Here is a 57,671-nt window from a genome sequence, read left to right on the forward strand (position 1 = left end):
AGCTCGTCTTCCCGTTCCATGGACACGAAGGTCCCGGCCCGATCGCGCGCCTGCAAGACGGGTCAGGGCGACCTCGTACGCCGCTGTTGTCAGCAGTGGCACGAGGACGAGCGCTTGGAATCCGACGGGCAACGGACGTCGGGCTCGGGTCCACGACCCGAGCGGCACTCGGTGTGCGGGCGGACCCTCGCCCGCATGATCGTCGGCGCGATCGCCCAGCTCCACGAGATCACGTGCGCAGGGAGCGTCGGAGTCGCGGCTCCCTCGCCCCTCGCAGCGCCTACGGAAACCTCTGACGTCGAGCACAGCCGCACGGCCGAGCCCCAACATGCCCAGCGACATCACCTCGGCATCGATCCCGCGCTCCCGCCCGAGCGTGGGAGGTAGCCAACCCCCGGTAGCACCCGCAGCATCGACGAGCCCACGAGCGTCTCGCCGTCGTAGACCAGCCGATGGGCGAGGTCTCCCGCGACGCTGGCGATGGCCCCGTCGAGCCTCATCGGTCATCGTGCAAGCAAGGGCAGGCGTCAGACCCTACGCGGCGGAGATGACGTCGCCCAGCCGCTCGCAGTCGTCCACCGTGGCCCGCACCACGCGGACCCCGGCCGTGGGTGGTTCGTCACATTCGCCTTGCTGGTTCGCAGGTGGCCAGGACCGGGTACGCGTCGTACCACGTCGACCACCAACACCATCAGGCCGACGCGCACGCTGACCACCGCATCGACCTGGTGCCGGCAATGCCATCACCGCGCGATCGCGGTAGAGCTTCGCCCAGCCCACGCCTCACGGCGCAGGCGTCTTCGGCTTCCGTGGCTTTCTCACCAGCTCGACGATGTCGACGTTGAGGGCATCCGCGACCTTCGCCAGCCAATCGATGGTCGGGCTCTTGGCGCCGTCGAGAACGGAGTAGAGGTAGCTCCGGGCAGTCCGCGCGCGCTTGGCCAAGTCGTTGATCGAGATGCCCTTGCGCTCGCAGATCTCCTCGATCCGGGTCGCAACGCGCAGCCTGGCCTCGTCGGGGGTCACGATGACGATCGTAGCCGTCCCGATATTCCGTCCTCAGTAGAGGACAAAATTCCTTGCTCACTCGTCCTCAGTAGAGGACAGTTGGGACATGGCTAGATCCGAATCACGCCGGCCCATCACGAGGCGGCTTCAACCCACCGAGCTCGTTCAATTCCTGCGCTCCCTCGTAGGGCTCCCCCCTTTGGACGGCGAGGATGCGGCCAACGTCGCTGGCCCGCCGCTGGGGCCGGCTCCGTTGGTGGACGTCGACGCATGGATAGAGTGGTGCCTCGCCGGCCTCGAGGTGTGCGCCCCGCCCAGGGGGACCAGCACCCCCTCGAACCGGCCCGGCCCGTGGGTCCCGACGGTTCGCGACGCGGTCGAGGCGGGGCGCCGCTTCGCGGCCAACTTCGCGGTGGTCCGTCACGGCTCCATCTCGCAAGCCGCCGTGCGGGCGGAGACGTCGCGCCAGTGGATCCGCAGGACCTTGAAGCGCGCGGGCACCTACCAGCCGCCGGCCTACATGGCCAACGGCACCAAGAGCAAGTCGACCCAGCAGCAACGACGACGAGCCAGCGAGGCGCGTGCCGTCGATGCCCTCGCCGAGCTCGGGCGCGGCATGACCGAGACGTCGATCGCCACCGCGAGCAGACCGGTGCGAGTGCACATGACTGGCGACTTCGTGCGGATCGAGATCGAGGGCGAGGCGTCGATCCACGCGAGCCAGCGCCAAGCGCTGCGAGTCCTCACCACGACCTTGGTCGAGCTGGGCGGTCCGATCGACCGCGAAGGCGGCGAGAGCCGCGGCAACGACGGAGGCAACCATGCGCGCTGACCATCCAACCATCACCGTGGATCTCTGCGAGACGCTCGAGGCGCTGGCCCACGCGGCAAGGGAGCCTCGACGAGGGGTCTGGGTCGAGGCTGCAATGCTGGCTGCGAGCGAGGTGCAACGACGTGGTGGGGTCGACGGCCAGCGCGCTGCCGATGTCCTCGCGAGGTTGAAGGCCGGCGAGCGACGAGGGCACGAGGAATGAGCGTCGCGCCGAACCCCGTGCACGAGCGTGCGTTGCGGCTCTCCTATGACGACTGGCTGAGCGTGGTTGCCTTCACGCTCGCGTGTGTCGCACGGGGTGATCCATGCCCGCCGTGGGCGTGGGCGTTGTACCGGTATGCGGACGCGACCGCACGGGCCGTGCCTCGTGCCTTGATCGATGCGCTCGGCCGCGGTTCCTTCGAAGGAAGGACGGCCGAGTGTGATCGCGATCTGGCCACCCTGGGCGAGGCTCAGGGCCTGTGTTTCGTGCTCGAGCGCGTGGGGCCGAAGGTTTGGATCATTCCCACCCCGTTCGGGGTCGCCGTCCGCTTCGCGCATGACTTGCGAGAACTCGAGGCCCTGCCGCCGGGCATGGACCACGAGGGCAAGGGGGCCGAGGCATGAGCACCGACCCCCGCCGCGTACATGCGCGCGCGTCGACCCTGACCTGCGACGAGTGGCTCAGCGTGCTCGCGTTCCCGTCCACATGCGCCACGGTCGGCAAGCGTTGCCCCAAGTGGGTGCGAGCGTTGTGCGAGTTCGCGGACGCCACCGGACAAGCCGTGCCGCGTACGCTGCTCGATGCGCTCGGGCGCGGTGAGCCGCACGGGAAGACCTCCGAGTGCGACCGCGATGCGGCCAGCGTGGGCGAAGCCCTGGGCCTGTGCATCGTGCAAGGGAGCGCGGGCCCAACGGTCCAGATCATGCCCACGCCGTTCGGGTTCGCGGTCTGGTTCGTGCGCCATGTGAGGGCGATCGAGGCGCATCTGAGCGCGCTCGGTGGGACACCGCGGCGAACCCGGCTCGGCGTGGCGACCCCACGGCTCGAAGCACACCGGCGCCCATCCGCCGCCTTGTCTCGGGTCATGCCCCCCGGCATCGACCACCAGCCCCGGGCCGTGACGCCGAGCGTCGGCCACGACTCACCCCGGGCCCTGCCACCCAGCATTCACCACGAGGACGAAGGGAGCAGGACATGAGCACGAGACGCAAGCCCCGACGCGGCTCCCTCTCCCTCCCGAAGATGTCGCCGCAGCGCCGCAAGGTCCACGAGCGAGCGCTGCGGCTCGGATTCGAAGCATGGGAGGTGGTGCAGGGCCTCCCTGCCGTGTGCGCCAAGGTCTCGGTCCCCGTGCCGCGGTGGGCGGCCGAGATCTTGGAGCACGCCCAGACGCTCAGCCACGAGGCACCCGACGTGGTGATCGAGGCGCTCCTGGACATGAGCGACAACGGGCACGCCTGGCCCCGAACGCGGGAGGCTCGACGGTGGGGAATCGCGATGGGGCTATGGATCGGGCACACCCGCAACGTGGCCGTGTGGCCGCTCGGCGACGCAGTGGTCGACGCGTGGCGCGAGCGACGATCCTCCGAGCCCAAGGACGCGCCCGATCACGCCGCAGCATGGTCCGCGATGGGCATACGGCACGGCGCCGTCGTGAGAACGGCGAGCGGAGCGGTCGCAGTCGTGGGCGAGGTCAGCGAGCTCGATGGCTCCGTGCCGCTGCGCTTTCGAAACCGCACGGGGAAGGCCATGCCAGGCACCAAGCTCACCGTCATCGCCAAGCCCAACGAGGACCACCCTCTCCACCAGATGACCGACGACATGTTGGAAGTTCCGTACATACGGAAGCGGCTGCGCCGGCTGCCCTGGACATAGGTGCCCCCATGCCAGAGAAGCGCAGGCAACCAAAGCGGCCTCTCGGAACGCCGTTGACCAACGACCAGGGCTCGCCTCCCGTGGTGGGGGGTGAGGGAGGGTCGGGTGCTCGACGTACCCGCTCGATCCGTGGACATACGTCCGAGCCCGGGCCGGCCTCGTTGGGGAGGCCGTCCCGGGCTTCCATCGAGCCGGAGGGCGGCGCTCCACTGCCCAGCGGACGACCGCAAGGCGCCACCGCGGGGCAGCCCTTGGCGGCGCAGACCAGCAACGAGAGTTCGATCCCTGTAGCGAGGGATGACGGAGGATGGGAGCGGCAGCGCTCGAAGATGCTCGGCAGGGATCAGCTCGACGACGTCGACTTGCTCGCCTTGATCCTGGGGGGCGCCACGGCGAAGGAGCGAGCGCTCGCGCTGCTCCAGGCAGTCGGAGGACTCCTGGGGCTCGCCGACACCCACCCGCGGCAACTCGCCCGCATCCCCGGCGTGGGGGCAACACGAGCCGCCAAGATCGCGGCTGCGTTGGAGCTCGGACGACGGCTGGTGGCGCTGTCCATCCCCCATGGCCGAACCATCGAACGGCTCGATGACGTGGCCACGTTCCTCCGCGCGTCGATCGGGAGCGCCCCCCAAGAGGTGGTCATGGTGCTGGGGCTCGACGATCGCTCGCGCCTCGGGCTCGTACGAACGGTGACCACGGGCTCACGATCCTACGCGTACGTGCGTCCTCGGGAGGTGTTCCGGCCGCTCATGCAAGCGGGCATGCACGGGGTGATCTTGGTTCACAACCATCCCAACGGTGGAGCCGAGCCGAGCGATGCCGATCTCGTTGCGACGGATTACCTGGCCGAGGTGGGACGCACGGTCGGGATCCCGGTGCTCGATCACCTGATCGTGACTCGCGACACCGTGGTGTCGATCATGGAGTACGGGATCCTGTCTGGGGACGAGGGGTAGGCGCTGCCCCACCGCGGCGGTCCTTCGTCGTCGGGCTCGTCCCTGGCCACTCGCGCCCGCTCGGCTCACCTGCGGCCCCGCGGCCGCGTTGGCATCCTCCCCCGTCATCCGCCATGCTCGAGCCCATGCGGTGGTCCAACGACGAGGCAGCGCGCTTTCAGGCGCTTCGAGAGCGAGCGGCTCGTGGTGAACTTTCGCCGACCGAGCGTGCCGAGCTCGATGCCCTGCTGGCCGAGCTCGACGCCGACGAGGCCGACGCCCTTGCTCCTGCCATGCAGCGCCTGCGCACCGAGGCCGAGGCGATCGCCAAGAAGACCGCGAGTCTCGACGCGAAGGCCCGTGAGCTGCTGCGAATCGCCGAGGAACACGAACGCCTCCTCGCCGACGCCAGCTCGGCCGTGGAGCGACTACGCGAGCGGAGCGCCGCGCTGGCCGAGGACTATCGGCGCGTGATGGGCCACGAGTTCCGCTCCGACCGCTGAGCTCGTCGTGCGAGGCGAACGGCCGAGGGGCCGCATCGTTCAGGCGTCGCCGCGTCCGCTCCTCCACCGTGCGTTCCCACGGCCCGAACGGGCCACCCGAGGGCTCCCAACCGCCGCGCCCGGGGCGCGTCAGCTCTGGCGCTCGTGCGCGCGCGCCAAGCCTCGCGTAGCCGGTCCCCGCTTGACCGGCGGGGTGGCCAACGGGTTGGCCACCTGGCCCACCGGTGGGACACCGAGTGGCCAACGGGTTGGCCACTCGACGTTCCGCGGCGGGAGTCGATGTGGTTGTTCACGTCGCGGGTCGATTTTCGGTGGTCACTCGCGATCCACCCTCCCATACTCCGCCAACGCTTCACCGCTCGACGTCGTCGACACGTCGCGCGCATTCGCGAGGGCTCGATGTGCTCTCGAATGCGCGCACGAACGTGGCAGGACGACATCGGCGAGTCGTGCTCGAGAACCGCTCATGGCCAACGATCCCGCATCCCTGTTCACCATCGAAGGCACCGTATACGACCCCGTAGGGGCCCGCAGACCAGGCGTACGACTGGTCGCGGTCGACGTGGTCGACGACCAGCAATCGCAGCCCAAGGTGCTCGTCTCGGCGACCACCGACGCCAGTGGGCGCTTCTCGCTGCCGCTGTCGGCAGATCAGGCCCTGCGTCTGTTTCGTTCCGGGAAGGACGAGGAGCCCGGCGAGGCAGGGCGACCGCTGGCCTCGCGAACGCGCCGGCTGGCGATCGTCGCCTACGTCAACACGGCAGTGGTGGGGCGGCTCGATCTGCCCGTCACCCTCGACGGGATGGCCAAGGGGTACGACGTCAAGATCAACACCACGCAGTCGGGCAGTACGACGGCGGTCTTCCGAGGCGATCACCAGGTCAGCGGCGTCCTCCACGATGCTGCGGGACAGCCGGTCGCAGGCATTCGGATCGAAGTGCTGCATCGCCGGCTGCGCGACGAGGTGGTGATCACCAGCACCCACAGCGGCTCGGATGGCTCGTTTCGGCTGAGCTACGACCCGCTCCCGCTGCTCGGCGAGGAGGCCAAGACGCTCGCGATCGTGGTGCGAGCGCTCGAGCAGGGAGAGAACGGCTGGGAGGAGCTGGTCAGGAGCGAGCGCTTCTGCCCTGCACCGCGCACGCTGGAGCTCACCCTCACCCTGCCGGGCGAGCCCGACACCCGCACGGAGATCGAGAAGGTCGGCCCGGTCGTGGCCGCCCGCACCGAAGGGCTCACATGGGGCGAGCTCACCGACGACGACGCCGAGTTCATCGCATGCCAGACCGGCCTGCCGCTGTCGCAGGTGGCGCTCTACGTGCGCGCGGCTCGACTGGCCGAGAGCACCGGCGTACCCGTCGAGGCGATCTACGCCCTGGGGGCGCGGGGCATGACGGTCAGCGTGGCAGCGATCGGAGCGCTGCGGCCTGCGGCGCTCCGCTCCGAGCTGCTGGCCGCGGCGGAGCAACAACTGGTGCCGGCATGGGCCGACATCGACGTCGTGGTGACGCAGATGTCGAGCACCGTGGGAGCCCGTGCCGCCGCGGACGACGACGACGCGCCGCTGGGACAGCTGTTGGCCGCGGGTGGACTGCCCACCACGCTGCGCGAGAGCTTCGTGGTGGGCTACGTGGGCCGCACCGGTACCGTGGCGGAGTTCTGGCAGGACTTCGCGAGCACGCACGCCCCAGCGGAGGTCGACCAGGTTCGGTTCACGCTCTACGCCGGAACGCTGGCCAACGATCACCTGCCGCTGGTGACCGCGCTCGAGTCACGGCGGCAGGCGGGCGATCTCTCCTCGCCGCGCGATCTCGCCGCGCTCGGCCTCTCCGACTGGCAGGCGATCGTCAGCGGTACGGGGGGCGAGCCAGGAACCGGGGCTCCGGCGACCTACCCAGGTGCCGATCAGAACGAGCGCGAGAGCCTGTATGCGATCGCGCTGGCCCGCGCCGCAGAGGAGGCGTTTCCCACCACCGCGCTCGTGCAGCGCGTGGCCAAGTCCGGTCGCTGGGCACTCGCCTCCGCGTATGTGGCCGAGCACCCCACCCTGGACTTCCGTACCACCAACGCGCGGCAGTACCTGCGCAACAACCCTCCGGCTGGGCTGACCACCGAGCAGGAGGAGAGCCTACGGCAAGAGCTCTCCACCGCGCAGCGCCTGTTCATGGTCGCGCCGCGCTTCGATCGCGACCAGGTGGCGGGCGCGTTGCTGGATGCGGGGATCCACTCCGCGCAACAGATCGCCGCCATGGGCCCCTCGGCCTTCGTGGAGACCCACGGCGGGGTTCTGGGCGAGGGCATCGCCAAGGTGGTCTTCGACAATGCGCACCACGTGAGCGCCACCCTGGCGACGTTGCTGATGAAGCACGCGCCCTCGCACAACTCACTCCCGTTCCCCTCCGGAGGTGGAGGCAAGGTGCCGACCAGCGGTGACGAGGTGCCGCCGGACCTCGAAGGGCTGCTCGGGCCGCTGGACTACTGCGCGTGCTCGCACTGCCGCTCGGTGCTCAGCCCCGCGGCGTACCTGGTGGACCTGCTGCGCTTCCTCGAACAACGGCCCGCGCTCGCCGACGAGGATGGAGTCCTGCCCGCGCTGGCGCCGTTCGACGTGCTGGTGGCTCGGCGGCCCGATCTGCTGCACACGCTGCTCGACTGCGCCAACACCAATACGCCGCTGCCCACGATCGATCTCGTCAACGAGATCCTCGAACGCGAGGTGGTGGGCGGAGCCCCAGCGTCGTGGCCACAGACCACTCGCTCGGCGCAGGAGCTGCGAGCGCAGCCCGAGCACCGGATCGATGCGGCCTACGACGCGCTGCGCACCGCCGTGTACCCGTGGTCGCTGCCGTTCGATCTGGCCCGGGTGGAGACCGAGGCATTCCTCGGGCACCTGGGCGTACCGCGACACGAGCTCTTGCAGACCTGCGGCGCCCCCTCATCCGCGCTCGACGACGCCGTGATGCAGGCCCGGCTCGGGCTGACGCAGACCGCAGCGCAGGTCGTCGCAGGGCAGGACGTCGGACAGTCCCTGCATGCACTGTGGGGGATGGACCTCGCACAGTGGCCGGCCTCGTCCTGGGATGTCCGGACCTTCCTCGAGCGGACGCAGCTCGACTTCGAGGAGCTCCAAGCGCTGGCCTTCACGACCCATGCGAGCGGAGGACAGTTCGCGGTCACCTTCGCAACGCCGTGCCAGCTCGACGGTGCCACGGTCGACGGCCTCGACGACACCCGCCTGGGCAGGATCCACCGCTTCCTTCGCCTGCAGCGTGCCCTGGGGTGGACGATGGCCGAGACCGACGCCGTGATCTCGGCGCTCGGCTCGGAAGAGCCCGATCCGTTGGACTGGACGTGCTTGCACGCGATCGCCCGCTTCATCGCGCTGCACGAGCGTCTTGGATCGTCGTTGCCGCGGGCCGAGCTGCTGGCGTGGTTTGGTGACCTGTCCGTGGTTGCACCTGCCTCGGGCGCGCGCTCGCAGTACGAGGACATCTACGTCGAGCCCACCGCCCAAGGCGAGACGGGGCCGCTGGCGCTCGGTCAGCCGGCCCTTCCGCTGACCTCGGTCATGCCTCGCCTGGCCGCAGCGCTGTCACGGACCGAGGACGAGGTGGCGCGGCTGTTGGCGCTCGACCCCGCGAGGACCGACACGACGATCGCGAACCTCTCGTGGTTGTATCGGTGGTCATCGCTCGCCCGGGCGCTCGAGCTGAGCATCGACGAGCTCGTCGCGCTGGTGGAGCTGTCGGGAGTGGTGCCCTTCACGACGCTCGGCGCTGGAGCGCTCGAGACCGTGGAGGATCTGGTGCAGATCGCCGATCGGGTCGCGGCATCGGGTGTATCGGTCCTCGATCTGGACGCGCTCCTGCGACACCAGGGACCGAATCCGGCCGGCATCTCGGAGCCCGAGATCGCGGCGCTCTTGGTCGAGCTCGTCCGCGGTCTGCAAGCGGTGCGCAGCGAGCTGAGTGCAGCCGTCGATCCCTCGCGGTCCGCCTTGGCCGTGCTGGCCGAGCAGCTCGAGCGGCTCTACTCGCCGACCGAGCTCGCCCTCCTGCTCGACAGGGTGCAGGTGGTGCCAACGCTGCCCCCTGGTGCATACGAGTCGGTCCCCGTCGCGTTCGAACAGTGGCTCGACCAGAGCACGTGGGAGCTCCTGCAGAACGTGCCTGCCGGCTTGGAGGACCCACTTGGCAGCCTCGACCACCGCGCGTCGCTCGTGCTCGGCCCGCTGGTCCCCCACCTCCGCGAACGGCTCATGGAGGGCGTGGTGGTCCGTAAGCTCGGCGAGGCCTTCGCGCTCTCCGCCGGCGCCACCCGAATGCTCCTCGCGCTCGATGACGAGTCCGGCTCGCCTCGCCTGTCGTGCTTCGTGGACCCGTCCTCGACCTTCGTCGATGCCATCGACTTCACCTCGGGAGCCGAGCTCCTCGCCGAGCCGTCGTTCCCCGAGCAGCTCGCGACCGCGCAGACGACCTGCTGCGGGGCCGTTCGTTGGCTGGCCAAGGCTGCGGCGCTCGTCGGCCAGCTTCGCTTCGGCGATGACGACCTGCGCTGGCTGCTCGAGCACGCACAAGCGCACGGCGTGCTCTCGCCGGCCGCTCTGGTCATCGAGCCCGAGCCCGACGCCTCGGAGTTGCTCGAGCCGTGGCTCGCGCTCCAGCGTTTCGCCGCCTTCGCACGGCAGCACACCGATGGCATTCCGTCGCTGCGAGCGGCCATCGATGCAGCGGGCCCGGACTTCCGCGCAGCGCTCGCCAAGGCCACGGGCTGGGAGGACGATGCACTGCCCGACATCGACTCCTCGATCGTCGAGGTCGCCGACCGGCGTGGGATCGATCTCCTCGCGGCCCCCACCGTCGATGTGTTGTGGCAGCTCGGTGATGCCTTCACGCTCGCCCGGCGCCTCGGGGTGACCGCCGCCCGCGCCTGCGCCTGGGCCACGCCCACCGCCACCACCGAAACCGCTCGCGACGTGCAAGCCGCCGCCAAGGCCCGCGTACCGGCGCAGCGCTGGCCGGCGGTGATCGAGCCCCTGCGCGACCGCCTGCGCGTGCGCCAGCGCGACGCACTGGTCGCCTACGTGCTGGCCAACGACCCCACCACCAAGACCCCCGAGGACCTCTTCGGCCGCCTGCTCATCGACACGCAGGTCTCCCCCTGCGCCAAGACCTCGCGGATCAAGCAGGCCCTGTCGGCCGTGCAGACCTTCGTGCAGCGCGTGCAGCTCCACCTCGAGCCGGGCGTGAACCTCTCGGCCAGCGCGAGCGGGCAGTGGCAGTGGATGTCGCGCTACCGGGTGTGGGAGGCCAACCGCAAGATCTTCCTGTGGCCCGAGAACTGGCTGGAACCCGAGCTGCGCGACGACAAGACCGAGCTGTTCACCGCGTTCGAGAACACCCTGCTCGAGCGCGAGCTGTCCGAGGCCTCAGCCGAGGCGGCCGTGACCGAGTACGTCCAGCAGCTCGACCGGATCGCCCAGCTCCACGTCGCGGGCATCTACCACGAGCGCGAGGTCGGACCCGGCGACACGCTCGTGGTGGACCGGCTGCACGTGTTCGCCCGGACCAAGGCCAAGCCGTACCAGTACTTCTACCGGATGCGGGTCGACGACGCCTACTGGACGCCATGGGAGTCGGTGCCGCTGCGGATCGAGGCCACATCGGTGATCCCGTCCGTGTTCCGACGACGGCTGATGCTGATGTGGCCGACCTTCGAGCGCAAGGTGCCCGAGACCGATTCCGTACCGAACGCCGAAGTTCCGCTCCGCAAGCACTACGAGATCCGCATGTCCTGGTGCGTGCGCGAGGAGGGACGCTGGGGAGAGGTGAAGGTCTCCGACCACACCGCGAGCGACCAGAAGATCTTCTACCCCGCGTATGGCCCTGCCAAGGTCAACCTGAAGGCCGCCAGCTCGGACCGCTTCTTCTTCCGCACGTATCTGGCCGAGCAGGGTGGTGTCCTGGTGGTCGCCCCTTCGTTCACGACTCTCGCATCGAACAATGATGTGGCCGTGTATCCATACGTGGCCCATGCGCCGCGCTTCTACTTGGGGGGTAGCCGCGACGACCTCGGCACATCGACGCTCCCCGCAGGCCAACGCTACGAACCTGGATCTCCCCTCGCTCCAAAGAACACGGACCTGCGGCTGCGAGGATTCGTCGCCAAGGGCGATGAGCCCTTCGATCTCGAGGTCCCCGCACGCTCGCAGCTGACCGGTGACATCGTCTCGGTCGCGCTCTTTCGGGCCCCCTTCCGCTTCACGGTGGCGACCTCGCAGCAGTACCCGGGCTTCGCGTCGCAGTCGCCGTTCGTGTTCCAGGATCGAGTGCGGTCGTTCTTCGTGGTTCCGCGAGACTCCGGGCTGGGGAACGACCTGACGGGAGCTCCGTCCGACGACGATGCGCCCTCGCTCGAGGGGCTGAGCAAGATCTCCCACGGTGCCGTGCTCCCGGCACTGGGCGCCCCTTCGGGCTCGTTGCTGGATGCGGAGGCCGGCGCAGCGTGGAGCAGCGCAGGAGCCCACGGCCAGCTCCACGGATCCGTGCCGGCCACCAAGGGCGGTGGTCTGTCCAACTTCGAGAGCTGGTCGTTCGAGCTGTCGGCCTTCAGCCACCCGTTCGCGGACCGGCTGCTGTCGCTCATCCGACGTCACGGCGTCGAGGGAATCTATGAGCCGCCCGAAACCGGCGACGGTGCGGGCATGGCTCGCCAGCTCGTCCGGCACAATTGGAATGCCCTCTACGAGCCCAAGCCGGCGATCTCCAGCGGCTCGATCGTCGACGAGCTCGAGTTCGAGTTCGGCGGCGCCTACTCGGTCTACAACTGGGAGCTGTTCTTCCACGTCCCGATGTACGTCGCGCTGCGCCTTTGCGAGGACAGGAAGTTCGCCGAGGCCCAGCGGTGGATGCACTTCGTGTTCAATCCCACCGAGGGTGGCACCACGCCCACGCCATCGCGCTACTGGAAGGTCAAGCCGCTGTTCGAAGCCGAGCGCAGCGACGTGGCCGAGCAGCTCGAATCGCTGCACTACGAGGGGGACGACGCGGCCAAGAACAAGCTGTGCACCGAGACCCGCGACGAGATCGCGCAGTGGCGCAAGAACCCGTTTCGGCCGCATGCACTGGCGCGGTTGCGGCACTCGGCCTACCAGCGCTGGGTGCTGATGCGCTACCTCGACAACCTCGTGCAGTGGGGCGACCACCTGTTCCGGCAGGACACCATCGAGTCGAACAACGAGGCGCTGCAGCTCTACGTGCTCGCGGCCCAGCTATTGGGGCCACGACCCACGGTGCTGCCCGCCCAAGAGGCCCAGGCGATGACCTACGCCAACGTGCAGGGCTCGATCGACGAGTTCTCCAATTTCCTGGCCCAGGCCGAGAACGCTATCCCTACTGCGGGGTGGACCGACAAGGGGGGCGCGAAGAGCACCAAGCTCGCGGTAACAGGGTTCGACATCACGCCCCCGCAAGGCGCGGTGAAGGTGAGCGTCGAGGAGCTCGACCTGCCCAACACGTCCATCGTCGGGCTGTTGCAGCTCATCGGAACCAGGTATGTCGCGCCCACCACGCCCGAGGATCCGACACCGCGACTGTACTTCTGCGTACCTCACAACGACGCGTTCCTGCGCTACTGGGATCTCGTCGAGGATCGCCTGTTCAAGCTGCGGCACTGCCTCAACATCGAGGGCGTCGCGCGGCAGCTTCCGCTGTTCGACCCGCCCATCGACCCGGGGCTATTGGCTCGGGCCGCAGCCTCGGGGGTGGACCTGTCGACCGCGCTCAGCGACGTCGGAGCCATGCTGCCGCACTACCGCTTCTCCACCATGCTCGGGCTGGCCAAGGAGCTCGCGGCCGAGGTGCGGGGCTTTGGGTCGGCCGTAGCGGATGCGCTACGCAACGCCGATGCCGAAGAACTCGCCGAGCTGCGAGCGGCTCAGGAGGCCAAGCTCCTGGCCACACTCCGGCAAGTGCGGGAGCAGAGGATCGGGGAGGCACAGGAGGCGGTGCGGAGCATCGAGCGGGCGATCGACGTCGCACAGCACCGCAAGGACCACTACGACCAACTCCTGAAGAACGAGGACCTACCCAAGGAGACCAATCAGCTCTCGAAGCTCGAGCTGGCCAAGGCGCAGACGCAGAATGCGACGGCGCTGGAGAAGATCGCGTCCACCTTGATGATCATCCCAGCGTTCAGCTTTGGCTTCAGCGGCAACGGTGTGCATTCGACCCTGGCATTTGGCACCGAGCAATTCGCGGGCCTCTTCCGCTACGGTGCTATGGTCGCACATAGCAACGCCGGCCAGAGCCAGGCGTCGGCCAACATCTCGGGCATCCAGGCGGGGTACGAGCGGCGCAAGCAGGACTGGGAGCTCCAGCGGGACCAGGCCAACAAGGAGATCGTTCGGCTCGAGCAGGACCTCGTGGGCGCGCAGCTCAGGGTCGCGATCGCCAAGCGCGAGCTGTCCGACCACGATGCCCAGCTCGCCAATGCCAAGGCCGTCGATGCCTACTTGCGCGAGCGCTACACCAACGCCGAGCTGTACCGCTGGCTCGGCTCGGAGCTGTCGCGCAGCTACTTCCAGGGCTACCAGCTCGCGTTCGAGATCGCCAAGCAGGCGCAGCGCTGCTATCGACACGAGCTCGGCATCGGGGACGCGAGCTTCATCGAGTTCGGCTACTGGGACAACCGCCGCAAGGGGCTGCTCGCCGGCGAGCGACTGCTGCACGACCTGCGGAGGATGGAGACCTCGTACCTCGCCAACAACCGGCGGGAGTACGAGCTGACCAAGAAGGTGTCGCTTTCGCGGCTCGATCCCTTCGCGCTTCTCCAGCTCCGGCAGGATGGTTCGTGCTACCTCAACGTGCCCGAGGCGCTGTTCGAGCTCGATCATCCGAGCCACTACATGCGGCGGCTGCGGTCGGTACGGCTGTCGGTGATCGGCAATACCGGGCCCTTCGACTCGCTCCCCGCAACGCTGACGCTGACGCGCAGTCAGGTGCGCACGTCGGCGACGAGCTACGCCGATCCAGAACAGCCCGTGGTGGAGGCCGGCGGGGCCACACAGAGCATCGCCTTGAGCACCGGGCTCTCGGACGCCGGGCTGTTCGAGGCCAACCTCCGCGACGAGCGGTATCTGCCGTTCGAGGGCAAGGGGGCCGTCAGCGACTGGAGGATCGACCTGCCCAAGGAGCTGCGCAGCTTCGACTACGGGGCGATCTCCGATGTCGTGCTCGAGCTCCAGTACACGGCGCGCGAGGGTGGGGCGGCCTTTGCCTCGCAGGTGCTCGGCGCAGGCGGAGCGGCCCTGCGCGGGCGGCTCGACACGATGGGCCTGGGCTCGGAGGACTACGGCGACGGACGCATGTGGGCGTGGAGCGTCCGCTCGCGATTCCCCGAGGCGTGGGCGTCGTTCGTGGAGCCCGAGGAGGGGCAGCCGCATCGGGCGGAGCTGTCGCTTGCGTCGGAGCACTACCCGCATCCGCTCAGCGGCAGCACGTTGAGGATCAAGGACGTGTTCGTGGTGCTGGCCGGGGGCAGTGTCGATGGTGGCACCGGTATCACCGTCACGGCCCCGGGGGGCTCGCAGCAGGGAGGCATGCTCAATCCCCACCTGGCACTCACGGGTGTGCTCGTGGCCGGGCCGATCGTGGTGAGCACACCACCGGCCGGGACCGCCGATGCGTTCGGCTCGTGGGCCTTCGAGATCGACGCCGGAGACGTAGGGGCACCGACCACGCTCGAGGATCTGATCGTCGTGGTGCGCTACACGGAGGGAGACTGAGGCCATGCCTGCACCATTCGGTCGCAAGCCCGAGGGCGAGAACGAAGGAAGGCGCCCGGCCGGGGCTCCATCGGGGGCGCTAGGCTTCGGACGCACCACCACCGACGGCGTGGGACAGGGCGCGAAGGCGGACCAAGGCGAGGGTGGCAACCGCGGACCGCTGGGCGATGCCGTGCCCACGCTGGCGCTGCCCAAGGGCGGAGGAGCGATGCGGGGGCTCGGCGAGCAGTTCCAGATGGCTGCGTTCACCGGGACGGGCTCGCTGTCGATCCCGGTGGTGACCTCGCCGGGGCGCGGTGGGTTCGGTCCGGGGCTCTCGCTGGGCTACGACTCGGGCAGCGGTAGCGGAGCGTTCGGGCTGGGGTGGTCGCTGTCGCCACCATCGGTGTCGCGCAAGACCGACCGCGGGCTGCCGCAGTACCTCGATGCCGAGGAGTCCGACGTCTTCGTGCTCTCGGGGGCCGAGGACCTCGTGCCCGCGATGGTCGAGAGCGCCGAGGGCTGGGAGCAGGTCGTGCTCGAGCAGGACGGCCACCGCGTGCACCGGTACCGGCCGCGGATCGAGACGGACTTCGCGAGGATCGAGCGCTGGGTGAGCTCGAGCGACGGCAGCAGCCACTGGCGGGTCACCGACCGCAACAACGTGACCTCGTACTTCGGGCGGAGCACCGACAGTCGGGTGGCCCGACCGGGGTATCCGCGGCAGGTGTTTCGATGGTTGCTCGACCGCGTCGAGGACGACCGCGGCAACGTCAGCGTGTACGAGTACGTCGGCGAGGATCTCGCCGGCGTGAAGACGCGCGCGCCGTGGGAGGAGTCGCGGGCGGCCGGCGAGCAGCCGCAGCGGTACATCAAGAGGATCCGCTACGGCAACCGCGTGCCGGTGGCGCTGGGCGAGGTGGTCGACGACGACCAGTGGATGTTCGAGGTGGTCTTCGACTACGGCGACCACGGCGAGGTCGTGCCGAGCTCGGCCGAGGCGATGACCGAGGGGCTGGTCGTGCCCTACGCGCCCGATCGGCCCTGGACGGCGCGGCTCGATCCGCTCTCGACGTGTCGACCGGGGTTCGAGCTGCGTACGCGGCGACTGTGTCGGCGTGTGCTGATGTTCCATCGCTTCGCCCAACTCGGGGCGGGCCCCGTGCTGGTGGCGTCGACCGACCTCGAGCACGATGCGTCCGAGGTGGTCACGCTCCTGCGGGCGGTCAACCACCGCGGCTACGTGCTGCAAGGCGACGGGACCTATCGCGCCGAGGCCACGCCACCCGTGCGCCTCGAGTACACGTCAGCGGAGCTACAGAAGAAGTCGAAGCAGGTGGACGCCGAGAGTCTGCGCGACGTGGCGGGTGGGCTCGATGGCTCGGCGGTGCGGCTGCTCGACTTCGACGCCGAAGGCGTCCCGGGGTTGCTCGTGTCGCGCGGCGGCACGTGGCGATACAAGCGCTCGGAGGGCGGTGGCCGGTTTGGGCGCGCGGTGACGCTGCCGAAGGTGCCCACCACCGCCGGCTCGGCCGCGGCGCAGCTTCTCGACCTCGACGGCAACGGGATGCTCTCGGTGGTGACGCTCGGCGGCATGGCGTCCGGCACGGTGGAGCGCACGCAGGACGGCGGCTGGGGCGAGTTTCGGGCGTTCTCGTCGGTACCTTCGGGCCTCGACGTGCGTACGCTCGAGTCGGCCGACCTCACCGGCGACGGCCTGGCCGACCTGCTCGTCGACCACGGGGATGCCCTGCTGTGGTGGCCGAGCAAGGGTCGCACGGGCTACGGCAAGCCCGTGCGCGTGACCAAGCCTCGCGACGAGGCCAAGGCGCCGCAGATCGTCCACCGCGACCCGCAGGTGCTCGTGGCGTTGGCGGACATGACCGGCGATGGCCTCGCCGACGTCGTCCGCGTGGCCAATGGCCAAGTGGCCTACTGGCCCAACCTCGGCTACGGCCGCTTCGGGGCGCGCGTGGTCATGGGCGGGCTCTCGGGCTTCGAGGCCGAGAACCTCATGCGCGCCGACCGGGTGCGGCTCGCGGACATCGACGGCAGCGGGACCGCAGATCTGGTCTACTTCGATCGCGACGGGGCGCGCGTGTGGCTGAACGGCGCGGGCAATCGCTTCCAGCCACCCGTGCGGATCAAGAGCGTGCCCGCCGTGCATGCCCTCGCACACGTCGACGTGCTCGACCTCGAAGGCCGCGGCACGGGGTGTTTGGTGTGGTCGTCGTCGGCTCCGGGCGACCGGGAGTTTCGGCTGCGGTACGTGCCGCTGCTGCAGACCAAGCCCTATCTCCTCTCCAGCATGACCAACGGGCGTGGCCTCGAGACGCGGCTCTCATACGCGCCATCAACCAGGTTCTACCTGGAGGACCGCGCCGCAGGGCGACCGTGGGTGACGCGGCTTCCGTTCCCCGTGCAGGTCGTCGAGCAGGTCGAGGTCATCGAGCACGTGACCGGCCACCGCATGGTGACCAGCTACGCCTACCACCACGGCTACTTCGACGGGGCCGAGCGAGAGTTTCGGGGCTTCGGGCTCGTCGAGCAGCGCGACGCCGAGGCGTTCGAGGCCGGGCCCGCGCACTCGCTCGACGTGGCGCCCGTGCTCACCAAGACGTGGTTCCACACCGGGGCGTACCTGGGGCGTGAGCGGATCTCCACGCAGCTCGCCGAGGAGTACTGGGCGGGGGATCCCGATGCGGTACAGCTGCCGGATACCACGCTGCCGCCGGGTTTGAAGCCCGAGGAGGCGCGCGAGGCCGTGCGAGCGCTCAAGGGCACCGTGCTGCGGCAAGAGGTGTTCGTAGAGGACGACACGCCGCAGGCTGGGGTCCCCTACTCGGTGGGCGAGCGCAGCTTCGCGGTGCGGCTCGAGCAGCCGCGAGCCGGGCAGCGCCATGCGGTGTTCTTCGTGCACGAGCGTGAGGTGCTGACCTACCACTACGAGCGCGTGGTGGACGACCCGCGCCTTCAGCAGAGCGCCACCCTCGACGTCGATGCCTTCGGCAACGTGCTGCGCTCGGTCGCCGTCGGCTACCCACGGCGAGTCCCTACCCACGCCGAGCAGGGTCAGACATCGGTCGTGTCCAGCGAGGCCGAAGTGGTCAACCAGACCGCCGCGGGCGGGCCATACCGGTTGGGCGTCCCGGTCGAGGCGCGCAGCTTCGAGCTCACCCACCAGGCCGCCGACCCCTTGCAGCCGTGGTCATGGCAGGAGCTGGCGGCCAAGCTCGATGCTGCTCCCGTGGTGGCGTTCGAGGCGGAGGTGCTGCCCACCGACGAGGTGCGGCGCACGCTGTCGGTCCAGCGCTCCTTCTACTACGCCGACGACCTCACGGGTCCCGCTCCGCTCGGGCAGCCCGGGGCAAGGGCACTGCCGTACGAGTCGCGGGCCGCTGCGTTCACGGCCACGCAGGTGACCGCGGTGTTCGGTGCGATGGTCGACGCCAACCTCCTGCAAGACGACGGCGGCTACGTGCTCGACGACGGCCTGTGGTGGACTCGCAGCCCGCGGCAGGTCTTCGACCCCGCGCAGTTCTACCTGCCCATCGCCGCGCTCGACCCCTTCGGCAACCAGACATCAGTCGCCTACGACACCGATGCGCTGATGGTCACGCAGGTCACCGACCCCGTGGGCAACAGCGTCCAGGCCGAGCACGACTACCGCGTGCTCTCGCCGTCGCTCCTCACCGACCCCAACGGCAATCGGGTCGCAGCTGGCTACGACGGCCTGGGACAGCTGCAGCGCACCGCCGCGCTCGGCAAGCTCGGCGACACGGACATGGACTCCTTGCTCGAGCCCACCTCACTGCTCGAGTACGACCTTTGGGCCTGGCACGACCATGGCACGCCGGTCTGGATGCGCACGCAGACCCGCGAGCACCACGGCGCCGACCCGGGCCGGTGGCTGGAGACCTACGCCTACGCCGACGGTCGTGGGCAGACTGTGATGGCCAAGGTCAAAGCCCAGGCCGGCACCGAGGTCTACGACGAGGTGCTGCCCGACCCGGTCGAGCGCTGGGTCGGCAACGGCCGCACGATCCGCAACAACAAGGGCCTGCCCGTGCGGCAGTACGAGCCATTCTTCTCGACGACCTCGGCCTTCGAGGCCGAGGCGGAGATCGTCGAGCACGGCGTGACGCCCGTGCTGCACTACGATCCGCTCGGGCGACTCGTCAGCACCGAGCTGCCCAACGGGACCGCGTCTCACGTCGAGTTCTCGGCCTGGGAGCAGCGCAGCTTCGACCCCAACGACGACGTGCTCGGCTCGGCCTGGCACGCCGAGCGGGTCTCGCTACCGGTCGGCGACCCGCAGCGCCGTGCGGCGCTCTTGACCGAGGCACACGCCGGGACGCCCACCGTCACCCATCTCGACCACCTTGGTCGGGCGTTCCTCGCCATCGAGCACGAACGTGACGCCGGTGGAGTCGACCTCTACTACCAGACCCGGGCCCAGCTCGACGTGCAGGGCAACGTCCTGCGGATCACCGACGCCAACGGCACCCTCGCCGAACAACGCACCTACGGCATGCTCGGGCAAGTGCTGCACACCACCTCGATCGAGGTCGGCGAGCGCTGGGCGTTGACGGACGTGCTCGGGGCACCGCTTCACGCCAACGCCAGCCGCGGCTTCTCTACACGCCACCGCTACGACGCGGCCCGACGGCCCACACACACCTTCGTCACCCGGCCCGATGGCGCGACCTTCACCGCCACCCGCACCGTCTACGGCGAGGCGGCCCCGACACCCACCGCGAGCAACCTCCGCGGTCAGGTCTTCCGGATCTACGACGGCGCCGGTCTGCTCGAGCACGAGGCGTTCGACGTCGACGGCAACCTCGTGCGACAGTCACGACGCTTGGCTGCGGCCTACGACATCACGCCGGACTGGGCGGCTATCGACGACCTGGAGGATCCCGCTGCGATGAACGCTGCGACCACCGGGACGCTGGAGGCCGAGACCTTCTCGACCGAGGCCAGCTTCGACGCCATGGGCCGCCCGGTCACGAAGACCACGCCCGACGCCTCGGTGCTCCACCTCGGCTACGGCGACGCCGGCCACCTCGAGACCGTCGCCGCCAACGTTCGCGGCGACCTCGCCCAGACGAGCTTCGTCACCGACCTTCGCTACAACGCCCGCGGCCAGCGAACCCTCGTCTTGTACGGCAACGGCACCCAGACCGCCTACGCCTACGACCCGCTGACCTTCCGGCTCACCCAGCTTCGAACCGAGCGCACGGCCGACGGTCACCCCCACCAGGACCTCCGCTACACATTCGACCCCGTCGGCAACATCACCGAGATCCGCGACCTCGCACAGCCGGTGGTGTTCACGAGCAACGCGGCCATCAACGCCGACCAGCGCTTCGAGTACGACGCGCTGTATCGCCTGGTGCACGCCGAAGGCCGCGAGCATGAGAGCCAAGGCCAGCCCACGGCCGACGACTTCGTCTCGCGTGCTGCCCCCGAAGACCCCACGGGCCTGCGGGCCTACACCGAGCAATACCTCTACGACGCCGTCGGCAACATCCTGCAGATGCAGCACGCTGCCGTGGGCGGCAGCTGGACACGACACTACGGCTACGACCCCGCCTTGAGCGGCAATCGCCTGCTGGCCACCAGCGCCCCCGGCGATGCTCCCGGCGTCTACAGCCACACCTACGCCCACGACGCCCACGGCAGCATGACCGCGATGCCCCACCTGGCCGCGATCGACTGGGACTGGGCCGACCGCATGCAGTCCGCCGACCTCGGCGGTGGCGGCACGGTGCACTTCACCTACGATGCCGCAGGCCAGCGCGTCCGCAAGATCCGCGTCAATCTAGCTGGAACCTCCACCTGGGAGCGCATCTACCTCGGCGGCTTCGAGCTGTACCGCGAGCACGTTGGCGCCGAGCTCCGGCTCGAGCGACAGACCCTCCACGTCGGCGACGACGCGGGTCGCGTATGCCTGGTCGAGACCAAGACCATCGACGACGCCCTGCCCTTCGCCAACCCCGCGAACATCTCGCGCTACCAGTACGGCAACCACCTCGGCACCGTCGGCCTCGAGCTCGACGAGACCGGGCAGCTCATTTCCTACGAGGAATTCCACCCCTACGGCACCACGGTCTACCGCGCGGTCAACTCGGCCATCGAGGTCAGCCCCAGCCGCTACCGCTACACGGGCAAGGAGCGCGACGAGGAAACCGGCCTCGGTTACCACAGCGCTCGTTTTTACGCGAGATGGCTCGGCCGCTGGACAGCAGCCGACCCGATCGGCCTGGGCGATGGGGCGAACCGGTTCAGATACGTGCGCAACAACCCGGTCGGTTTTGGGGATCCCAGCGGGGAATTCACGGAACCGGCACCGGAGCTCACCCCGCACGATGTGGCCAACAAGAGCGACACAGAGATTAGGTCTCATCCGACATATTTCGACAACGGCATCTCCAGCATCACCTATTATGGTGAAGACCAAGAAGCCACCATCGAATACCAGGATGGGGCGTCGCTAACCGTCTTCACATCAGACATCAGGACGCAACCGAGACCAAGACTCACGCCGGGGACAGTAGCGTTCGGCGTCACCCCCGGGGACGTGGTCGAACCAGAGGTCGAGTCGGCATACGTAATCGATGACGGTTCAAGGCGCATCATCCCGGGGGAGATCAACATCGAAAATTCGCCGATATTCACGGAGATGCTCAAGGAAGCACGCCGTCAGGTTGAGACAGGAACTCGCGAGATCGGCGAAGCTGGCGTGCAGATCTACTCGGATTGGCGTTTCCAGGCGCTAGTCCTTACACCATCTCCGAATCTGCTTCTGCGGCCGACAGCACCGACGCCTCAGGTAAGAACACGTCCAGCCGGACCCGTAATGATAATCGAAGGGGCCGCGGATGCAGCGCACGAGACAGCGCAAGCGATCCGATTTGGGGCGGCAGAGGGAGGCGGCAGGTTCAAGTTCCTTGGAAACTTCAGCCGAGGCATCGAAGGATTCTTCACGCCAGCTGGCACGTCCAAGAGGATTCCAGTGTCGCTGAAGGATTTCAGCGGGACAGGCGCGACCCGAAACATCCTCAAGCGGATCAACAGAAACGCCGCTCAGGTTCGTGCAGCAGGGCACGACGGCGCCGCAATCCTTCATGCCCGGGTACAGGTCACCGCAAATGAAATGGTCTCGTTCATTGACAGGGGTCCCATCAAGAACATGCCAAGCGAAGGTGTGTTCTCTCGCCTCATCTTCGAGTGCCTGGACGGAATCGTGGAAGTCGGCGTCAGCGGAATCATAAGGAGGTAACTCATGAGCGTCGACATAGACATCATCCCACTCACTTCCTCAAGAGTCCCCTGGGCAACCGTGCGTAGCGGTTGGATTCACCGTTTGGGGGAACGAGCTAGAGCGCTACTGGGTGACGATCCTCTGATGCGGCGGCTGGGTGAAGGAACCGTGGTTCCTGGCGGTGAACCTCTGTCTCCCGTCCTGACGTGTTACTTCGAGCTCGCCGTGGAGAACACCCTCTCGCTCACCATACTCCCCAATGAGCCAGAGGACAGCGAGCTCGAATACCTACGAGACTACGGTAGGAATCTGTCTCCAACGGAAGCCGAGGAGCTCGCGCAGCAATGGCGGCGTGTGGGTCACTCTTTCGGCCTGAGTTCCGGTGGAGGGCGATCCCACGACGAACCGAGGATGCTGGTAGCCCTCGCCTGTGCCCTTGCCGACGCAAGCGACGGAAGAGTCATTCTGATGAATGACGGCCTGTTCAGTCTCGGCATCGGCATCTACACCCCAGAGCAATTCGAGCACGCAGAGTGGATCCGCTAGTTCCGGGGATTCGGGCTCGTCGAGCAGCGCGACGCCGACGCGTTCGAGGCTGGGCCTGAGAACTCGCTCGACGTGGCGCCCGTGCTCACCCAAACGTGGCATCCCACCCGCTACTCCAACCGATCCCTCGACCCAGCCATGTCGGGTCGCGGGGGTCGCGGACCACCAGACCAGCTTCGTCACCGACCTGCGCTACAACGCCCGCGGTCAGCGATCCCTCGTCGCCTACGGCCTACGGCAACGGCCTTCACGGCCAAGTCTTCCGGATCTACGACGGAACCCGCCTGTTCGAACTTCGAGCGCGTCGGGCCTGGGGTACTACGACGGTCTCGGTTAGTCTCGGCGCGTGCGTCAATTCCTCCTCGGGCTCTCGTTCTCCGTCGCATTCGTCCTCGGCTGCATGACTGCACAGCACGTGCCCTCGCTCGGCGTGCCTACGGCTACCGCTGCGCATGCGGGTCCGCGCTGGGAGTACACGTGCACGACGTGGCCTTCGACCGGGCTCAACGCCGAGAAGAACGTGCAGTCGCTGGAACAGCACCTCGATCAGCTGGGTGCCGAGGGTTGGGAGCTTGCTTCGATCTCGACGGGCGGCGCTGCGTTCCTCTGCTTCAAGCGACCTGGGTAGGCGCCAAGGGACGAGCGGCAACAAGGAGCTGAGATCATGGACGAGAAGCGACTCATCGAGAAGCTCCGCGCCATCGAGGCCCTGTTCGCCGGAGCCACCACGCCCGGCGAGCGGGTGGCGGCCGACCGCGCGCGACAGCGCATCCGCGAGCGACTCGAGGCATGGGAGCGCGAAGATCCCCCCGTCGAGTACCGCTTCACCATGGCCGACATGTGGTCGCGCAAGGTGTTCGTGGCGCTGTTGCGGCGCTACGGCATTCGGCCGTACCGCTACCATCGCCAGCGGCACACCACGGTCATGGCGAGGGTCTCGCGGCGATTCGTCGACGAGACGCTGTGGCCGGAGTTCCAGCAGATCTCGAGCAGCCTGCGAACCTACCTCGGCGAGGTCACCGAGCGGGTGGTGTCGCAGGTGATCCACGCCGACTCCTCGGAAGCCGAGGTGGTCGCCGAGCCCAAGCAGCTGACGGGGCGCGTGGTGGAGGTGGAGCACAACGACGCGAGCGCGACGGCGAACGAACCCGAGGTGCCGCCCACCGCCGCGCCGCGTACTTCCGCGAGCGTTCAGACCTCGCTCGGGCTCGAGCGCGCAGCCGCGTCGGGTCAGCCGGCCGAGGACGTCCGTGCGGCCAGCACCACCCCGGCCGACCGGGACGACACAGCCAAACGCAAGAAGAAGCGACGACGCTGGCGGTGAAGGTCGCCCGCTTGAGCGGCGCCTGCAGATGCGACCGTGCTTCCCCCCGGTGAGCACTTGGCCGTTCTCGTGGTGGGGGGCCGCGATCGCGCTCCACCGCCTCCGAGACGGCCTCAGCTGACCCCCGCTCTCCTACCCCATCCGCGGTGCCGCGCGGATCGGACTTCGCCGCAAAATCGCCCGGATCTCCACCCACTCACCGAGCTCAGAAAGACGCCAGGAACCGAACCATCTCGGGGGTTTGGGCGGCCAACCCCGCGCTACTCAGTGCGTTCGCCGGACCCCATGGGCAGGTTCGATTCCTGTGCGCCTCCGCCTGTAACTTCATGAATTCCTTGGATTAAATTCGTCGGACGGATCGCCGTTGCCGCTATGTTGCCGTGAATCTGCTCCGTCGAGCAGTTCGACGGCCCGACGGCGGGCGCCCGGGCTGAGGTGGGCGTACCGCATCGTCATCTCGAGCGACGCGTGGCCAAGGAGCTCCTTGACCTCGAGCAGACCCGCCCCGCTCATCACCAAGTGCGAGGCGTAGGTGTGACGGAGGGCATGCCAGCCGATCCGTCGGAGGCCCGCCGCGCGGCAAGCCTTGGCCAGCGCGTGGTCGTGCTTGGCGGCCTTGGTCTTCGACTCGCACTCCCAGCGCTGGAGCATCGAGCCGTCCTGGCGGCTGAACACCAGCTCGCCGCGTGCGTGCTGCTGGTGGGCGCCGAGTAGCTCCACCGCCTTGCGGGGGAGATCGACGACCCGCGACTGGCCGCTCTTGGGCGGGTGCAGCACGTTGACGTCGTCGGCCGCCTGGCGCACGTGGATCCGTGCCGCCACGAGGTCGATGTCGTCCCAGCGAAGGGCCCGGAGCTCGCCGAGCCGTAGGCCGGTCAGCATCGCCGTCGGGATCATCGCGCACCACGGCTGCGGTGCTCGAGCGGCCGCCTGCAGCAGGCGATTGCCTTCCTTGAAGTCCAGGAAGTCGAACGCCGGCTTCTGGGCCTTGAGCCGCCGGATCTTCGGAGGCTGCGTCGTCAGCTCCCCGATCTCCTCGGCGTACCCGAGGATTTTCGAAAGGATGGCGAGCTCCTCGTTGATCGTCTTGGGCGCCACCCCGTCCTTCTTGCGGCGAGCCTTGAAGCTCTCCACGTGGCGAGCGGAGATCTGATCCAGCCGCAGGCGCCCGAGCTCGTCGAGCAGACCACGGCCGAGCGCGCGCCGCTTTTCGCGGACGGTGCTGGGTCGGTTGTTGGTGGTTGCATACGTCTCGATGAAGAACCCGGCGAAGGACGCGAACGTCCGCACCGGCTTGCGCTTCTCCTCCTTCGCGCCGCTCCGAGAGAGCACGGCCGCTCGGACCTCTCGCTCGTACTGCGCCGCCCCCCGCTTGGTCTGCACCGGGCTGACCTTGCGGACCCGGATCCAAGACCCGTCGGGCTTCCTGATGTTGATGTCGATCATCCAGCTTCCGGATGGGATTCGTCGAATGGTCATTGCTTCGTCTCCTGTGTCGGAGGACGAGCAACTTGGCGGGAGAAGGATAGCGTGAGCGCGGGCGAGTGCCGAAGGCAGGGCGGAGATGGCCGCGCGAGGAAGGAGAGCGTCATTCGAGGCGAGCGGAGTAGACTTCTCCGCAGGCTGCGCGAACTTGTACCCGAACAGGCCCACGGCCCCGGGCTCTCCAGCAGCTCCGGGTGCTCGATCAGGAACTCCAGGATGCGGGGGAGGACGTTCTTGACGTCGGACTCGCTGTCCCAGGTGCGCCAGTCCGCCGCGAAGAACTCCATGGTGCGCACGACGTCGACCAAGATCTCGCGAAGGGGACCGAGGTTCGGCGCCGCTCCTCCTCGGTCGGCCCGAAGTCCAAGGTTCACGAACGCGTTGGTGACCCAGGTGTCGGCGCGTGAAGCTCGAGCAGCACGGCGATGAGCTTCACGAGCGCAGCTCGCCCGCGCGCAGGCTTCCCCAACCCTTGACAAGGAGCTCGCAGCGCGGCATCTGCCTCGACAGCTCGCGCAGCTCGGCCTCGGTTCCGGTCTCGTCGTCGACGCACAGGTCGCTTAGCTCGGGCAACCGCGCCAGCGGAAGGAGGGCGGTCGCGGTGATCGAGGTCTCGTGCACCTGCAGGTCCTGCAAGCGCGAGATCGCGAGCAGGTGCGGCACGCCGTCGTCAGTCAGCTGCGGGTTGTCCTTGAGGCGCAAGTGGGTCAGCGCAGGCAGACGTGCGAGCTGGCGCAGGCCGTCGTTCGAGACCCGGGTGCCTTGCAATACGATGTTCTTGAGGGTCGACACCTCGCACAGAAAGGCGAGGCCCTCGTCGTCGATCGGCACGTCGTAGAAGCTCGCGCTCCGCAGCCGGGGCAGCGCACGGAGCCCCCGCACATCTGTCATGTCGTACGGACCGCGATGGCTCCGCGGCCGGAAGTGCTCGGCGGAGACGTCGAGGTGCTCGCCTAGCACGATGATCGGAAAAGGCGAGGCCACGGCCGTAGGATACGGCGATCGGCGCCCGCCGACCAGCCTCCGCTCGCCAGCCCCCTTGGCTCGCCATCTGCCCTTGACGCCGCCCGGGCGCGGGATCATTTGCGCGGCCGGGATGCTCAATCGCGATAGACTGCCGGAGGCGAACGAGCATGCGACCAGACTACCGGGGAGCCCGCGGATCAAACGCAGGAGACGATTTCCACGAGCTTTGGGCGCTCTACCGCAGCCTTGAGCTCCTGGACCCGAAATCAGACCTCTTGGAGGTCACCGTCGAAGGCGTAGCGCCAGACGACGAGGCGGGCACGACAAGCAGTCAGTGGGATGGTGTCGACTGCGCTTTCTACCGCGGAGATCGAACAACAGGCAACATAGCAGGAATCGAAATCGAGCAGCTGAAATACTCGGGCGCGTCCCCGTCGACGCAATGGACCGTATCCGCGCTCTGCTCCACATCGAAGAGTAAGCGAAGCGTGCTTGGACGGCTCGCAGAAGTCTTCGGCGCGATCGCCGACAAGTACCCAGAGCTAGCGCGCGATGGGGGCATCGTTGTGCGACTCGTCAGCAACAGACCCGCGTCGCAAGACCTTCTCGACGCCATGCTCGCTGACGACGCGGCCGCCCGACTCCCATCGGACCGGGCGCAGGCCCGGTCCGAGAACCGCCGGCAGTTGCGTGGAGCAGCACGACTGCCCACAAACCGAATACAACAGTTTATGGCGGCGCTCGACTCTTCCGGCTACGGACGGTCTTCGCGGTTCGAGATCGAGTCGAAGTGTGTCGAACTGATCTCCGGTTCGACGTGGTGGGACGCGCGACCGACAACCGACGCCCTTCTCAGATTGATCGCGAATCGGATGGGCCCCGAGGGCAACGGCAAGACCATCACATACCTTGACCTCTACACGGCCCTCGGCTTCGCGGATCCTTCGCTGCTGTTCCCGTGCCCCCCAAAGTTCCGAGACACAAAGACTCTCGTTGAACGGCGATGCGCGGAGACGATCGGGGAGCGACTGCGCGAAGGAGCACGTCGTGTCTGCATCCACGGCCCCGCCGGCTCGGGGAAGACCACTTTGGTACGGCTCATTGAGAATCGGCTTCCAAAGGGGTCCGCAGCAGTGCTCTACGACTGCTACGGAGAAGGCGACTACCTCCAGTCCACATCGCGGCGCGACATAGCGAGCGACGCGTTCATGCAGATCTGCAACGAACTCGCAGAGCAGTTGCACTTGCCATTGTTGCTGACCGACAACGTGAATGCCCGAACCCTGGCGAAGCGAGTCGAACTCGCGGCAAGTGCGCTCCAAGCTCGAGATCCGGATGCGGTTCTTCTAATCGCCATCGACGCGGCGGACAACGCTCTCGCTGCCGCGAAGAGGCGCACGTCGGGGGAAAGGAGCTTCGTTCGTGAACTAATCGACCTCGGTAAGCTACCCGATAACGTGCGTTTGATGGTCACGTGTCGTGGTTCGCGACTCGCAGATCTCAACCTGCCCGACGATTGGCTGAAACTGGAGATTTCGGTCTTCGATCTACGGGAAACGAAGAAGCACGTCCAGCTACGGTATCCAACTGCCGCCGCCAACGACGAGTGGCTTCGCGAGTTCCATGCGCTTACCCACGGAACTCCGCGGGTGCAATCGTACGTATTCGACGAAGCTGCGAAGTATGACCAGGATCCGATTCTCCTTCTGCAACCCGATGGAAAGACGCTCGATGCGCTATTTGAGGAACGGCTCGAGGAGGCGGCCAATAAACATGGTGAAGGGAGCGACTTTGCGAACTTTTGTGCGTCCCTCGTGCAGCTTCCTCGCCCTACTCCTGCGCGAGTGGTGGCAGCCACGACCGGACTCCAGGAGTTGCAGGTCATGGACATTTGCCACGACCTGCAACCGGCTGTTGTCATCGATGGGCAGGATATCGGCCTTGCCGACGAGGATTTCGAGGATTTCCTTCGGGTGCGCGGAACACCGGCAGAGGCCACTACATACGCCAGCTTCGCCAACTACGTCCTCGCCAACCACGCCAGCGATGCCTACGCAGCGACGCACCTTCATTTCGCGTTGATTGCGGATGGGCGCGAGCGCGAGCTACTCGCTGTCGTGCAGGGCGCGGAGCGCCTCGACGCGCTCAAAGATCCTGTCCTGCGTCGCCGGACTCAGCTGAGCAGGTTGCAGACCGCTATGCGCTGTGCGCAAGACTTGGACGATCCGGCTGAAGCGGCGCTCACCTTGCTTCTTGGCGCGCACGCACTGCGGAGCGGACGGACGATCAACCGAGCCCTCTCCGACAACCCCGATCTTGCTGTGGCGTTCTTCGAGGATTCGATTCGTCACGAGGTTCTGCGCGATCCACAACAAATCGCTACCCATGGTGAGATTCTCTTGCACAGCCTCGTGAACGCCGCAGAACGGCGAAGCAGGCATGACTACTTGCACGGCTACCAGCACTTCGTCGCGTGGCTCAAGCGTCGCGAAGTAGAAACTTCGAGCGAGTCGGGTCACGGCAGATCTTGGCCAATCAGTGACCGCGCTGTTCTGGCGAACATTGAGGCCGTCTTGGAGTTCGAAGGACCCGAGGAAGCCGTGGATGCCCTTCTGCGTTGGAGGCCTCCGGTCCTCCAGGCCACTGTCGCAATCGGTCTGTCGTGCAGGCTGGCCACGCGAGGGAAATTCGATATGCTTCGCAATTTGGCCGACGCAGGAGCCAGAAAAACGCCATGGAACGCGATCCCGTTGATCGCGTTGGCCCTCGCCGGACAAGCCGTCGATCCACACCGACTAGGCAAGCTCCTCCGCCTTATCGCCCGCTTTCCATTGGTTAACTACTCCCGCTTTGTCGAATCGTACGGAGACCAAGAGACTCAGAACCGGATTCTCGAGTTCCTCCTCTCTGGTGCCGAGATCGCTCTAGCCCTTGGCTGCAGGGTCACCGATGTGGACCCGCTGCTGCGCATCCTGTCTGCCGAGCAACTCCGAGGTGTGAGCCAGATGTCCTCCGTCGCGTCGAGCGCGGCGTTTGACGCCAGTGCACGCGCGGTAGCACTGCGAGAAGCACTCGATGGCCGAGCCTTGGACACCGAAACCTATTGGATGAAGGGTGAGCGGACGCCTTCCGACCGCGCCGAACGGCAAGCACAGGCTCGTCGGGAGGAGGAGGTTCGGCGATTCTACGCCCCATACCTTGCGTTATATCGCCTCCGCGCCGCAATCATCCTCGGGTCGGCGTCGCCGGACGCGTTGGAAGTTGATGGCGATAGGCTCTTGGCTGAGCTGGACGCAGCAGAGCGCAACACAGCGAAGGAGTACTGGGCTAGAGTTCTTCGCGCGCGACTAGCAACTGCGTTGATTCGACTAGCAGGTCGTCCTGGCTTGGATCCCCTCGCCTGCATGCGGCTGGCGTTGGCTACTGCTTCAGGAAAAGGGGACGACTTCGAGGCGCCAGAGAAGGATTGGTGGAGAGCAGCGGGACTACAGGTCCCGCTTCACGGAGAGCTGATCTCGCACGTGGGGGCGCGCGCCAAAGCGGTCGCCGGCGCCCCGGCCCCGGCGACCGCTAGAATCGCTGCTCTCACCGATTTCGCACGAGTACTGCTCCCGTTCAGCCAGGACGATGCCGAGGCGATTTTCACGGATGCTCTGGAGCTAGGTGGCGATACCGACGCCGACGATGTTCATGAACTCACGGCGCTTGCCGCCGCCGCCGTGACTGGTAGGGCAGGACTCGATGACAAACTCCGCGGACAAGTCGCACGTCAGCTTGCACAGGTTGTGGCAAAGGTAGCAAAGAAGCTCCCGGACGACTTCCCCTGGCATACAGCGGTGCGGGCTATCGCTGTCACTCGTGTCGCCGATGCGCTTGCCGCTATTGGTCGATGGCACGATGAGGGAACGGTTTCCCTGGACGATACACTCCCATCTGCGATCCAGGCAGCCCTGTCGACAGGTCAGATGTCGGGCACCGTGGCCTGCAGCCTTGTGCCCCTTCTCTCGAATCCGGGATCGCTGTTGATTAAGGATATCGCGTCCTCCGTTGTCATTGCTGATGAATCCACACGACGGCGAGTCGCAGCACAGTTGGCCCACCACGAACTCATCGAGAAGGTCGAGCCACGGGAAGCCGTCACGCGAGCGGTACTTGGCCTGTGTTCCGCTCCGGCGAACGAGCCCCAGGTCGAGGCACTCGCACGAACGGCCGATTACTATCGAAAGATTTTGGCCTTGGAGCCGCGTTCCAGTTCCAAACCAGCAGGACAAGAGCACACGTCCGCGGGCTACCACACCGATGCTCCGAATGCCAATGCCGCTGCCATGGAGCCCGATGCAGAGTCGATTCGTCGGTGTCTCGACGGGGCGATCGCCGAGGCGGAGGCTAGGAACGACTATGTGCGCACCTCCACCCATCTCGCCAACCTCCGTCGGTCTGTCACCGTGAAGGACCGCGCGCGTTTCCTGGACGGCATCCGCACCCTGGCCAGCGATGCGACCTACGAGCATAACACGGCGATGGTGGAAGAACTCTGCAAAAGCGTGAGGGATTGGTTTGACGGTTCCCCCGCCGTCCGTCGCTGGTGCGCCGACCGACTCATGACGCTAGTCGAGGATTCGCTGCCGCGTTTTGCAGAGTACTACGACGGACACCTTGACCTTGCGGAGCTGTTGAACCGGTCCACGGCACCAGGGGACGCGTTGTCCCGAGCGCTGCTCCGCGGCCTCTCTCGCCACGCCGGCACGCTAACAGCACGCTCTCTCTATGAACTGGTCGCACTCTGGCTCGAACGATGTAGTGCCAAGACCGCGGCTGCCGTGCTCTTGAGGTTCGTCGATACACTGGCAGAACGACAAGGGTTAGTGCCCATGAGTTCCGCCGCCCCCGCAAGTCACGAGCCCTCAACAGAGGTCGCGACTTCCCGCTTTCTGTTCGCGATGCTCGGCGACACCGACAGTCGCATACGATGGCGCAGTGCGCACTCGCTTCGATGGGCCGCGACACTTGGCGAGCACTCGGTCGTGCAGCAGGTGCTGGACCGATATCACTGTCGGGCCGAGGATGAGTACCGCGACTCCGGCGCCCCCTTCTTTTGGCTCGGAGCGAGACTTTGGCTCCTGATCGCCGCGGAACGAATCGCGCTCGATCGCCCTGGACTGCTGCACCCCCACGCGGAACTGCTCAAGCGAATTGCGAACGACCAGTCCTTGCCTCACCTGCTTCTACAGCGCTCCGCTCGAAGGGCCCTCGCGCTACTGAAACCCGGGACAGACGGACCGGCCGACGACAATGCGTCGCCTGAAGGCAGCCGAGCAAACGACGCGAGCGCGACATCTCCATCTCATGAAGAACTCCAAGTTGGACCGCGCCGTTTCGACTTTGACCCGATGGACACGATACCGTACTGGTACTCTCCAGCGTCGGACCGGATAGGCCTCCGCCAGGATGAGTTCTTGGCCAAGGCGGAACGCTGGATCGTGAACGAATGGGGGTTTACAGACGCACAGCGCAACGCCGCCTACGCCCGAATCAGCCGCCGCATAGGTGGGAACCGCTACGATCTATGGGCCCATCGGCACGGCGATCAGCCCATCGTGGAACTCTGGGAAACGCATCTCGAGTGGCACGCGATGTGGTGTGTATTGGGTTCTCTCGCTACCAACGCCGACAATGGTCTAGGCGAACGTGGCACCGTCGATGACTTCGCAGGCATCGAAGAGTTGTCAGCCCCACCGTACTGGCTCGCGGATCTCCTCGGCCCCGTACCACTGGAGGACGCCATGAGGGCGCCTCCACGAAACGATTTAGTCCTGTGGGGGAGCGACGCTGCTGCGTCTGACTTCACCGGCGAAATCGGTATCGAGGGCGAATGGGTCACGGTCTATGCATCGTATTCGGTCGAATCGGAGAGTTCGCTCTCGTGCGCCGTGGCCTCGGCTCTTGTTGCGCCGGACACTGCGCCCGCTCTCGTACGAGCCCTGCAAACAGCGGAGCACTTCGCGCATTATCGACTCCCACCTGCTGGAAATAGGCTCGAGTTCGACAACCCGCCATACCGCCTTCTCGGATGGCTGGACGACACATCAGGCGCTAGCATCGGCATCGATGGGCTCGATCCGCTGGCGCACGGCCACCGGCCTCCACCTATCGAGCCATCAGCCGACACTTGTGCGGCTCTGAACCTCGAGAAGAGGTCCGGTCGAAACCAATGCTGGCGCGATGCTGTAACGTCGGAGCGCGTGTTCGAACTCCACTCCTGGAGCAGCCGGCCTGCGAAGGGCAGCAGTCCACCAGGATACCGTGACAACCGGGGCTCCGATGGATTCCGGCTCGTCGTGAGGCGGAAACAACTGCTGGAGTTCCTACGGCAACGGGGCTTGGACTTGATACTCGAGGTGCGATTCGACCGACGGAGCAGAGCGTATGACCAACGATCCTACGGCAACGACGAAGAAGTCACAGAGTCCCAAGCCCGGAAAATCCTCCTTCTCCGACGGGACGGCACCGTGGAAGACGAAGCCGGACGCGTTGGAACTGGGGAAATATCTGGTCCATGAGCTTGGCTTGGAGAACGGTTCCGACACGCTCGCGAGGTGGATGGCGCACCACGTCGCCGAGCTCATTCTGACTGCTGAAACCGCCGACGTGGGTAGCGCCGCGAGAGCAGACGCAGAACACCGCGCGACGGAGACCGTGCTACGAATCTGGGAACACAGGCGAGCGCTACCCGGGAACGCCGATCCGTTGCGCCGTTATGAGAAAGTGGTGTCCATGTTGGAGCGCGTTCGCCCGGGTAGTTCCGTCTTCCATACGATCGATCTCCCTACGCCGCTGCGCCACGCACGCTCAGTCGTCGACCAACTGAGTCGAGTCGCAATCGCGCTGGTTATCCCGGCCTTGTCGCTGCCGGAAGATGCCCCGCCAGAGGTAGCGACCGAGTCCCTATCCGAGGAAGAGCAACGCCTTCTTGACGACCTCTCTGAGTGGATAACGATTGCCAAGGCGCAACCCTACGAGGGTCTCGCAGATCGACTTGAAGACCTGCTTTGCGGCGCGGATGTGGATGTCGAGAACTCCATGGAGACGAGTAGTGCGCCCCAGTCCCAAGCAGCCGCGACTGCAGAAGGGAATACTTGGGCAACCCTTCTGTCCATGCTTGATGAGGCATTGAAAGGCCTAGCAACCGTCCGCGACGGACTAGCATCACTTGCCGAACAAGATGCCGCCCAACCATCGGGGCGGGCCGACACCGAAACGGAGGAACCGAGCTAGCGGAAGCTCGAGGGACCGCCGCCTCACGACCCACGTTCGACCGACGAAGGCAGTGCACGGTGCACGGGGCGGACCCCGGACCTAGTGTACCGACCCGCGCTATGCACGGGGCTTCGTCCCGCGCTTGGGGACCAGGCCCAGCGCGGCGGCGAGGTTGCGGTAGACGACGACGAGACAAGACGCGGGCGACTGTAGCAGTGCGGAGATGAGTGGCCGTTGGCGCCCCATGGGCAGCGCGAGAGCTGGAATTGGCGGTGGTGGTACCGGGGGTACCGGCAGCAGATGAGGCCGTCGGAGCACGACCGAGGCAGGCTCGACTCCTACCTCTCCCTCAAGGCCGGGCGGTGACGTAGACGTGCTTCCAACGCTTGGCCCGAAGCGCGTGAACCCACGTCCACGAGCCCTCGTCGCGCAGCCCCGGCGGGATGTTGGGATTGGTCTGCTCGACGTCGAAGGTCACCAATGGGGAGGTCATGCTTCCGAACGTGGCCAGCGCGTCCAAGGCCGCGTGTGCGGCCACGAGGGCCTCGGGGTCCCGATGCTCCTCGCGGATCTTCATGTCGAGCACGAAGACCGGATCCCCGCTGACCAACAAGCCGAACTCGGCCTCGAACCAGTCATAGAAGTCCTCGTCGTAGCCGGTACCGTCGAGCAGCGCGCCCGCGAGATACTCGTGGTCGCCGGTCAACGCGTCCATCTCCATGTTCGCGTCGGCTTCACCCAAGAAGGGCTTGGCGATGCGGATCGTCCCGGCCTTCACGTAGTGCGCGCCCTCGTCGCTCTCGTCGTGGTCGTCGGGAAGCTCGTTGCGCGCGACCATGATCGTGCCGATGGCGCTCACGACCGCGACCTCGATCTCCCGCCGGGCGTCCCACCGCACCTCCACCGGTGAATTCATGTACCAGCGGGGGTCGCGTTGGTCGGGGGGAAACAGGACTTCGTCGCTGTCGCGCATGCCGGACTACGATAGCGCAGCCTCGGGCTTGGACCGCTCGACGGTGAAGGTTCGAAGTGTTGCCCCGGGGAAGGATGATCTGCTGGGCCGGTCGACGCGGAGCACGGTCGCGATCACGCCTTGGGTCGCCCCGAGCGCCTCGGTGCCGCCGCCCCTTCGACCGGGGCGAGCCGCCCGTAGAAGTACCACTCCCCGTCCACGAACCGCATGCGGGGATCATCCAGCCGCGACCGCACCTGCTCGATGATCTCCCGTTGCTGCACCACCGGCAGATCGGGCTCGTAGCTCCACTGCACCCCGTACCGGATCACGAATTCGTCCGCGAGGTATCGTCGCAACCGCAGCGGCAGCGCCATCGACAGCACGTCGAGGTCCGTATGCGGCCCTGCCAGCCTTCCGAGCCGATGCCGTTGCCCTGGCCGCAGCCGCTGGCCGTGCTCCGCCAGCCACCGCTCCCATAGCACCGGCTCGATGCTGATCCCGGAGCCCGCCAATGCCGTCCATGCCCGGTCGTCGACCGCCTCGTTCTCCATGTCGTCCTCCGTCTCCAGGCGCGCCCCGGTGAGCAGGAACAGTCCGAGAGCCGCCGCCTCGGCATGTGTCCCCGTCCGAAGCTGCTCGACCAGCACCTCGAGCCCGCGCGGATCTCCGAAGACTCCCAACCCCACCAACGCCTGCGCCGGCTCCTCACCCCGCGCGGCCTCCATCAGCCACGCCCCCATGGCCGGCCCGCCGCCCATCGCCACCGGCAATGCGGCCCATGGCGCGCGCTTGCGATGGGCGAGTCGATCGAGCACCGACGCGTCCCCGCTCCGTAGCGCTGCCACGGCCGCCGCCCGAGCCACGACCGGCTCGCCACAGCGCACCGCGGCCAGCACCGCACCCGGCACCGTCCCGGGTAGCTGCCCCAACGCCCGCAGCACCGCCGGACGATCGGCACACTCCCGCCCCGCCGCATCCCGCAGCTCGTCGGCCGCCGCGGCCCACCCTCGCGCCCCCACGCACGTCGCCAACACCGACGCCACGTGCGGCCCGGCGTCCCGCAGCGCCTCCGCCACGAGCGCCGTCGCACCGCCGGCCAAGTGGTGCACCAGGGCATCCGTCACCGCCTGCCGCAGCGAAGCCGTGGCCCGCTCGTCGGTCGACTCCTCGCACCACACCTCCACTTCGAGCAACGCGACCCGAACGATCGAAAACTGGTGGAGCCGACACGCCAACGCCACCCACGCGTAGAAGGTCCACGGGTCCGCCGGGGCCGCGTCGATCAACGCCACCCCCAGGGCCGCCGAACCACCGCGCTCGAGCATCCGCAGATGTTCGTCGACCCGCGCCTCGACCTCGGCCAGCTCGTCGAGCGTGGCCTCCCAGCCGCATAGCCACTGCTGCCGCAGGTCGTAGAGCCCGCCCACCATCCGCAGGTGCTCGCGATACGGCTCCAACATCTGCCCCGCTCCGCCCATGCTCACGAGCCCTCCACCTTCGAGTCTCGGATTCCACGAAGCGCCCTTCGCGTGGTCCCGAGGTTCTTGGCCGCCTGCGTCACGTTGCTTCCCTCAGCTGCGAGCATGAGCCCGACGACCCATCGATCGACCACGCGGTGGATCTCGCGGTGCGTCGCCCGTCGCTCGAGCAGCTCGGCCAACGACGGTCCCGCGGGTATGCCCCGCACCGGCTCGGAGCTCGCCAGCTTCGCCATCAATGCTCCGACCGCTGGACGACGCACCGCTGCCCACCGCTGGCGAAGCCTCCTGCGACTGATCTCGAGCCGGTTGGCGGCGTGGGTGATGTTCCACTCGCATGCGACGAGGACTCGCCCGAGCACCCATCGGTCGACGATGACCTTGATCTCTCGCCGCGTCGCTCGTCCAAAGAACCGGCCGAGCTCGGGCTCGGGCTCTTCGGAGACCTCGGGCTCTTTGGAGACCTCGGGCTCTTTGGAGACCTCGGGCTCGGGGTTGCAATGTCCCCGGAGCCCCAGGGACCCAGGGAGTTTCCCGGCGATCACGACCCGCGACACGACCGCCTCCACCGTGGTCCCGGCGCACTGCGCCAGCTCCCGTACCTTCATGCCCTCGACCAAGCGCACCACTTTGTGGAGGTCGATCACGAGCTCGCCCTGCATCTTGGGCCTGCTGGCTGGGCGTCGTGCAGCCGTCACCGCGTCCCCTCCTCGTGCGACTCCGGATGGCTCCGGTCGGCGGCGCAATCGGCCTCGCCCACCGACTGCCTCTTTGCCTTCGGTCGCCCAACGCCCAACGCCTCGAGCATGGGAGCGAAGTGGGGATTGTTCAGCTTCCATCGACGAACGTGCTCCCGGAACGTCCTGCGACCCGCGCCAACGCTCATGGCGCCGTGCGTGACGTTCCCTGCTGCATCGAGCAACGCGGTCATGCATGCGAGGGAGCCGATGCATTCGAGCAACTCGGCAAGCTTGCGCGGGTCCGAGTCGAGCCCCAGCACTTTGCGGCCGAGTGCATCCCACTGCGCCCGAAACTCCGCTTTCATGTCGAATGGCCTCGTGACCACCGGCCGGTCCAGGTGGCCCTCGATGAACGTCAGCTCCACCGGCTGCCCGACCATGGCGGACTCGACCGGCACGGTCGCGAGCGCTTTGCATCGCAGGCATTCACCATTGGGCGCGACCAACTCCACCACGACCTCGCCGTCCTGCGAGACCTCGACCACGGTGCCCACCAGCGGCTCGAACTGGAGCGTGGGTTCGCAACCCTTCGCTGCGCTCGACTCCTCGAGTGACTCTTCGTTCATCGCTCACCTCTCTTGCCCGGCGACCAGTGCAAGAAGGCCACCGCAGGCATCGGGATCAGCGTGGGGCTCGACTCCAGCCAAAGACGCAGTCGCTTGCGGATGGCCAACCGGCTGGTTCCGAGCCACGTCGCCGCGAACGTCAGGTTCCCCTGGTTCTCGACCACCGCCCAGACGGCGACCAGCACGCCACCCTCGCGGATGATCTCCACGAACTTGGGTGGGCACTTGGGCTTGCGCACGAACACCCGCTCACCAAGCGTCTTCCAGCGTCCCGTCAGCTCGGCATGCCAGTCGTGTCCCAGCTCTGGATCCGTCGTCTTCACGTCCCCGCCGAGGATCTTCATCACCATCGAGATCGCAGTATCCAAGCTCCCATCCCTTTCCTGCTCGTCAGTTGAGCTCGATCTTCTCCGCCACTGATGCTCACCGCGCCTACCGTCACGATGTCGATGCGGCTCGCCGCTCTGCACGCAGCTTGGCCCGTCTGGCTCGGTGCCTGGCGTTGTCCTTCTCCCGAGCTTCCGCCCGCTTCGCCTCCTGTTCGGCCGACAAGTGGATCCCACGCTGTCGCTTCGGATGCTTCGGCCGATCCGGGACGTGCTGCGGGTGCCGCTGCGCCCAGATCTCGACATGGGCGCGCAGGACCTTGCGGCTCGTGCCACGGCGTGCGGCGGCTCTCGTGATGCTCCCTTGCTCGCGGTGCCAGGCCACTACGCAGGCGAGGATCTTCAGCTCCTCGCACAACTGCGCCAGCTTGCGCCCGCTCGGCTCGTGCCCCAGCACGTCCTGCTCGATGGCCTTCAACTGGCGCTCGACCTCCACCCGCCACGCCTCGATCTCCGCTTCCATGTCTTGCCTCCCTCGTGTCTCAGTTGAGCTCGATCTTCTCGGTGCCACGAATGCTCACCTCGCCTTCCGTCACGATGTCGATGCGGCTGGCCGCCTCGATCCCGACGCGTCGACCTCGAACGTCGATGCGGCTATCCGCGGCAATGTCGATCTGCTCGTCCGCCTCGATCCCGACGCGTCGACCTCGAACGTCGATGCGGCTCGCGGACTCGACGTCGATCTCGTCGCCCTTGATGGCGAGCTTGGTGGTCTCGATCTCGGTGGTCGGGCCCTTGAGCACCGCCATGCTCGCGGTCACCGCCACGAGCATGTCGGTGCCCAGCTCGATCTTCTTGGCCGCCCGCAGCGTGGCCGCGTCCTGCTCGAGCACCAATGCCGTGCTCGGGCACGCGGCCGAGATCCGCGGGGCTCGGAGCACGATGCCGTCGGGGCGCAGCTCCAGGCGGCTGCTACCGCAGCGGAGTACGATCGGCTCGACCGACCGCAGCTCGAAGCCCCCTGCGGGTGCTTCGGGCTCCGTGTCCATGGGAGCGCTGGAGAGCTCGACGGGGGTCGTCACCTCCCCGACGTGCACGGCGTAGCCACCGCGAAAGCGGGCGGTCGCCTTGCCGCTCACGATGTGGCGGTGCTCGCCGGCCGTGATCGTGGTGTCGTCCTTGCCGACCCTCGCGATGCGCGAGCCCTCGACGGCGAGGGTTTGGTTGCGACCCACCTCGGTGCAGTGATGGGCGAGCACCTGCTCACGGAGGTTGCGCTGGGCATGCAGGAACACCTCCTCGGCCCCCGCCAAGTCCTCGAACGACAGCTCGTTGAAGCCCTCGCCAGCGATGGTCCGGGTGCGAAGCACGGTGCGGGTGGCGTGCCCGGGCAGCTCGTAGGGCGGCCCCGCTACGCCGTCGTGGACGCAGGCGCAGCAGATCGGCCGGTCGGGGTCGCCGTCGATGAACGACACCAGCACCTCGGTGCCCACCCGCGGGATGAACACTGCACCGAAGCCGTCACCCGCCCAGGGCGTGGCCACGCGTAGCCAGCACGACGTGGGCTCGCCCTCGTGCACCTGCTCGTCCCACAGCATGCGGACGCGGACGCGACCGAAGCGATCGGTGTGGATCGCGTCGCCGGGTGGTCCCGTGACCACGGCCGACTGCATGCCCACGGCCCGGGGCTTCGTCAGCCGAGGCGGCACGACTTGTGCTCGCAACGGCTGACACTCGAGGTCGTTGCCGTAAATGAAGGGCGCCCCCTCGGCTTCGCCCGTGTCGTCGGCGAGCGCTCGCAGGTCCTCGGCTCCCTCGATGGCCTCGCTCCCGAGCTCGCGTGGGCATTTGGCGCGAGCCTCGTGGCGAACCGCCATCACCACCCACGGGTCGCCGAGCTCGTCGTCGGGTCCCTCGAGCAACTCGAACACCGAGCCCGCACGCAGGCCGATCACATTGGAGCACGCGCGCAGCCGCGTCGCCGTCGCGTGGTCACGCCCCCGCTGGAGCTGCACCCGTCGCCCCATGCGGTCCGCGGCCAGTCCCTCCGCCGCCGCGGCTTCGTCGAACCGTCCCTCGTCCGCTTCCCACCACTCGCCGACGGCCGCGGGGTCGATCGTGCTGGTCTCCGAGCGCACCGACATCCCCCGCACCTGCCAGTCCCACGCCGTCGCCGTCCACTCTCGCCGCCGCAGCCGGCTCTGGCGACCCAGCGCGGCGATACCCTCGAACGGTAGCTCGTCGACGTCCTGGCCCACGAAGGGGATCCGCGGCGGCGACCGGTCGTCGTTCTCGAGCGGCTCCCGCCCCGCGTTGGGCAGCACCTCGTTGGCGTCGACCAGCACCACCGTCTCGACCCCCGCGTCGTGGTCGAAGAGCACGGTGATCCCATCGTCCGCGAGGATCCGCAGCACGAAGTCGAGATCGGTCTCGCGGTACTGGACGCAATAGTCCCGCGGCGGATGGAGCCGCAGCAGCCGCTCCACGCAGACGAGGCCACCGTGCTCGGCCAGCACCGGACCCATCACGGCCAACGCGATCTCCACCACGCACTGGCCCTGGAACATCCGGCTGCGTCGCGAGAGCCCGAGCAGGGCGAACGCGGGCACCACGTGGAGTTCCACCATCGGCTCGACCTCGCTCCCTTCGACCCCGCGAACGAGCTCGGCCTCGAGCACGATGCCGTGCACGGTTCGCCCATGGGTCCCGCGAGCGAGCTCGAGCACCACGCGCCCGCCGAGCAGCCCCTCGATCCCCGCCTTGGGCAGGGGGCCCATGGCCGTCACCGCGAGCGCGTAGGGAGCATGCAGGCGCTCGTCGAGCACGAACGACCGCACCGCCCACTCGTGCTCGTCCGGGTCGCCCCGGAGCTGGAGGTACAGCCGGACGCGCGGCGGCGGCAATTCGTCGAAGCCATCCGGGAGCGCGTCGTGGACCTGAACGTCATGCGGCATGGGGGGTGTGCTCCTCGGGTTGGATCTCGGTGGTGGCCACGGCGATCTCCAGCGCCCGGATCGCCCGCATGCGATCGAGCGGGTAGCGCTCGGGCGAGGCGACCACCGCCGTGTAGTCGAAGCTCCAGCCGTCCACGTCGCGGTGGGCGAAGCGGAGCTCGAAGGTCTGCTGGCTGTCGCGGGCGGTCGCGAGGTAGATCCCCACGAGCCCCGACGTGCCCATGGCCGAGCCCGGGGGGATCCGCTTGGGCTGGCGTGCGAGCGCGATCCCGTGGGTCCACAGCTCGTGGTGCAGTCGGTGCTGCCGCGTGTGCACTGGTTCGGGGCGGTCGTACTGCCAGCGGGTGGCGTCGATCCGCAGGCCCACCGAGCCCTGCGCCGCGTCGGTGGGCTCGGCCACCCATCGCGTCGTACCCACCCATGGGGGCGGCTGCGGTCGGGCGGTCCAGGACTCTGGCAAGCAGAACGCCATGTACGGCCCGCCGCGGCGCACCCGGGGCTCCACCTCGCGGCAGAACGTCGGCCGGTCCAGGGCCATCAGCACCCCGCACGGCCACAGGACGTCGTGCATCCGGTCCCAGGTCGAGGCAGGCCCGGCCACGTCGACCCGCAGCAAGCGCCCGTTGTCGACGAACCCGGTCGCGCGACGCACCTCCACGCGACGGTCGATCGTCCGCAGGCCGCCTACCTCGAAACGCGGGTGCCAGCGGGCCTCGAGCGGCTGAGCCATCGCGATCGACCAGCCCGCGAGCTCCCATCCATGACGCACCCACTCCACCGGGTCGACGTCCCACCGCAGGCGGGTGGCCGACACGATGATCCGCGGGCCCTCGATGTCGGGGTCGGGCGCGAAGAGCCCGAGGATCTCCGGTCGCCCCGCCGGGGCCTGAACACCAAGGCCCTGCACACGGCCCCAGCCCTTGGGGATCGGCAGGGAGTAGGCCAGGGTCGGATCGCCGGTCGGCACGATCGCCTGGCGGCGGTGGGTCTGCGCCACCTGCTCGAGCACGTGCGGCGCGTCGCGAAAGGGTGGGGCTCGTAGCGTGGTCATCGTCGGTCGTCCTCTCGCGTTGCTTCGGCCCAGAGCCGGGTCGGCCGAGCCACGCCCTGGGCTCGTGCGCGTGGTCCGTCGAGCACGAGCCCGAGGATTTCCTTGCGCTCGCTTGGCTCGGGCTCGATGCGGCGCCACGAGAACGGCAGGCCGGCGGGTCGTGGCGAGGGCTTGGTCCCGGTCGAGCACCAGCCCACCACTGGTCGCGGCGTCGGCCCGATCACCACCGACGGGCAACCGATCGCGATCGGGTTGAACCCGTGCGGCCCCTCGTCCACGTAGTCGCCGACCCGCAGGGCCGGGAAGCCGTTGAACTTCACCTTGGTCTGCGTCGCCACGAACCCGCCGCCTGCATGCGGTCCGAGCTCGGCCCGGAGGCACACGTGGCCGTCGCAGCTACGCAACGCTGGGCGGCCACCGATGAAGACATTGGAGCTGCCCGGGCCCGGCGCTACCGGACCGCCGTGGAGCATCACGTCGCCCACCCGTGCCGCGAACCCGGCCTCGGGCGTGAGCACCAGCTTGCTCCACTGCTCCAGGCACCCGCTCTCGCTCCGGTCGAAGCACCACACCGCGTCGTCGACGTCGACCGCGAGGAGGTGCTCGGGGTGCTCGGCTAGGTCGACGAGTCGCTCGAACACCGCCGGCTTGCTTGCTCGCAGGGAATCCCGAGATGCGATCATCGGCCGGGGCCGGCCATCCGCACGCGAGCGCCGTGCGGCGTCCCGCAGAGCCGGATCGAGCAACGCCCGAAGGGACTGGGCTCGGTCGTCGTCGAGCCATTCCACCGTGTGGGTCGGTTGCTTGCCCTCGGGTCGAGGCTTCCTTCGACGGAAGCGCTCGGGAAGTCGCACCGCGTGCACGACCTCGGTCAAGGCATCCCAGGCGCCCAGGGTTGGGTTCACAGGTGGGGGGTGGAGGGTCATGGGTACTCGTTGAAAGGTCGCTGGGCGCAGACGCATCGAGGACGCAAGAACCCGACGCAGCCACGGCAATTGGCCACGAGCGAGGAGCGGCGCCCTTGGAGGAGGCGACTATCTACGGTGGGTGTACCTACGGGGGCTCGTGATGATCACTGGGGGCAAGCATGTCCCTCCCGCCGCCACCGTTCGGCAGCGGTCGTGGGAACGTCGACAGCCGAAGGAGTCGAGGGAAGGCCCGGGTCGTTCCCTATGGAACGTCGGCACCGGCTACGTCCGGCGCGCCATCGATCTGTGGGCGAGCTTGATTGTCGATATCGGCCGGGGGATCGCCGTCTTCCCAGCGCGCCGCGTTGGCGACGGAAATCGGTGGCATCGTCAGGTGGAAGTCGCCGCCGTTGTAGTCCTGGAACCAGGTCGTGCTCATGTCACCGAGCGCGAGGTTGTCCGTGCCGTCGAGCAGGGCTTCGGCCGCAGTGTGGCTCGCGGAGGCACCCGGGCATACGACCTCGGGACCGGCGTCACGAGACACGACCAAGCTGTTGCGCACGGTGACCGTCGAGGCCGCGTTGCACGTGATGGCCGTGCTGGCCCCGAGGTTGGCGCCTAGGGTCGAGTAGAGCACGTCGACCACGGCGCTCTGCGAGTTGAGCACGTTGGAGTCGACGCCGGCTCCGACGAAGCAGTTGCGGAGCACCAGCTCGCCTCCCTGCGCCGTGATGCCGCCGCCAGCGTTCCCGACCACGCGCGCATCGTCGAGCCACGCCTGCCCCCCGACGAGCAGCATCCCGGGGTGCATGGACGACCCGTTGTTCGAGAGGCGCAAGCCGTCGATGAGCACGGTGCCTTCGTTGACCGTGAGTTGCGGCGCTCCGCCGCCGATGAGCGCCCACAGAGGCAAGTCCCCGTTGCTCGCCAGGAGGCCGAGGACGCGCCCTCCACCCACGGTCACGGGCTCGTCATAGGTGCCCTGGTGCACGATGATCGTGCCCTCCGCACCCGCCACGAAGCTACCCACGGCCGCGCCGATCGACGTGAATGTCTGGCCCGGCCCTACGTGCACGATCGCGCTCCCCGGGAGGCAGGCACCGGTGAAGAGGTTGCACGCCGCTTCTCCGCACTGCTCATGGGCGCTACAGCCCACACATGCGTTCGTCGCGTCGTCGCAGACCGGCGTCATCCCCTCACAGGCGGTGGCGTCCTCCATGGTGCACTGCACGCAGACCCCCGCCTCGCATACGGGCGTCGTGGGATCGAGCCCTGCGCATGCAGCATTCGGATCGGACATCTGCTCGCAGCTCACACACTCCCCAGCGGGATCGCACAGGGGCGCCGCGACATCGGAGCAGTCCTCATCGACGATGCACGGCCCGTCGGTCGTCGTCGTGGTCGAGCCCGTGCTGGTCATGCCGTCGGTCTCGCTCGTCGTGCCCTGGGTGGCGTCACCGGAGCTCGAGCCGCCCGAACTGCTAGAGCTATCCACCGTTTCCGGCTCGCCCACGAAGTGACACGAAGGCCCGGGCATCTCCTCCATACACCCGTCGTTGTCGAGCACGCACGCGTCGCAGAACTGCCCTTGCCCACGCTCGCGGCAAGTCGCGTCGCCGCCGACGTTGCTGCAATGGCTTGGGATCTCGTAGGTGCAGGCACCGGCGACGATGCCCAGGACGAGCCCCGCGAGGGAGGGGCTGATGCTGATCGAGTTCGAGGCACGCATCTTTGTCACTCCTGCTTCCTAGAATCGCCCCTGGAGGCTGAGGCCCATGCGCTCGCCGCTCACCCACGGCGTGAGCGCGGTCGTGGCCGTTCGTAGCTGCTTCTTCTCGCGGCTCCAGCGGATCAAGCCGACCGCAAGCAACGCCCCGCCGGCTACCAGCGCAGCCCCGCCGATCGCGGTGACCGTCCAGCCAGGCGTGCGCGTCTGGTACCCCTGCCGCGTGGGACTGTTCAGATCGCCGATGATCGTGTCCTCGCGTAGCGCGAGGGGGACCCCCACCGCCAGCCCCACGACACCGGCCACCGCCGTGGCACCGCCAGCCCACACCAGCGGCCCAAGCTTGGGGTTCTCCTTCGTGTCGTCACCTGCCGCCTCCGGCTCGGGCTCTGCTGGCTCGCTCGCCGCCGCCGGCTCGCTAGAGGTCGGCTCGGCCGCTCGCGCCTCTTCCTCCAGCCGCGTCACGGCCGAGTGCAGCGTGACACCCACCTTGTTGAGCAGGTGTCCATCCGAGCATCGCGGACAGTCGAACCCCCACGACGCATCGGGCCACGGCTCCCCGCCGTGCTCGATCGTCACGTCCACACGGTTGTCGAAGACACCCGCGCCCTGTGCCAGCGGCCGCACCACCACCACGATCCGCGGATCGGCCTCGCTCGCAGCCGGCTGCACACCACGCTCGCGGAGCACATCTTGTTCGAGCCGCGAGAGCACGTCGGTCATCGACGGCCCCCCGTCGCCGAGCGCCGAAGTGTCGATCACCAGCGCCGCCCGCAGCTCGGTGCCCTCGCTCGCACGTCCTCCCGCGGTGGGGGCCGCCGCAGCAGGCATCGCGATACCCAACGCGAGCACCACCGCGAGGCCGCGCGCGACTAGTCCTTGACCCAATCTCATCGTCCCATCTCCTTGCACTTGTCGACCCACGCCACGACCTGGGGATCGTCGCTATCGGCTCCCGCCTTGATGCACTCGTCATGCTTGCCGGACCGTGCCAGAGCCTCGACGCGGAGCCGCCGGTACTCGGCGCGCCCGAAGCAAGCCCGCTGGTCCTTGATGAGGAACAAGATCCGCGACCAGCCGCCTTCCGCTCGCATGGCCGAGATCGAGTCCTGGAGCAGCTCGCACTCCGCCGCATTGGAAGCAGGTCCACCGGCCGAGTCGTCCGCCGAGTCCTGGTCTGCGCCGGCCTGCTTGCCACGCTGCCGATCCTTCTGCTGTACGGGAGCTCGCTCCTGCCTGGCGCGCGGGCGGGGTTGGCCGAGCGCCGGATCGTCGGCACCCGTGCTCGAGTCGTCCTCCCCGGTCGTGTCCGATGTGCCCACGTCGGGCGACGTCGAGCCCCCGGAATCCGTGGCGGTCTCACCATCCGCCTCGCCATCGCCAGCCTTGGAGAGCGTTGGCGACGCCGACCACGGCTGAGGCTCGGGAGGAGGGGGCTCCCCCGTTTCCGCTTCGTTGCCCGCGTGAGAAGGCAGCAGCAGCGTCCCGCCGAGCCCACCAGCCAGCACCACCATGACCACCGACGCCACCAGCCAGCCGTTGAGCCCACGCCGCCAGCGTGGCGCGGGAGATAGAGCGCGCCCTGTCGGCTCCGTTTCCTCGTCGATCCGTGGATTGGTCGCCGCCATCGGATCCATGGCGGTCGCATGACGGTCGATCGAGGCCACGAGGGCCCTGACGACCGCCGTCATGGTGGGCCGCGCTTCGGGTCGTCTCTGTGTGCAAGCAACGACGAGCGCCTTGAGCTCGTCCGATTCGATCTGGTCGAGCATGGCAGGCGGCAGAGCCCAATCCTCGCGGGTCACCTCCACGAGGTACTCATCTCGCGACATGCCCTCATGTGGAGTGCGTCCGGTGAGCAGCTCGACGAGCAGCATCCCAAAACCGAACACGTCCACCGACGGATGCGGATCGGCGTGATTCGCCACTTCGGGCGCCATGTAGCCGGAGGATCCGGGGATCTGTTCGTGGAGCGTGAGCCGTGGCCGTGGATCACTCTCGCCGTGGAGCTTGGCGACTGTCGCCAATCCGAAGTCCAGGATCTTCGCGACCCCGCCGCTCCCATCGTCGGGCTCGGACACCATTACGTTGCTGGGCTTGATGTCTCGATGCACCACCCTCGCTCGGTGCATCGCTTCCACGCCTCGGGCGATTCCCAGCGCGATACTACAGGCTTGCTGAGGGTCGAGCCGTCGATGCATCGCGAGCAAGATGTCGAGCGAAGGCCCGACGATCCGCTCCATCACGAGGTAGGGCGCGCCGTCTTCGCCTCGCAGACGTCCCTGGGCCAGTGTGGCCACGATGTTCTCGTGGCGACCGACCTTGACGCTGAGCTCGTACTCGTTGAGGAAGCGCTGGACTCGGTCGCGGCGGTGGACCAAGCGCCGACTCATGATCTTGATCGCGACCTCCCGCCCCGTGAGTTCGTCGGTCGCCCGATAGACGGTTCCCATGTTGCCGCGCCCGATTTCCTGGCAGATGCGATAGCGGGCATCGACCACCGTCCCGGGCTCGAGCCCATCGGACAAACTGGGGTTCGCCGCCATCACTCTTCTCCCCCAGGTCGTGCCGTGTCGCGGACCAGGAGCCCGCCATCGGAAGCGGAGAATTCGTAGGTTCGACCGGGAGCGAACTGCTGGATCCCGAGGTCCTGCCAAGCCGCGCTGTCGAAGCTACGCCAGCGCATGCGGTATGTTCGCGGCATCGCTTCGATCTCGTTACCCGGTGAGATCGTAGTCCAGGTGCCTTCCCACACCTGGATCTCGACCTCGATACGCTGGCCCTCCGCGACGACCAGGGAGGCGCGATCGGAGTCGGGGTTGGCGGCGGCCGGTGGACCCAACGAAGCAAACAACCCCAGCGCGCCCATCGCTCCTACGCACAATGCGAGGCCAGCTTGGATACCGGCGCGGCCGTGGTGGCGACACGATGCTCCCCGGCTGCTACTTCCTCAGCGGTCGTTGCCCGCGGCCTGTGCCGACCTTCCGGTAGGCGAAACACGTCGGTCACCGCGAGACTGTCCGAGCTGATCTCGCTCGGTCGAACGTTCGCGGCGTTCTCGTCGGCTGCTCGCGTCTGCGCTGACTTGCGAACCTCTGCATCGCCTTCCCCTTCTTCCGGCTGGGCTTCGGCATCGGCGGCTGGCTTCCCATGGTGTCCGGCATCGGCCTCGGCTGCCCCCATCAGGCCCGCAAGCGGCCACGGTCGGGCCCGCGGTATCGAGCGCGATGTCTCCTCCGGCCGGGAGCTCAGCCTCCCTGGTACCGGCGGCCTGGCGACGAGTTCCGTGGGAGTGCGCTCGATGAGCTCGCCTTGGCGAAGCCCGGGCTTCCTGTTCGGTTGCGCATCGGGGAGGTGGGGGGCCTCGGCCTTGGGTGGCTCGGCGTGCTCCCCATAGTCGAGATCCGCGATCTCGTCGGGCACCTCGAAGTCGCCCAGCGTCGAGCCCGACATGGTTGCGCGCGGACCGAGGAGCGTCGCGATGAGCTGTCCGGCCATCTTCTGTTGCGCGACTACGGGTCCAAGAACCGCGAGCCCATCACGGGCCATCTGAAAGCGATCCCGTGGCTCGGGCTGGAGCAGGCCGTCGTGAAGCCTACGCAGCTCGTCGGGAATGGCGGGGCGGGTCAGTGTTGGTACGCCTCCGCTCTTGATCTGCTCGAGCATCGCGACGCGCGTCGTACAGCCGGCGCGAAATAGCGTACCTTCGATCAGCTCGTGGAGGATGGCCCCCGCGGCGTAGAGATCGATCGACGTGCTGAGCTTGCCCTGGAGCTGCTCCCAGGGGACGTAGCGGAGCTTGCCGGCGTACTCTTCCGTCGACGTCTCCTCCGCCAGGACCCGAGCGATGCCGAAATCCATGAGCTTGACCTCGCCATTGACGGAGATCATCACGTTCTGGGGTGAGACGTCACGGTGAATGATGCAGAAGGGCTTGCCGCCGTCGCGAAGCGTGTGGGCAGCGTCGAGCGCGAGCAACAGACCATGCATGAAGTAGCGGATGAGGTCGAAGGGAAGCGGCTGCTTCATCAACCGCAGGCGCTCGGTCAGCTCGGCCAACGTCATGCCATTCACCCACTCCATCACGATGTAGAGGCATGGCTCGATGGATGCCGTCAGGACGCGGCAGATGTTGGCGTGGACGAGGCGCATCGAGAGTCGGGCCTCGTCGAGGAACATGCGCTGGAAGGCCACGTCGCCAGCCACTTCCTCGGAGAGCCTCTTGATCGCGCACGGCGCCACCATTCCGTTGGGGCCGAGCCACTGCGCCCGCCATATCTGCGCCATCCCGCCCTTTCCAATGGGCTCGATGAGCTTGTAGGGGCCGATCTTTGGTGGACGCGACATCGTCATCGGGGTGCCGGAGGAAGCTCGAGGGCACGCAGGACAGCACCGGCTGCACGTCTCGACTGCCAGGGTGTGGCAGGTGGGCGCCATTGGCCACGGGGACCTTCCCACGCCTCATCGCTCTTGGGTGCTCCTGCGCAAGGGCAAGTACCGGGCCGACCAAAGCGCGAAATCGCGCTCCCGTGATTCCAGGCACTTGGACAAGTCAAGGATCCCTGGATCTGGTTCATTCTTGACGCCGAGAGTTGCCGGCGATGGCAACTGCCGTGGCCACGTCATCCGGGCCACATGGGCTCGAAGGGCTCAAGGAGCCTCTGAGACTCGTTCTTCGCGGTGGCTACGCAAGTAGCCGGTGGTGGCTGGTCTACCATCGTTGCCATGTCCAGCCCTGGTGAGCAGACGGAGCTCGAGCGCTTCATCGCTACGCGGATGCTTCGGCGCGAGGGTGATGGGCGTCATGAGCGCATCGCGAAGGTGACCCTGCGCCTCATCGGTGGTCCTCACGCGGGTCTCGTCGTCGCGTTCACCGGCGATCGCATCGAGGGTGGACGCGGGCCGGCCAACGACCTCGTGCTGCGGGACACTTCGGTGAGTCAGTCGCACTTCGAGTTGGAGCTCGGTCGCGATGGGGTCTGCCTTCGCGACCTCGGGAGCACCAACGGTACATGGCTTGGGCCCGTGCGCGTGAGTGAGATCTGGATCCCGGAGAAGACCGTGTTCACGGTGGGCCAGACGGACATAGAGCTCAAGTCCACGCGGCGCATGCGGGTGCCCGTGTCGAAGGTCGATCAGCTCGGGCCGCTGCGGGGCAGGAGCACGGTGATGCGCGAGTTGTTCGTGAGTCTGGAGAGGTTGGCCGAGACGGACCTCGACGTGCTGCTCGAAGGGGAAGTAGGTACGGGAAAACGACTGGCGGCCGAGGCTCTGCACAAGCGGTCGAGGCGAAGCGGGGGGCCGCTCGTCGTCTTCGACTGCGGGGAACGGGAGCCCCCAGAGATAGAAGCGGCGCTGTTCGGGCTGGACGGGCACGAGGCGGAGCTGCGGCGCCGGGCGAGAGGGGGGACGCTGGTGCTGCGGCAGATCGGGGACCTACCGATGGAGCTCCAACCTCGACTCTTGGAGTGGCTCGAGTGCCGGGATGCCGCGAGGGAGTCGGGCGACCTTGCGGCAAGCGACGACGTGCGGCTGCTGTTCGTGTCCTCGCTCAGCCTGCGCATGTTGGCGGCGGAGGGGCTGCTCTATGAGCCGCTGTACAAGAAGATCGCCGATGCATCCGTTCGTGTGCCACCGCTACGGGAGCGCTCGGGGGACGCGGTGTATCTCTTCGAGCACTTCTTGGTGGACCTCGCGCCTGATCGGATCGTCGAACTGGCGCCAGATGCAGCGCGGGCGCTGCCGCTCCATCCGTTCCCGGGTAACGTGCGGGAGTTGTACAACGTGGCGATCCGGGCGCTTGCGCGGACCACAGGATCCCGTATCACTCGGCGAGATCTGGCGTTGGGCGACATGCAAGGGTTCGGAGGATTGTCCGCCCTCGCGGCCCTACCGCTTCGCGACGCCAGGGAGCGATTCGTACGGCGGTACTTCGCAGTGCTCCACCGCGAGACGGAGGGGAATCTCGCCGAGATGGCTCGTCGATCGGGCTCGTCACCATCGACGGTTCGACGGTTGCTGGCCGATGTTCAGCAAGGGCACCTGGACCCCCCTGGGGACCTCGGTTGCTCGCAGCGCCGGTGACGGAACGCTGCGCTGATCAGCTACGACGACGAGTTGTTTCGGTTGGAGGGTGTCCACTGAAACGGGGGAATTCCAATGGCTCCCTCGCCGCGGGCTCTACGTTTTCGTTCCGGCGGTCGAGGTTCAGGAGCCCGTCCAACGCGACCAAATCGTGGCCTAGCTCGACTGAATGACCGACTTGGTCTCATTGCAGTCCATGCAAACGAACACGTAGACCATGCCGCAGTCGGCGATGCAAACGTCGTCGCCGATGGAGTCGAGTTGAGCGTAGAAAGTCATTCGCTCGCCGCACTCAGGGCATTCAGGCCATATGGGGTCTTGGAGGAAGTCAGGATCACCCCCGAGGCGGTGGCGGGTACCCACTTCCGCATCGGCCCACTTGAAGCCCTGGACCTTCTTTGCTTCATCGGTGAGAGGCTTCGCTTCAAGAGCGAAGGGCGGAATCTGGCGTGCCATCGTACTTCCTTACCTGTACGGGCCCATCGGGAGCCCGCCGAGCCCATAGTCATCCATCATTTTGCCGAGGTGCTGGTGAACCTCTTTCGTCGACGCGTTCGGGTTCGCGTTAATGAAGTCCTTCCAGCGTTGGTTCCATCTGCCCGGCATGTTTCCGAGTCCCCGGCCGTGAATCCCCTTCAAGTGGGTGGTATTGTGCGGAATCGCAACGGTGAAGTCGTCGATGTTGATGCCGTGCTTCTTGAAGAAGTTCCCGAACTGCCGTGGGAAAAGATGGTGTCTCGCCATCTTCGCCGCCTGCGGCAAGGCCTTCGGCGCCGCCCGTGCGGCCTTCCGCACGTCCCCCGCCGCGTCAGCAACGTCGGCGACCGCATCGACCGCATCCCCGAGTCGCTTGCCAGCCTTGCCGCCGGGGATGAGGCCGAGTAGCCCCTCCGCCCCGGAGGACATGAGCACGTCGAGGGTGTCCTCGCCATTGTCGAGCCGTTGGACGGCATCGTACACCGACTTCAGCGTCGATACGACCGGGATGAAGTCGGTCCCGATGTCCGCCGCGGTGCGGGCCAAGTCGTCGATCGGGGCGTCCCAGATGTAGACCGGGCCGCGCTTGGTCACCCCCCCGGAGCAGGCGGAGATCTCGGCGCACATGTCCGGGGTCACCCGGATCGTGAACTCCGGCGTACCGCCGGGCTGTCCGGCGTCGCTGCCGTGACGCGTGTGGCCGGCCGTGTGCGGGTTGTGGCTCGGGCCGCCCTGGCCGATGCCGTTGGGGGCGTCGAACATCGCCACGGCGCGGTTCCACGAGTCCAGTGCGGAGCTCGGGGAGTTGGGATCGGGCACGACGATCGGGCGGTAGCAGTGGGTCTCGGCGCCGCACAGTCGCGGCAGCGCTCGCACGTCGTCGTCCGAGCTACCGAAGCTCGCGGCGTAGCCCGTGGGGTCGGTGGCCACGAGCGGCCGGTTGTGCACGTAGCTCCAGCGGTTGTACGCCTGACCGTCGAGCGGCGAGACCACCAGCGGGTCGGGCGAGAAGAACCTCCCGAGCACCGGGTGGTACATGCGGCCGCCCATGTCCACCAGCCCGGCGTCGAGCCGCGCGGGGTGACCGGTGAAGCCGACGCCGAGCAGGTCGAGCACGTCGTCGTCGATCGGCTGCGTCCAGTCCTCCGCGTCGCGGGCCTGGCCCCATGGGTCGAACGAGGCGCGGCGGATCACCGCGCCGGTGTCGTCGGTGACCACGTCGGTCGAGCCGAGGTGGTCGTCGTGCAGGAATTCGATCGCATCGTTCCATACGCCGAGTCCCGCCGGCGCCCCGAGTTTCGTGAATCCCCCGAGCCCTGGCGTTCGCACGATCTGCGCCACGGTGCGCCCGGCCGCCGGCACGCGGTACGTCAGCCGTAGCGCGCCCGCGATCTCGCGACGCTCGTAGAGGCCCTGCATCACTACCGTCAGATCGTCCTCGAGCGCCGAGTGCCGCGAGAACCGATTGCCCTGCGCGTCGTAGCGGAAGTCGAGCGTCTCCGCGCCGTCGACGATCTGCCGCACCTTGTCGAACGGCGTGTACGTGAGCGTGCGGCCGCCATGGTCGACGACGTTGCCGCGGGCGTCGTAGCCCATCAGCACGGGCACGCCGATGCCGTAGGCGAAGAGCCGCCCGTCCTCGTAGACGTAGCTGCCCACGTCGGTCTTGTGGGTGATGTTGCCGACGTCGTCGTACGAGACGTCGACGACGCTGCTCCCGAGTGCGCCGGTGACCGACGCCTGCGTCAGCCGCCGTAGGTCGTCGTGCTCGAACGCCTCCTGCTGCCCACTCACGAGGTCGGAGCGCTGCTCGATCTCGCCCCACGGGTGCCAGTCGTAATCCAGGCTCTGCACCAGGTTGCCGGGACTGTCGGTCTGCACGGTGGTGGGCAGGCCCGTGAGCGGCTCGTAGGTCCGGGTGGTCTCGAGGCCATTGCCGAAGCGCTCGAGCGTGAGGCGACCGGCCTCGTCGGCCTGGAGTGCCGACCACAGCACCGTGGCGCCGCCAACCCTGACTCGGCGCAGATAGCCGGCTCCATCATAGTCATAGTCGGCGCGCAGGCCACGGTCTCCATCCACCGACGGGTAGTGCAGCGTCTGCAACCTGTCGCCGAGCCCGTAGTCGAAGTGCAGCTCCAGCGCCCCGGGCACCGTGAGCATGAGGTCGGACACCGTGACCGTGTCCAGACGCCCCGAGGCGTCGTAGCCGTAGGTGGTCAGGATGTCGTCGGGGCCTTCGCTCGTGTGGAGTCGGCCGGGCCGGATGACGTCGTAGGTGTGCGTGGTGTCGCCGTCGGCGTCATGGCGCTCGAGCACGCGGCCGAGCGCGTCGTACTCGAATCCGATGACCTCGCCGGCACCGTCGGTCTGCTCGAGCAGCTCTCCAAAGCCGTTGTAGACGCGGGTTCGGGTACCGAAGGAAGGATCGGTCTCGGTGACGATCCGGCCCGCCACGTCGTGCTCGTACGTGCTGACCCAGGGAGTCTGAGGATCGGTGCAGTCCCGACGGACCTCGCCGAGTACACCGAAGGCGCCGTACTCGAAGCAGGTGCTCGTCCCATGGGGATCGATGCTCACCGCCACCCGCGAGGCGGCGTCCGTCTGCAACAGCGAGGTTGCGCCGCTCTCGTCCGTGTGGGCGGTCTGCACTCCCTTCGCCAGCAGTCCGTAGGCCAGGTGCTCGGTGCCGCCGTCGGGGTGCTCGACGTCGGTCACCCGGTCGAGGCCGTCGTACTCGGTGGTGGTGTAGGCGCTCGGCTGCTCGGAGACCCAGGTGGGGAGGCTTCGGCGATGCACGCGGCCGCGCCCGTCGTAGAGTGTGCTGACGTAGATCTCATCCCCAGGGCCGCCCGTGTTGATGGGCACCTCGTCGAGCGCCTGCATGCCCCACCACGCCTCCTGCATCACGTGACCGGTGGCGCCGTAGTCGGTGGTGAGTTCCTGGCCATCGGGCGCGGTCGTCCGCACGCGCAGCGCCGACTCGATCTGGAACGTGTCATCGTGGACCGGACCACCGAGTTCGTACTCGATCGTGGTCACGTGCCCATCGGGCAATCCCATCGGCGACACGCGTCGCTCGTGCCGGGTGGGTCGCAGGAAGCCGTCGTAGCGATGCACCCAGGTCACCCCGTCGGCGGCGACCTCGGCGACGGGTACCCCCGTGCCGGGCTCGTGGATCACCCAGCTCTCGTGCCCCGCCGCATTGATCATCGACTCGGGATGCACGCCCTCGGCGTCCCACTTGGTGGTGGTGGTGCGGACGTCGCCTTGGAGGTTGGCGAGGGTGGTGGAGATCACGTTGCCGCGACCGTCGTACCCATACGTGGTGTCGAGCCGCGCCACCGTGTCGTTGGGGGCGAAGGTCGAGTTGGTGACGGCCCCGGTCGCCGGATCGTAGGTCGCGGTGTGAGCACGCTCGACGCACTCACCACTCACGCAGCTCTGTTCGCTCCACGCCTGCGCACGGCCCACGATCCACGCGGCCTGATCGTCGAGCATCGCATCGACCTCGTAGATCCGCTGCTCGGCGTCGTTGGTGGTCGTGGAGGAGACGATCGTCCCCAGGCCGTCGCGCTCCAGCTCGATCGTGAGCCACTGGAATCGCTCACTGGGCCTGACCTCGCAGTCGATCGTGCAGCTCACGTCCCGCACGAACACGTCCACGTCCTGGCGTGCGGGGTAGGTGAACATGGTGTCGCCACCCAGGCGAGGCTCGACCACGGTCTGCAGCTGCTGCTGCGTGCGGGTGAGCCAGTACTGCACCGCCCCCGCGTCGTCGACGACTCGGCGCTGCTCGAGCTGTTCCACCGGGCGACCGGCCGTGGGATAGTCGGCGTGCTGCTCGTCTCGATCGTAGGCGTAGCGGATCCACGTGTGGTGATCGAGCTGCCCTTCGCGCCAGCGCTCGACTTCGGAAAAGCCCAGCAGGCCGTGGCCCCACGCGTCGACCACGGCATCGTGGTAGGCGTAGCGCTCGACCTCGAGGTCGGCCTGCGGGTTGGCCTGCGTCGCATGCCGGGTGACCACGGCCATCGCCCCCTTGGCGCCCGTCCGCGGGTAGGTGTGCGGGCCCGCGATCCCATGAGCACCCGCCGTGGAGATGGTCTCGTAGTCGATCTCCACGGTCGCCCCGAGCCCGTTGGTGATCGTCGTGACGCGGTTGTGCGGCTTGCTGTAGTTGGTGGCGAAGGTGTTGATGAGGTACGGCCAGTCGGCGGGGTTGTCCTCGACGTACCCGAGGAAGGTGATCTGCGCACGTTCGTGGACGGCCGGGGCGAGCGTCATCACCTGGAGCCGCGTGGCCGCCTCGGTCCGCTCGCGCCAGGTGGCGTCGTCGGTGTACGCGGGCCACCCCGATGGGATCCCTGCCACGGCATGATCGGTGTACGTGCCGTCGCCGTTGGAAATCACGGCCGTCCAGCCACCACCCAAGCCCGACGACGGCAGCAACAGGTCGACGATCCCGTCGAGATCGAAGTCGTAGAGCTGCGCGGCCTGGAATCCGAGCCACAGGTTGGCGTGCGGGTTGCCCTGGAACGTGTGCATCGGCGGGCCGGGCTCGAAGCCGTCGCCCGTGTTGACGTAGGGGCGGATCACCGTGGGGAGGTTGGCCTCGACGTCGCTGCCACAGACGATGCCCTCGCCCCAGTGCCCGCCGTCGTCCAGACCCAGGGGCAGCTCGGGGTTGCCGGGGTGGTCGCCCGACGCCAGCTCGTAGCGCACGACGTCGACCAGGCCATCGCCGTTGACGTCGGCGAGCTTGTCGAGCCCCAGCCCCGCGCTGGCGACCGGCCGACCGAAGACCGCACGCGAAAGGCCGTTGCGGCAGCGGCGGTCGTGCCAGCGCTGGTATTGATCGCGCGGCAGGCCCGTGGGCTCCAGCGTGCCCGGAGGACCACCGGGCTCGAACGCGAGCGCGAGATAGTCGGTGCGCTGATCCTCGGGCAGCGGTAGGTACCCGTCGTGATACGCCTGCGGGCTCTCGAAGTCGGCCGGGACCGGCATGGCGGCACCCGTCGCGTAGGCGGGGACCACCAGCAGATCCTGTCGTCCTCCCCGAAGGCTGGTCACGAGCAGCTCGTCGTGCACCGAGCAGCCCACGCCGCTGTCGTAGGTGGTGAAGTGGTAGTGGCCCGAGGCCGCGGCCGGGTCGGGGCCGCGCTTGGCGAGCACCCAGCGCCCGCTCTTGTAGCCCTCGCCCTGGCACAGCCACAGATCGGTCAGGCCATCGCCGTCGTGATCGAGCGGGACCACGGTGTAGATCGGTGCGCCCGAGACCCCTGCGTCCTCCTCGACGAACGACACGGGCTCGCTGAAACCGGGCGGGGCGGACTCGCCTTCGGGCGTGGCGGCGACGGCCACGACCACTTCCTTCGCGAAGCGATATCCCCATGCATCGACCCATGGCCCGCCCGTGAGGTCGCGTCGAGGAATCAGCAGATCATCACGAAGATCGCCGTTGGCCTCGATCACCATGATCGAGAACCCCGGCTGGAGCCGGTCGAGATGCACCGCAGCGGCGGAATCGACGAGGGCCTGCTCCTCCTCGGCCGTGAGTTCCTCGTCGTCTGGCACCGCGGCCAGGGCCGCGTCCACCTCGGCCTCGATGAGCGCCTCGACGTACGCATCGCCCTCGGGCAGCACCGTGGGCCACGACACGACGACCGGCGTGTCGAGCAGGTCGAGCTGCGAGGTGCCGTCCCAGGCCCTCCAGCCCGCGTCGGTGAAGTACAGCAGGTCGTGATCGGAGTCACCGTCGAAGTCGCCGACCAGGCGCGTGGGTGAGCTGGCGAACGGCACCGGATCGTCGACGAGCTCGGCGTCGGGCCCGAGGAACACGCCGTACGGCACGAAGCTCATCGCGAGCGAACCCGCAGCCCCGCCCGGAGCGCTCCACTCGAACGTGGTCTGGGGCAGGCACGCGCCCGCGGCATCGCACTTCTTGACCCATTCGATCCGGCTGCGGCCGGAGAGCGGGTCGAGGTCGTAGCTCAGCACGTAGCTGGCGATCACCTGCGCGTAGGGCCCCTCGACGGTGATCGTCTCGAGCCGCTCGGTGCGACCCTGCACCACGCCCGCCACGTAGCCCCAGGAAGGATCGGTGCGACCGACGTAGCCGAAGCGAACGTGTCGTCGGCTCGCCTCCGAGCCCTTGCCCGCGTAGGCGATCTCGTCGAGCTGCAACGTATAGGCATCGGAGCCCCCGGCGGGCTTGGGAGCGTGATACCGGTACTCGATGCCGTTGCCGAAGCGATCCTCGGCGCGGCGCAATGCCCATACCCACGGCACGGGATCGCCGTCGATCTCGTGGAACAGCATGGCACCGGGCTCGCCCAGGGTGAGGACCCGGCCATCCTTGGTGAAGACCTCGAAGTAGCCGTCGCGAGCGTCGGTGTCGGCGTGCTGAACGATCTTCGCGAATGGATCCCGACGCGTGCGGTACTCCGCGCCGTTGAGACCATGCACGCCCGCGACCAGCATCAGGCGCTCGTCGCCCCAACAAAGAGGATCGGCCAGCTCGAATTCGAAGGGGCCATTCGTACCGTCGAGCGCGAGCGAGCGGTTGCAGCGACGGATCGGCGGAGCGATCCCGCCAAGCGAGAACCCGACGCCGAGCGGGCCGTCTTGCGTGGTACTTCGATACTCGAGCGACAGCTCCGGCG

The 57,671-nt window shown here is 67.6% G+C and carries 35 protein-coding genes (1 of these 35 running past the window's edge); 15 read left to right on the forward strand and 20 right to left on the reverse strand.

Annotated elements, in window-relative coordinates; translation table 11 throughout:
* Positions 1 to 341: 341 nt before the first annotated feature.
* On the reverse strand, positions 342 to 500 hold the full coding sequence (locus OEB96_RS03170) for a hypothetical protein (protein ID WP_266213928.1): 159 nt from the start codon (positions 498 to 500) through the stop codon (positions 342 to 344).
* Between the two features lie 283 nt (positions 501 to 783).
* Complete coding sequence (locus tag OEB96_RS03175; RefSeq protein ID WP_266213929.1) at positions 784 to 1,026, reverse strand: helix-turn-helix domain-containing protein; 243 nt, start codon at positions 1,024 to 1,026, stop codon at positions 784 to 786.
* Positions 1,027 to 1,207: 181 nt separating this feature from the next.
* Here OEB96_RS03175 and OEB96_RS03180 point away from each other — a divergent pair, with 181 nt between their 5' ends.
* The 12 genes from OEB96_RS03180 to OEB96_RS03235 all read left to right on the forward strand — a co-directional run bounded on the left by OEB96_RS03180 (position 1,208) and on the right by OEB96_RS03235 (position 24,036).
* On the forward strand, positions 1,208 to 1,840 hold the full coding sequence (locus OEB96_RS03180; protein WP_266213930.1) for a hypothetical protein: 633 nt from the start codon (positions 1,208 to 1,210) through the stop codon (positions 1,838 to 1,840).
* The gene (locus tag OEB96_RS03185; RefSeq protein ID WP_266213931.1) at positions 1,830 to 2,042 is read left to right on the forward strand and encodes a hypothetical protein; all 213 of its coding nucleotides are present in this window, start codon (positions 1,830 to 1,832) and stop codon (positions 2,040 to 2,042) included. Before OEB96_RS03180 ends, OEB96_RS03185 begins: the two co-directional genes overlap by 11 nt.
* Positions 2,039 to 2,446: a hypothetical protein gene (locus OEB96_RS03190; protein WP_266213932.1), complete on the forward strand. Its 408-nt coding sequence runs from the start codon at positions 2,039 to 2,041 to the stop codon at positions 2,444 to 2,446. The genes OEB96_RS03185 and OEB96_RS03190 overlap by 4 nt, the downstream gene beginning before the upstream one ends.
* A complete protein-coding gene (locus tag OEB96_RS03195; protein ID WP_266213933.1) occupies positions 2,443 to 3,021 on the forward strand; it encodes a hypothetical protein in 579 nt (192 codons plus the stop codon). The genes OEB96_RS03190 and OEB96_RS03195 overlap by 4 nt, the downstream gene beginning before the upstream one ends.
* Complete coding sequence (locus OEB96_RS03200) at positions 3,018 to 3,698, forward strand: hypothetical protein (RefSeq protein ID WP_266213934.1); 681 nt, start codon at positions 3,018 to 3,020, stop codon at positions 3,696 to 3,698. Before OEB96_RS03195 ends, OEB96_RS03200 begins: the two co-directional genes overlap by 4 nt.
* A gap of 329 nt (positions 3,699 to 4,027) precedes the next feature.
* Positions 4,028 to 4,654 (forward strand): JAB domain-containing protein, encoded by a 627-nt coding sequence (locus tag OEB96_RS03205; protein ID WP_266213935.1) that lies wholly within the window; start codon positions 4,028 to 4,030, stop codon positions 4,652 to 4,654.
* Positions 4,655 to 4,779: 125 nt separating this feature from the next.
* Positions 4,780 to 5,136: a hypothetical protein gene (locus tag OEB96_RS03210; RefSeq protein WP_266213936.1), complete on the forward strand. Its 357-nt coding sequence runs from the start codon at positions 4,780 to 4,782 to the stop codon at positions 5,134 to 5,136.
* Positions 5,137 to 5,602: 466 nt separating this feature from the next.
* Positions 5,603 to 14,920 (forward strand): Tc toxin subunit A-related protein, encoded by a 9,318-nt coding sequence (locus OEB96_RS03215; protein ID WP_266213937.1) that lies wholly within the window; start codon positions 5,603 to 5,605, stop codon positions 14,918 to 14,920.
* Positions 14,921 to 14,924: 4 nt separating this feature from the next.
* On the forward strand, positions 14,925 to 22,184 hold the full coding sequence (locus tag OEB96_RS03220) for a SpvB/TcaC N-terminal domain-containing protein (RefSeq protein WP_266213938.1): 7,260 nt from the start codon (positions 14,925 to 14,927) through the stop codon (positions 22,182 to 22,184).
* A gap of 207 nt (positions 22,185 to 22,391) precedes the next feature.
* Positions 22,392 to 22,712, forward strand: a complete 321-nt coding sequence (locus tag OEB96_RS03225) for a hypothetical protein (RefSeq protein ID WP_266213939.1) — start codon at positions 22,392 to 22,394, stop codon at positions 22,710 to 22,712.
* Positions 22,713 to 23,058: 346 nt separating this feature from the next.
* The gene (locus tag OEB96_RS03230; protein ID WP_266213940.1) at positions 23,059 to 23,340 is read left to right on the forward strand and encodes a hypothetical protein; all 282 of its coding nucleotides are present in this window, start codon (positions 23,059 to 23,061) and stop codon (positions 23,338 to 23,340) included.
* A 36-nt stretch (positions 23,341 to 23,376) separates the two neighbouring features.
* Entirely contained in the window at positions 23,377 to 24,036 is a 660-nt protein-coding gene (locus tag OEB96_RS03235) for a hypothetical protein (protein ID WP_266213941.1), read from the forward strand.
* Positions 24,037 to 24,360: 324 nt separating this feature from the next.
* Here OEB96_RS03235 and OEB96_RS03240 read toward each other — a convergent pair whose 3' ends face one another.
* Both OEB96_RS03240 and OEB96_RS03245 read right to left on the reverse strand, forming a co-directional pair.
* Positions 24,361 to 25,515, reverse strand: coding sequence for a tyrosine-type recombinase/integrase (locus OEB96_RS03240; protein WP_266213942.1), 1,155 nt, complete (start codon positions 25,513 to 25,515; stop codon positions 24,361 to 24,363).
* A gap of 438 nt (positions 25,516 to 25,953) precedes the next feature.
* Positions 25,954 to 26,505 carry a leucine-rich repeat domain-containing protein gene (locus tag OEB96_RS03245; RefSeq protein WP_266213943.1) on the reverse strand — a complete coding sequence of 184 codons (552 nt, stop codon included), beginning with the start codon at positions 26,503 to 26,505 and terminating at the stop codon, positions 25,954 to 25,956.
* A gap of 149 nt (positions 26,506 to 26,654) precedes the next feature.
* Between OEB96_RS03245 and OEB96_RS03250 the strand changes: the two genes are divergently transcribed.
* Entirely contained in the window at positions 26,655 to 33,047 is a 6,393-nt protein-coding gene (locus tag OEB96_RS03250) for an ATP-binding protein (protein ID WP_266213944.1), read from the forward strand.
* Positions 33,019 to 33,762 (forward strand): hypothetical protein, encoded by a 744-nt coding sequence (locus OEB96_RS03255; RefSeq protein ID WP_266213945.1) that lies wholly within the window; start codon positions 33,019 to 33,021, stop codon positions 33,760 to 33,762. The genes OEB96_RS03250 and OEB96_RS03255 overlap by 29 nt, the downstream gene beginning before the upstream one ends.
* Positions 33,763 to 34,093: 331 nt before the next feature.
* On the opposite strand, the gene OEB96_RS03260 is transcribed toward OEB96_RS03255, so the two are convergent.
* From OEB96_RS03260 to OEB96_RS03325, 14 genes are all read right to left on the reverse strand, one after another.
* Positions 34,094 to 34,717, reverse strand: coding sequence for a hypothetical protein (locus OEB96_RS03260; RefSeq protein WP_266213946.1), 624 nt, complete (start codon positions 34,715 to 34,717; stop codon positions 34,094 to 34,096).
* Between the two features lie 113 nt (positions 34,718 to 34,830).
* Positions 34,831 to 36,183, reverse strand: coding sequence for a hypothetical protein (locus OEB96_RS03265; protein WP_266213947.1), 1,353 nt, complete (start codon positions 36,181 to 36,183; stop codon positions 34,831 to 34,833).
* Complete coding sequence (locus OEB96_RS03270) at positions 36,180 to 36,875, reverse strand: helix-turn-helix domain-containing protein (RefSeq protein WP_266213948.1); 696 nt, start codon at positions 36,873 to 36,875, stop codon at positions 36,180 to 36,182. Before OEB96_RS03270 ends, OEB96_RS03265 begins: the two co-directional genes overlap by 4 nt.
* Positions 36,872 to 37,411, reverse strand: coding sequence for a DUF6484 domain-containing protein (locus OEB96_RS03275; RefSeq protein WP_266213949.1), 540 nt, complete (start codon positions 37,409 to 37,411; stop codon positions 36,872 to 36,874). The genes OEB96_RS03270 and OEB96_RS03275 overlap by 4 nt, the downstream gene beginning before the upstream one ends.
* A gap of 68 nt (positions 37,412 to 37,479) precedes the next feature.
* Positions 37,480 to 37,833, reverse strand: coding sequence for a hypothetical protein (locus OEB96_RS03280; RefSeq protein WP_266213950.1), 354 nt, complete (start codon positions 37,831 to 37,833; stop codon positions 37,480 to 37,482).
* An 88-nt stretch (positions 37,834 to 37,921) separates the two neighbouring features.
* On the reverse strand, positions 37,922 to 38,332 hold the full coding sequence (locus OEB96_RS03285; protein WP_266213951.1) for a hypothetical protein: 411 nt from the start codon (positions 38,330 to 38,332) through the stop codon (positions 37,922 to 37,924).
* Positions 38,333 to 38,351: 19 nt separating this feature from the next.
* A complete protein-coding gene (locus tag OEB96_RS03290; RefSeq protein WP_266213952.1) occupies positions 38,352 to 40,763 on the reverse strand; it encodes a type VI secretion system Vgr family protein in 2,412 nt (803 codons plus the stop codon).
* Complete coding sequence (locus OEB96_RS03295) at positions 40,753 to 41,814, reverse strand: hypothetical protein (protein ID WP_266213953.1); 1,062 nt, start codon at positions 41,812 to 41,814, stop codon at positions 40,753 to 40,755. The genes OEB96_RS03290 and OEB96_RS03295 overlap by 11 nt, the downstream gene beginning before the upstream one ends.
* Complete coding sequence (locus OEB96_RS03300) at positions 41,811 to 42,740, reverse strand: PAAR domain-containing protein (RefSeq protein WP_266213954.1); 930 nt, start codon at positions 42,738 to 42,740, stop codon at positions 41,811 to 41,813. Before OEB96_RS03300 ends, OEB96_RS03295 begins: the two co-directional genes overlap by 4 nt.
* A 244-nt stretch (positions 42,741 to 42,984) precedes the next feature.
* Positions 42,985 to 44,451, reverse strand: coding sequence for a right-handed parallel beta-helix repeat-containing protein (locus tag OEB96_RS03305; protein WP_266213955.1), 1,467 nt, complete (start codon positions 44,449 to 44,451; stop codon positions 42,985 to 42,987).
* An 18-nt stretch (positions 44,452 to 44,469) separates the two neighbouring features.
* Positions 44,470 to 45,342 (reverse strand): hypothetical protein, encoded by an 873-nt coding sequence (locus tag OEB96_RS03310; protein ID WP_266213956.1) that lies wholly within the window; start codon positions 45,340 to 45,342, stop codon positions 44,470 to 44,472.
* A complete protein-coding gene (locus OEB96_RS03315) occupies positions 45,339 to 46,994 on the reverse strand; it encodes a serine/threonine protein kinase (protein WP_266213957.1) in 1,656 nt (551 codons plus the stop codon). Before OEB96_RS03315 ends, OEB96_RS03310 begins: the two co-directional genes overlap by 4 nt.
* Positions 46,994 to 47,317, reverse strand: coding sequence for a hypothetical protein (locus tag OEB96_RS03320; protein ID WP_266213958.1), 324 nt, complete (start codon positions 47,315 to 47,317; stop codon positions 46,994 to 46,996). Before OEB96_RS03320 ends, OEB96_RS03315 begins: the two co-directional genes overlap by 1 nt.
* Before the next feature lie 5 nt (positions 47,318 to 47,322).
* Positions 47,323 to 48,795: a serine/threonine protein kinase gene (locus OEB96_RS03325; RefSeq protein WP_266213959.1), complete on the reverse strand. Its 1,473-nt coding sequence runs from the start codon at positions 48,793 to 48,795 to the stop codon at positions 47,323 to 47,325.
* A gap of 429 nt (positions 48,796 to 49,224) precedes the next feature.
* On the opposite strand from OEB96_RS03325, the gene OEB96_RS03330 reads away from it, so the two are divergent.
* The gene (locus tag OEB96_RS03330; RefSeq protein ID WP_266213979.1) at positions 49,225 to 50,532 is read left to right on the forward strand and encodes a sigma-54-dependent Fis family transcriptional regulator; all 1,308 of its coding nucleotides are present in this window, start codon (positions 49,225 to 49,227) and stop codon (positions 50,530 to 50,532) included.
* 156 nt (positions 50,533 to 50,688) lie between these two features.
* Here the strand turns inward: OEB96_RS03330 and OEB96_RS03335 are convergent, their stop codons facing one another.
* Both OEB96_RS03335 and OEB96_RS03340 read right to left on the reverse strand, forming a co-directional pair.
* Entirely contained in the window at positions 50,689 to 50,988 is a 300-nt protein-coding gene (locus OEB96_RS03335) for a YwqG family protein (RefSeq protein ID WP_266213960.1), read from the reverse strand.
* Positions 50,989 to 50,997: 9 nt separating this feature from the next.
* A protein-coding gene (locus tag OEB96_RS03340) for a DUF2380 domain-containing protein (protein ID WP_266213961.1) crosses the window boundary here: on the reverse strand, positions 50,998 to 57,671 show its 3' portion. Its footprint extends 307 nt past the window's final position; the window shows 6,674 of its 6,981 coding nt (coding positions 308–6,981); its start codon lies off the right edge, out of view; the stop codon is at positions 50,998 to 51,000.

The sequence above is a fragment of the Paraliomyxa miuraensis genome, assembly GCF_026337845.1.
GTDB lineage: Bacteria > Myxococcota_A > Polyangia > Nannocystales > Nannocystaceae > Paraliomyxa > Paraliomyxa miuraensis.

Excerpts from the sequence above, each read along its gene's own strand:
- OEB96_RS03170 (WP_266213928.1), bottom strand. The coding sequence starts at position 500 with ATGAGGCTCGACGGGGCCATCGCCAGCGTCGCGGGAGACCTCGCCCAT.
- OEB96_RS03220 (WP_266213938.1), top strand. The coding sequence starts at position 14,925 with ATGCCTGCACCATTCGGTCGCAAGCCCGAGGGCGAGAACGAAGGAAGG.
- OEB96_RS03215 (WP_266213937.1), top strand. The coding sequence starts at position 5,603 with ATGGCCAACGATCCCGCATCCCTGTTCACCATCGAAGGCACCGTATAC.
- OEB96_RS03185 (WP_266213931.1), top strand. The coding sequence starts at position 1,830 with ATGCGCGCTGACCATCCAACCATCACCGTGGATCTCTGCGAGACGCTC.
- OEB96_RS03290 (WP_266213952.1), bottom strand. The coding sequence starts at position 40,763 with ATGCCGCATGACGTTCAGGTCCACGACGCGCTCCCGGATGGCTTCGAC.
- OEB96_RS03240 (WP_266213942.1), bottom strand. The coding sequence starts at position 25,515 with ATGACCATTCGACGAATCCCATCCGGAAGCTGGATGATCGACATCAAC.
- OEB96_RS03295 (WP_266213953.1), bottom strand. The coding sequence starts at position 41,814 with ATGACCACGCTACGAGCCCCACCCTTTCGCGACGCGCCGCACGTGCTC.
- OEB96_RS03250 (WP_266213944.1), top strand. The coding sequence starts at position 26,655 with ATGCGACCAGACTACCGGGGAGCCCGCGGATCAAACGCAGGAGACGAT.
- OEB96_RS03300 (WP_266213954.1), bottom strand. The coding sequence starts at position 42,740 with ATGACCCTCCACCCCCCACCTGTGAACCCAACCCTGGGCGCCTGGGAT.
- OEB96_RS03235 (WP_266213941.1), top strand. The coding sequence starts at position 23,377 with ATGGACGAGAAGCGACTCATCGAGAAGCTCCGCGCCATCGAGGCCCTG.
- OEB96_RS03310 (WP_266213956.1), bottom strand. The coding sequence starts at position 45,342 with ATGAGATTGGGTCAAGGACTAGTCGCGCGCGGCCTCGCGGTGGTGCTC.
- OEB96_RS03190 (WP_266213932.1), top strand. The coding sequence starts at position 2,039 with ATGAGCGTCGCGCCGAACCCCGTGCACGAGCGTGCGTTGCGGCTCTCC.
- OEB96_RS03325 (WP_266213959.1), bottom strand. The coding sequence starts at position 48,795 with ATGTCGCGTCCACCAAAGATCGGCCCCTACAAGCTCATCGAGCCCATT.
- OEB96_RS03285 (WP_266213951.1), bottom strand. The coding sequence starts at position 38,332 with ATGGAAGCGGAGATCGAGGCGTGGCGGGTGGAGGTCGAGCGCCAGTTG.
- OEB96_RS03200 (WP_266213934.1), top strand. The coding sequence starts at position 3,018 with ATGAGCACGAGACGCAAGCCCCGACGCGGCTCCCTCTCCCTCCCGAAG.
- OEB96_RS03335 (WP_266213960.1), bottom strand. The coding sequence starts at position 50,988 with ATGGCACGCCAGATTCCGCCCTTCGCTCTTGAAGCGAAGCCTCTCACC.
- OEB96_RS03280 (WP_266213950.1), bottom strand. The coding sequence starts at position 37,833 with ATGGTGATGAAGATCCTCGGCGGGGACGTGAAGACGACGGATCCAGAG.
- OEB96_RS03210 (WP_266213936.1), top strand. The coding sequence starts at position 4,780 with ATGCGGTGGTCCAACGACGAGGCAGCGCGCTTTCAGGCGCTTCGAGAG.
- OEB96_RS03305 (WP_266213955.1), bottom strand. The coding sequence starts at position 44,451 with ATGCGTGCCTCGAACTCGATCAGCATCAGCCCCTCCCTCGCGGGGCTC.
- OEB96_RS03195 (WP_266213933.1), top strand. The coding sequence starts at position 2,443 with ATGAGCACCGACCCCCGCCGCGTACATGCGCGCGCGTCGACCCTGACC.
- OEB96_RS03260 (WP_266213946.1), bottom strand. The coding sequence starts at position 34,717 with ATGCGCGACAGCGACGAAGTCCTGTTTCCCCCCGACCAACGCGACCCC.
- OEB96_RS03320 (WP_266213958.1), bottom strand. The coding sequence starts at position 47,317 with ATGGGCGCGCTGGGGTTGTTTGCTTCGTTGGGTCCACCGGCCGCCGCC.
- OEB96_RS03205 (WP_266213935.1), top strand. The coding sequence starts at position 4,028 with ATGCTCGGCAGGGATCAGCTCGACGACGTCGACTTGCTCGCCTTGATC.
- OEB96_RS03315 (WP_266213957.1), bottom strand. The coding sequence starts at position 46,994 with ATGGCGGCGAACCCCAGTTTGTCCGATGGGCTCGAGCCCGGGACGGTG.
- OEB96_RS03330 (WP_266213979.1), top strand. The coding sequence starts at position 49,225 with ATGCTTCGGCGCGAGGGTGATGGGCGTCATGAGCGCATCGCGAAGGTG.